55 protein-coding genes (2 of these 55 only partly in view) are annotated in these 57541 nt (G+C 61.3%); 16 read left to right on the top strand and 39 right to left on the bottom strand.

Going from position 1 to position 57541, the window contains the following annotated elements:
* Together mfd and EB809_RS02775 are read left to right on the top strand one after the other, a co-directional pair.
* Positions 1–3301 carry the 3' portion of a transcription-repair coupling factor gene (mfd, locus tag EB809_RS02780; RefSeq protein ID WP_123633281.1) on the top strand. It extends 209 nt beyond the left edge of the window, so only the last 3301 of its 3510 coding nucleotides appear in the window; the start codon falls outside the window, past its left edge; its stop codon occupies positions 3299–3301.
* Positions 3298–4113: a CsiV family protein gene (locus EB809_RS02775; protein ID WP_123633280.1), complete on the top strand. Its 816-nt coding sequence runs from the start codon at positions 3298–3300 to the stop codon at positions 4111–4113. The genes mfd and EB809_RS02775 overlap by 4 nt, the downstream gene beginning before the upstream one ends.
* On the opposite strand, the gene EB809_RS02770 is transcribed toward EB809_RS02775, so the two are convergent.
* The 6 genes from EB809_RS02770 to EB809_RS02745 form a co-directional block, all read right to left on the bottom strand.
* The gene (locus EB809_RS02770) at positions 4107–4874 is read right to left on the bottom strand and encodes an S-methyl-5'-thioinosine phosphorylase (RefSeq protein ID WP_123633279.1); all 768 of its coding nucleotides are present in this window, start codon (positions 4872–4874) and stop codon (positions 4107–4109) included. The two genes, EB809_RS02775 and EB809_RS02770, sit on opposite strands and share 7 nt — an antisense overlap.
* Complete coding sequence (locus tag EB809_RS02765) at positions 4871–6109, bottom strand: mechanosensitive ion channel family protein (RefSeq protein ID WP_223807785.1); 1239 nt, start codon at positions 6107–6109, stop codon at positions 4871–4873. Before EB809_RS02765 ends, EB809_RS02770 begins: the two co-directional genes overlap by 4 nt.
* 87 nt (positions 6110–6196) lie before the next feature.
* A complete protein-coding gene (locus EB809_RS02760; protein ID WP_223807784.1) occupies positions 6197–6685 on the bottom strand; it encodes a L,D-transpeptidase in 489 nt (162 codons plus the stop codon).
* A gap of 175 nt (positions 6686–6860) precedes the next feature.
* Complete coding sequence (locus tag EB809_RS02755) at positions 6861–7520, bottom strand: TetR/AcrR family transcriptional regulator (protein ID WP_123633278.1); 660 nt, start codon at positions 7518–7520, stop codon at positions 6861–6863.
* 214 nt (positions 7521–7734) lie between these two features.
* Entirely contained in the window at positions 7735–8946 is a 1212-nt protein-coding gene (locus EB809_RS02750) for an ammonium transporter (RefSeq protein ID WP_123633277.1), read from the bottom strand.
* Positions 8947–9316: 370 nt separating this feature from the next.
* Positions 9317–10234 carry a hypothetical protein gene (locus EB809_RS02745; RefSeq protein ID WP_223807783.1) on the bottom strand — a complete coding sequence of 306 codons (918 nt, stop codon included), beginning with the start codon at positions 10232–10234 and terminating at the stop codon, positions 9317–9319.
* 174 nt (positions 10235–10408) lie between these two features.
* Here EB809_RS02745 and EB809_RS02740 point away from each other — a divergent pair, with 174 nt between their 5' ends.
* Complete coding sequence (locus EB809_RS02740) at positions 10409–11026, top strand: riboflavin synthase subunit alpha (protein ID WP_123633275.1); 618 nt, start codon at positions 10409–10411, stop codon at positions 11024–11026.
* On the opposite strand, the gene EB809_RS02735 is transcribed toward EB809_RS02740, so the two are convergent.
* Positions 11016–12158 (bottom strand): class I SAM-dependent methyltransferase, encoded by a 1143-nt coding sequence (locus tag EB809_RS02735; RefSeq protein ID WP_223807782.1) that lies wholly within the window; start codon positions 12156–12158, stop codon positions 11016–11018. The genes EB809_RS02740 and EB809_RS02735 overlap by 11 nt on opposite strands.
* Positions 12159–12299: 141 nt before the next feature.
* On the opposite strand from EB809_RS02735, the gene EB809_RS02730 reads away from it, so the two are divergent.
* Positions 12300–12737 (top strand): hypothetical protein, encoded by a 438-nt coding sequence (locus EB809_RS02730; RefSeq protein ID WP_123633274.1) that lies wholly within the window; start codon positions 12300–12302, stop codon positions 12735–12737.
* A gap of 153 nt (positions 12738–12890) precedes the next feature.
* Positions 12891–13406 carry an acyl-CoA thioesterase gene (locus EB809_RS02725; protein ID WP_123633273.1) on the top strand — a complete coding sequence of 172 codons (516 nt, stop codon included), beginning with the start codon at positions 12891–12893 and terminating at the stop codon, positions 13404–13406.
* Between the two features lie 14 nt (positions 13407–13420).
* Here the strand turns inward: EB809_RS02725 and EB809_RS02720 are convergent, their stop codons facing one another.
* A complete protein-coding gene (locus EB809_RS02720) occupies positions 13421–14272 on the bottom strand; it encodes a UDP-2,3-diacylglucosamine diphosphatase (RefSeq protein WP_123633272.1) in 852 nt (283 codons plus the stop codon).
* 221 nt (positions 14273–14493) lie between these two features.
* On the opposite strand from EB809_RS02720, the gene EB809_RS02715 reads away from it, so the two are divergent.
* On the top strand, positions 14494–14760 hold the full coding sequence (locus EB809_RS02715) for an acetyltransferase (protein WP_123633271.1): 267 nt from the start codon (positions 14494–14496) through the stop codon (positions 14758–14760).
* Positions 14761–14765: 5 nt separating this feature from the next.
* On the opposite strand, the gene EB809_RS02710 is transcribed toward EB809_RS02715, so the two are convergent.
* From EB809_RS02710 to EB809_RS02700, 3 genes are all read right to left on the bottom strand, one after another.
* On the bottom strand, positions 14766–15788 hold the full coding sequence (locus EB809_RS02710; protein ID WP_123633270.1) for a class I SAM-dependent methyltransferase: 1023 nt from the start codon (positions 15786–15788) through the stop codon (positions 14766–14768).
* A 58-nt stretch (positions 15789–15846) separates the two neighbouring features.
* On the bottom strand, positions 15847–16725 hold the full coding sequence (locus EB809_RS02705) for a TonB family protein (RefSeq protein WP_123633269.1): 879 nt from the start codon (positions 16723–16725) through the stop codon (positions 15847–15849).
* A 94-nt stretch (positions 16726–16819) separates the two neighbouring features.
* Positions 16820–16999, bottom strand: coding sequence for a hypothetical protein (locus tag EB809_RS02700; RefSeq protein WP_148079172.1), 180 nt, complete (start codon positions 16997–16999; stop codon positions 16820–16822).
* Positions 17000–17279: 280 nt separating this feature from the next.
* On the opposite strand from EB809_RS02700, the gene EB809_RS02695 reads away from it, so the two are divergent.
* Positions 17280–18311: an NAD-dependent epimerase/dehydratase family protein gene (locus tag EB809_RS02695; RefSeq protein WP_123633267.1), complete on the top strand. Its 1032-nt coding sequence runs from the start codon at positions 17280–17282 to the stop codon at positions 18309–18311.
* On the opposite strand, the gene EB809_RS02690 is transcribed toward EB809_RS02695, so the two are convergent.
* Together EB809_RS02690 and EB809_RS02685 are read right to left on the bottom strand one after the other, a co-directional pair.
* Entirely contained in the window at positions 18294–19397 is a 1104-nt protein-coding gene (locus EB809_RS02690; RefSeq protein ID WP_190294809.1) for a DUF3524 domain-containing protein, read from the bottom strand. The two genes, EB809_RS02695 and EB809_RS02690, sit on opposite strands and share 18 nt — an antisense overlap.
* A gap of 45 nt (positions 19398–19442) precedes the next feature.
* Positions 19443–19934 (bottom strand): HD domain-containing protein, encoded by a 492-nt coding sequence (locus EB809_RS02685; RefSeq protein WP_223807795.1) that lies wholly within the window; start codon positions 19932–19934, stop codon positions 19443–19445.
* Between the two features lie 137 nt (positions 19935–20071).
* Between EB809_RS02685 and EB809_RS02680 the strand changes: the two genes are divergently transcribed.
* Positions 20072–21547 carry a protein adenylyltransferase SelO gene (locus EB809_RS02680; protein WP_123633379.1) on the top strand — a complete coding sequence of 492 codons (1476 nt, stop codon included), beginning with the start codon at positions 20072–20074 and terminating at the stop codon, positions 21545–21547.
* A 40-nt stretch (positions 21548–21587) separates the two neighbouring features.
* Positions 21588–21965 carry an STAS/SEC14 domain-containing protein gene (locus tag EB809_RS02675; protein ID WP_123633265.1) on the top strand — a complete coding sequence of 126 codons (378 nt, stop codon included), beginning with the start codon at positions 21588–21590 and terminating at the stop codon, positions 21963–21965.
* Positions 21966–22387: 422 nt separating this feature from the next.
* Here EB809_RS02675 and EB809_RS02670 read toward each other — a convergent pair whose 3' ends face one another.
* Positions 22388–23902, bottom strand: a complete 1515-nt coding sequence (locus EB809_RS02670; RefSeq protein ID WP_123633264.1) for a fumarate hydratase — start codon at positions 23900–23902, stop codon at positions 22388–22390.
* 323 nt (positions 23903–24225) lie between these two features.
* On the opposite strand from EB809_RS02670, the gene EB809_RS02665 reads away from it, so the two are divergent.
* The 3 genes from EB809_RS02665 to EB809_RS02655 all read left to right on the top strand — a co-directional run bounded on the left by EB809_RS02665 (position 24226) and on the right by EB809_RS02655 (position 29659).
* Complete coding sequence (locus tag EB809_RS02665; protein ID WP_123633263.1) at positions 24226–24999, top strand: enoyl-CoA hydratase; 774 nt, start codon at positions 24226–24228, stop codon at positions 24997–24999.
* A 349-nt stretch (positions 25000–25348) separates the two neighbouring features.
* Positions 25349–28186, top strand: coding sequence for a hypothetical protein (locus tag EB809_RS02660; RefSeq protein ID WP_123633262.1), 2838 nt, complete (start codon positions 25349–25351; stop codon positions 28184–28186).
* A gap of 177 nt (positions 28187–28363) precedes the next feature.
* On the top strand, positions 28364–29659 hold the full coding sequence (locus tag EB809_RS02655; protein WP_123633261.1) for a GGDEF domain-containing protein: 1296 nt from the start codon (positions 28364–28366) through the stop codon (positions 29657–29659).
* 68 nt (positions 29660–29727) lie between these two features.
* On the opposite strand, the gene EB809_RS02650 is transcribed toward EB809_RS02655, so the two are convergent.
* Together EB809_RS02650 and EB809_RS02645 are read right to left on the bottom strand one after the other, a co-directional pair.
* Entirely contained in the window at positions 29728–30942 is a 1215-nt protein-coding gene (locus EB809_RS02650) for an argininosuccinate synthase (RefSeq protein WP_123633260.1), read from the bottom strand.
* A gap of 189 nt (positions 30943–31131) precedes the next feature.
* On the bottom strand, positions 31132–32034 hold the full coding sequence (locus EB809_RS02645; protein WP_223807781.1) for an OmpA family protein: 903 nt from the start codon (positions 32032–32034) through the stop codon (positions 31132–31134).
* Positions 32035–32201: 167 nt separating this feature from the next.
* Between EB809_RS02645 and pyrC the strand changes: the two genes are divergently transcribed.
* Together pyrC and rnt are read left to right on the top strand one after the other, a co-directional pair.
* Complete coding sequence (gene pyrC / locus EB809_RS02640) at positions 32202–33236, top strand: dihydroorotase (RefSeq protein WP_123633258.1); 1035 nt, start codon at positions 32202–32204, stop codon at positions 33234–33236.
* A gap of 80 nt (positions 33237–33316) precedes the next feature.
* The gene (gene rnt / locus EB809_RS02635; protein ID WP_123633257.1) at positions 33317–33952 is read left to right on the top strand and encodes a ribonuclease T; all 636 of its coding nucleotides are present in this window, start codon (positions 33317–33319) and stop codon (positions 33950–33952) included.
* Between the two features lie 80 nt (positions 33953–34032).
* Here rnt and ccmI read toward each other — a convergent pair whose 3' ends face one another.
* Genes ccmI through ccmA form a run of 9 tightly spaced genes read right to left on the bottom strand, consistent with a single transcriptional unit; the run spans position 34033 to position 41165 of the window.
* Complete coding sequence (ccmI, locus tag EB809_RS02630; protein ID WP_123633256.1) at positions 34033–35295, bottom strand: c-type cytochrome biogenesis protein CcmI; 1263 nt, start codon at positions 35293–35295, stop codon at positions 34033–34035.
* A gap of 17 nt (positions 35296–35312) precedes the next feature.
* Positions 35313–35804 (bottom strand): cytochrome c-type biogenesis protein, encoded by a 492-nt coding sequence (locus EB809_RS02625; protein WP_123633255.1) that lies wholly within the window; start codon positions 35802–35804, stop codon positions 35313–35315.
* Complete coding sequence (locus tag EB809_RS02620; protein WP_123633254.1) at positions 35804–36346, bottom strand: DsbE family thiol:disulfide interchange protein; 543 nt, start codon at positions 36344–36346, stop codon at positions 35804–35806. Before EB809_RS02620 ends, EB809_RS02625 begins: the two co-directional genes overlap by 1 nt.
* A complete protein-coding gene (locus tag EB809_RS02615; protein ID WP_123633253.1) occupies positions 36343–38343 on the bottom strand; it encodes a heme lyase CcmF/NrfE family subunit in 2001 nt (666 codons plus the stop codon). The genes EB809_RS02620 and EB809_RS02615 overlap by 4 nt, the downstream gene beginning before the upstream one ends.
* Positions 38344–38355: 12 nt before the next feature.
* Positions 38356–38826 carry a cytochrome c maturation protein CcmE gene (gene ccmE / locus EB809_RS02610; protein WP_123633252.1) on the bottom strand — a complete coding sequence of 157 codons (471 nt, stop codon included), beginning with the start codon at positions 38824–38826 and terminating at the stop codon, positions 38356–38358.
* On the bottom strand, positions 38826–39041 hold the full coding sequence (gene ccmD, locus EB809_RS02605; protein WP_123633251.1) for a heme exporter protein CcmD: 216 nt from the start codon (positions 39039–39041) through the stop codon (positions 38826–38828). Before ccmD ends, ccmE begins: the two co-directional genes overlap by 1 nt.
* 7 nt (positions 39042–39048) lie before the next feature.
* Positions 39049–39780: a heme ABC transporter permease gene (locus tag EB809_RS02600; RefSeq protein WP_123633250.1), complete on the bottom strand. Its 732-nt coding sequence runs from the start codon at positions 39778–39780 to the stop codon at positions 39049–39051.
* Between the two features lie 15 nt (positions 39781–39795).
* A complete protein-coding gene (ccmB, locus tag EB809_RS02595; RefSeq protein ID WP_223807794.1) occupies positions 39796–40515 on the bottom strand; it encodes a heme exporter protein CcmB in 720 nt (239 codons plus the stop codon).
* A 5-nt stretch (positions 40516–40520) separates the two neighbouring features.
* A complete protein-coding gene (gene ccmA, locus EB809_RS02590; RefSeq protein WP_123633248.1) occupies positions 40521–41165 on the bottom strand; it encodes a cytochrome c biogenesis heme-transporting ATPase CcmA in 645 nt (214 codons plus the stop codon).
* A gap of 274 nt (positions 41166–41439) precedes the next feature.
* On the opposite strand from ccmA, the gene EB809_RS02585 reads away from it, so the two are divergent.
* Together EB809_RS02585 and EB809_RS02580 are read left to right on the top strand one after the other, a co-directional pair.
* The gene (locus EB809_RS02585) at positions 41440–42777 is read left to right on the top strand and encodes a flagellar hook-length control protein FliK (protein ID WP_123633247.1); all 1338 of its coding nucleotides are present in this window, start codon (positions 41440–41442) and stop codon (positions 42775–42777) included.
* Positions 42774–43112, top strand: a complete 339-nt coding sequence (locus tag EB809_RS02580) for an EscU/YscU/HrcU family type III secretion system export apparatus switch protein (protein WP_123633246.1) — start codon at positions 42774–42776, stop codon at positions 43110–43112. Before EB809_RS02585 ends, EB809_RS02580 begins: the two co-directional genes overlap by 4 nt.
* On the opposite strand, the gene EB809_RS02575 is transcribed toward EB809_RS02580, so the two are convergent.
* The 14 genes from EB809_RS02575 to flhA all read right to left on the bottom strand — a co-directional run.
* A complete protein-coding gene (locus tag EB809_RS02575; RefSeq protein ID WP_123633245.1) occupies positions 43100–43489 on the bottom strand; it encodes a DUF2802 domain-containing protein in 390 nt (129 codons plus the stop codon). The genes EB809_RS02580 and EB809_RS02575 overlap by 13 nt on opposite strands.
* 59 nt (positions 43490–43548) lie before the next feature.
* Positions 43549–44037, bottom strand: coding sequence for a chemotaxis protein CheW (locus tag EB809_RS02570; RefSeq protein ID WP_123633244.1), 489 nt, complete (start codon positions 44035–44037; stop codon positions 43549–43551).
* A gap of 150 nt (positions 44038–44187) precedes the next feature.
* Entirely contained in the window at positions 44188–45078 is an 891-nt protein-coding gene (locus EB809_RS02565; RefSeq protein WP_123633243.1) for a chemotaxis protein CheW, read from the bottom strand.
* Between the two features lie 31 nt (positions 45079–45109).
* On the bottom strand, positions 45110–45892 hold the full coding sequence (locus tag EB809_RS02560; protein WP_123633242.1) for a ParA family protein: 783 nt from the start codon (positions 45890–45892) through the stop codon (positions 45110–45112).
* A gap of 255 nt (positions 45893–46147) precedes the next feature.
* Positions 46148–46930 carry a flagellar motor protein MotD gene (gene motD / locus EB809_RS02555; protein WP_123633241.1) on the bottom strand — a complete coding sequence of 261 codons (783 nt, stop codon included), beginning with the start codon at positions 46928–46930 and terminating at the stop codon, positions 46148–46150.
* A gap of 11 nt (positions 46931–46941) precedes the next feature.
* A complete protein-coding gene (locus EB809_RS02550) occupies positions 46942–47682 on the bottom strand; it encodes a flagellar motor protein (protein ID WP_123633240.1) in 741 nt (246 codons plus the stop codon).
* A complete protein-coding gene (locus EB809_RS02545) occupies positions 47682–48806 on the bottom strand; it encodes a chemotaxis response regulator protein-glutamate methylesterase (protein ID WP_123633239.1) in 1125 nt (374 codons plus the stop codon). The genes EB809_RS02550 and EB809_RS02545 overlap by 1 nt, the downstream gene beginning before the upstream one ends.
* Before the next feature lie 16 nt (positions 48807–48822).
* Positions 48823–51015, bottom strand: coding sequence for a chemotaxis protein CheA (locus EB809_RS02540; RefSeq protein ID WP_123633238.1), 2193 nt, complete (start codon positions 51013–51015; stop codon positions 48823–48825).
* Positions 51016–51028: 13 nt separating this feature from the next.
* Entirely contained in the window at positions 51029–51814 is a 786-nt protein-coding gene (locus tag EB809_RS02535) for a protein phosphatase CheZ (protein WP_123633237.1), read from the bottom strand.
* Between the two features lie 17 nt (positions 51815–51831).
* Entirely contained in the window at positions 51832–52218 is a 387-nt protein-coding gene (gene cheY, locus EB809_RS02530; RefSeq protein WP_123633236.1) for a chemotaxis response regulator CheY, read from the bottom strand.
* A gap of 293 nt (positions 52219–52511) precedes the next feature.
* On the bottom strand, positions 52512–53255 hold the full coding sequence (locus tag EB809_RS02525) for an RNA polymerase sigma factor FliA (RefSeq protein WP_123633235.1): 744 nt from the start codon (positions 53253–53255) through the stop codon (positions 52512–52514).
* 67 nt (positions 53256–53322) lie between these two features.
* Positions 53323–54135: a MinD/ParA family protein gene (locus tag EB809_RS02520; protein WP_123633234.1), complete on the bottom strand. Its 813-nt coding sequence runs from the start codon at positions 54133–54135 to the stop codon at positions 53323–53325.
* 109 nt (positions 54136–54244) lie between these two features.
* Positions 54245–55516, bottom strand: a complete 1272-nt coding sequence (flhF, locus tag EB809_RS02515; protein ID WP_123633233.1) for a flagellar biosynthesis protein FlhF — start codon at positions 55514–55516, stop codon at positions 54245–54247.
* A gap of 58 nt (positions 55517–55574) precedes the next feature.
* Positions 55575–57541, bottom strand: partial view of a flagellar biosynthesis protein FlhA gene (flhA, locus tag EB809_RS02510; RefSeq protein ID WP_123633232.1) — the 3' portion only. It continues 211 nt past the right edge of the window; the window shows 1967 of its 2178 coding nt (coding positions 212–2178); its start codon lies off the right edge, out of view — the gene reads right to left on this strand; it ends in the stop codon at positions 55575–55577.

The following is a 57541-nucleotide window of genomic DNA, read 5'->3' as shown; positions in this document are numbered from 1 at the left end:
CCTGCCGGCGGATGAAAATGCCGAAGCCGTCACCGACGACGGCTTTGAATTGCTGTCCCTGCCGGATTGGGAAACCCTGCCCTACGACATGTTCTCGCCGCACCAGGACATCATTTCCCGGCGCATCCGCACACTTCACCGGCTGCCCCGGGCCCAACGCGGGCTGCTGGTCGTGCCGGCCCGGACGCTGCTGCATCGGCTGGCCCCGGCGTCTTACCTGCAGGGCAACACGCTGCTGCTGGAAATCGGCCAGACCCTGGATATCGACCGCTGGCGCCAGCAACTGGAAGCCGCCGGTTACCGACACACCGAGAACGTCTACGAGCACGGCGAATACGCAGTGCGCGGCGCCATCCTGGATATTTTCCCGATGGGCGCCAGCCAGCCCTATCGGATCGACCTGTTCGACGACGAAATCGAAACCCTGCGCACCTTCGACCCGGAAACCCAGCGCTCCGTCGAGCAGATCGAGCGGATCGAATTGTTGCCGGCCAACGAATTTCCCTGGCACAAGGAAGCGCGCTCCAGCTTCCGCAACCGCTGGTTTGAGCATTTCCCGCATGCGGACAAGGATGCGCCCATCTATAAGGATGTGAGCCAGGGCATCACACCGCCAGGCATCGAGTACTATCTGCCGCTGTTCTTCGAGGAGACGGCAACGCTGTTCGACTACCTGCCGGGCAACACCCGCGTGTTTACCTCCGCCGGACTCGAACCGGCACTGGACCACGCCCGGGAGGAAGCGGAGGCGCGCTATGAGGATCGGCGCTACGATCGTTTTCGCCCGATTCTCGAGCCCGCCCAGCTGTTCATGGCCAAGGACGAGTGCTTCGGCCACATCAAACAGTTTCCACGGGTCACCCTCCAGACCGAAACGGCCGATGCCGGTGCCCGGGAGCGCCATTGCGATACCCGCGCCATTGCCAACGTGGCCATGGACGGCAAAGCCCACGACCCGGCTCATCGCTTGAAAGACTTCCTGTCGGCATTTGGGGGACGAACCCTGCTGTGCGTGGAATCCGCCGGCCGCCGGGAGGCCCTGGCCGACAACCTGTCCGACTACGACTTGCATCCGGAAACACTGACGGACTGGCCGTCTTTCGTGACCGGCGAAGCGCCCCTGGCCATCACCATCGCGCCACTGGACGCCGGCTGCCTGCTGGCCCAACCCGGTCTCGCCCTGATCACCGAAACCGAATTGTTTGGCGAGCGCGTGCTGCAGCAGCGGCGCCGGGAGAAGCCGACGGAGATCAACGACTCGGGTTACCGCGACCTGTCAGAGCTGCGCATAGGTGCCCCGGTCGTCCACATCGACCATGGCGTCGGGCGCTACCAGGGGCTTCAGACCATCGCCGTGGACAAGGAGACGGCCGAGGAATTCCTGACCCTTGAGTACGCCAACAACGCCAAGCTCTATGTGCCGGTCTCCAGCCTGCACCTGATTTCCCGCTACGCCGGCGCCGAAAACGAGCTGGCCCCGCTGCACAAGCTGGGCACCGACCGCTGGAGCCAGGCTAAGCAGAAGGCCCTGGAAAAAATCCGCGACACCGCCGCAGAACTACTCGATGTCTACGCCCGGCGCGAGGCCCGCAAGGGCTTCGTCTTCGACAACCCGGCCGAGAGTTATCGCAGCTTTGCCGCCGGCTTCCCGTTCGAAGAGACGCCGGACCAGCAGGCCGCCATTGAAGCCGTCATCGAGGATATGACCAGCGAACGACCGATGGACCGGCTGGTGTGCGGCGACGTGGGCTTCGGCAAGACGGAAGTTGCCATGCGGGCGGCGTTCATGGCCACCTATTCCGGCAAGCAGGTGGCCGTCCTGGTGCCGACCACCCTGCTCGCCCAGCAGCATTACGAATCCTTCCGGGACCGCTTTGCGGATACGCCGGTCAACGTCGAACTGCTGAGCCGCTTCCGCACCGGCAAGCAGGCCAGCCAGACCATGACCAACATCGAATCCGGCAAGGCGGACATCGTGATCGGCACCCACAAACTCCTGCAGGGGGATGTTCATTTCAAGAACCTGGGGCTGGTAATCATCGATGAGGAGCACCGCTTCGGCGTCCAGCAGAAGGAACGGCTCAAGGCGCTGCGCGCCGAGGTGGATCTGCTGACACTGACCGCCACACCGATTCCCCGAACGCTGAACATGGCCATGGGCCACCTCCGCGACCTGTCCATCATCGCCACGCCACCAGCCCGGCGCCTGTCGGTGAAGACCTTTGTCCGCCAGCGCGAAGACGCCCTGATCAAGGAAGCGATCCTGCGGGAAATCCTGCGGGGTGGTCAGGTGTATTTCCTGCACAACGAAGTCAGCACCATCGAGAAGATGGCGTCGGATCTGCGCGAACTGATTCCCGAGGCCCGCGTGGGCGTGGCGCATGGCCAGATGCGCGAGCGCGAACTTGAGCAGATCATGTCCGACTTCTACCACAAGCGTTTCAACGTGTTGGTGTGCACCACCATCATCGAGACCGGCATCGACATCCCCAGCGCGAACACCATCATCATCGAGCGCGCCGACAAGTTCGGTCTGGCCCAACTGCACCAGCTGCGCGGTCGCGTCGGACGCTCCCACCATCAGGCCTACGCCTACCTGCTCACGCCCCCGCCCAAGAGCATGAGCAGCGATGCGGAAAAGCGTCTGGAGGCCATTTCCATGGCCCAGGACCTGGGCGCCGGCTTTATGCTGGCCACGCAGGACCTGGAGATCCGGGGTGCCGGCGAACTGCTGGGCGAGGAACAGAGCGGCCAGATCGAGACGATCGGCTTCACCCTTTACATGGAACTGCTGGACGAAGCCGTCAAAGCGATCCGCGAAGGCCGCACGCCCAATGCGGAATTACCATTAAGTCATGGCACCGAGATCAATCTGCGCATCCCCGCGCTGATTCCCGACGATTACCTGCCCGATGTCCACAACCGCCTGATGCTCTACAAACGCATCGCCAGCACGCGAACCCAGGACGAGCTGAAAGAGCTGCAGGTGGAGATGATCGACCGCTTCGGACTGCTGCCGGACCCGGCCAAGAACCTGATGCGCCAGTCCCAGTTGCGCATCCGGGCCGAGAAACTCGGCATTACCAAGATCGACGCCGGCAGCGAATGGGGCCGACTGGAATTCGGCCACCAGACACCGGTCGACCCCTTAATTCTTGTCCAGAAAGTCCAGAGCGCGCCGCAATCCTATAAACTGGAGGGCGCGAACACCTTCCGCTTCAGGCTGAAGGACACAACGACCGATGGTAAACTTGCCGGCGTCGCGGACATGCTCGGGGAGCTGGAGAAAGCGCCCGCGTGATCCATCGCCGCCTTTGGCCAGTGCCGCTGGCCCAGAAACGGGAGTACGGAGTTTTGCAGGATTTCCAGACACGCTGGCTGGCGCCGATGGCCCTGGCAATGGCACTTTTTTCAATCGCAGGCAGCGCCGCTGCCGCCGACAAGTACCGCGCCGAGCTGGTCCTGTTCGAACGGCTGGGCGCCACCGACAACATCGCCGAACAGATGCAGACCCGGCGGCCGGAAACGCCCCGGGACATCACCCGGAATCTCTGGTCTGTGGGGCCCGGCGGTCAGGTGTCGTCCGACCTCAACCTGGTTTCCCGCAACAACCTTTACCTGAGCAGCGCCGCCAACCGCCTGGAAAGCAGCGGCCGCTACCGCGTACTGATGGCGACCGGCTGGGTCCAGTCGTTCCCGCCCGACTATAACGGCGAGCCCATGCGCATTTCCCTGGGGGATGTGATCGACAGTGCCGGCGATCGCGAAGTGGAAGGCTATATCGATATTGATCGGGTGCGTTACCTGCACGTTACCGCGAAGCTGAACCAGTGGCGCAAGGCCAGCCAACCGGAGGCGACCTCTGAAACGATGGATAACCGCGAGAAAGCGCCAGCAGCGCAGGATATGGGCGACAACCCTTACATGCCGGGAGGTAACGACACATCCGGGCCGCAGGGGCTTTCCCGCGATGCCCATCCGGACCGTGAGCTGGTCACCTGGCTGCACCAGACCCGACGCATGCGCAGTGAGGAAATCCATTACCTGGACTCCCCCACCCTGGGCCTGCTGGTCTACTTCCAGCCCCTGGACGATCAGGGCGCGTCTCAGTAACCGCTTTGCAGGAACCGGGTCAACGTGGCCCGGACGCCTGACAAGCCCTCATCAATGGCCGCCTGAATGTCATCCATCGTAATGATGTGGTCCGACTTGCCGGCGGCCCAGTTCACCACCAGCGCCAGACAGGCGTATTCCAGTTCGAGTTCGGCAGCCAGTACGGCTTCCGGCATGCCGGTCATCCCGATCAGATCGCAACCGTCCCGCTCCAGCCGGCGCACTTCGGCCGCGGTTTCCAGCCGTGGCCCCTGGGTCGCGGCGTAGACCCCGAAATCGATGCAGTGGACGCCGCTGTCCAGGGCGGCGGCCTTGAGGGCCTCGCGCAGTCGCTCGGTGTAGGGATCGGTAAAGTCGATGTGGGTAACGTGATCCAGATCCCCTTCAAAGTAGGTGCTGGGGCGCCCCCAGGTGTAGTCGATCAACTGATCCGGGACCACGATTTGCGCCGGCCCCATGGCCGCATGAATCCCGCCAACCGCGTTCACACCGACGACCGACTTAACGCCGGCGTCTCGCAGGGCCCACAGATTGGCTCGATAATTCACCTGGTGCGGCGGAATGCAATGCGGATCACCATGGCGCGCAAGGAACACCACCGGCACGCCGCCCAGCCGCCCCATCACCAACGGCGCTGACGGCTCGCCCCAGGGCGTTTCGACACGGCGTTCACCGGTCATTTCCAGGCCATCCAGCTGCGTCAGGCCGGTACCGCCAATAATGCCAATCGCCGGCGCTTGCGGGGCGCTTGCTTCACTCATGAGTCAACGTCTCCGTATGTGGTTTTGTCCGCCTTGCCGTCCTTGTTGTAGTCGCTGAGGGAGTCCGCCTCTCGATAATCAGGGCGGTCCCCGCCTTCGCCATCCTCATCGGCCTGGCCCTGCTCGGCATCCCGCTCAAGCCGGACGGCGTCGGCCACATGCAACGTGCGGGTCGGGAAGGCCACTTCAGCGCCGTAACTGCCGATAATCTCGCTGATCTGCAGCAGCACATCCTGCTTGATGGCGTGGTACTTCACCCACTCCACCGTTTTGGTAAAGGTGTAGACCATGATGTCCAGCGAGGAATGGTTGAACTGGGCAAAATTGACGATCAGCGTCTGGTCGCTGTCGATCTCCTCGTGGTTCTCCAGCATCTCCCGGATGTCATGCACAATCGAGCTGATCTCGGCCACATCGACGTAGCGGATGCCAATGGTCTCGTTGATCCGGCGGTTGGTCATGCGGGACGGGTTTTCCACCGAGATATTGGTGAACGCGGCATTGGGGACATAAAGCGGGCGCTTGTCGAACGTGCGGATGGTCGTCAGACGCCAGCCGATGTGCTCGACCGTGCCTTCGATTTCCTGGTCGGGTGAGCGGATCCAGTCCCCCACCTTGAACGGGCGATCCAGATACACCATCAATCCCCCGAAGAAGTTGGCCAGCAGATCCTTGGCCGCAAACCCAATGGCGATACCCCCGATCCCGCCGAACGCCAGCACGCCCGAAATGCTGTATCCCAGCGTTTCCATGATCACCAGCGCGGCCGTAATGACCACCACGGCTCGGGCCAGCTTGCTGACCGCCAATACGGTAGTGTAGTCCATCGGCCGCCGCATTTTCGCGGGCGACGCCAGGATGCTCTCTGCCTGTTTGACGAAGCGCCACAGGGTCCAGACCAACAACCAGATGATGCCGATTTTCAGGATCGTATTATTGGCCTTGAAAATCTCGGCGTCGGAATAACGCTTGGCGATGTTCGCTGCCCAGTACACGCCCTGGAGCCAGACGAACCCGACCGCCGGCAGACGCAGCGCGTGCAGGAACGCGTCGTCCCAGAGGTTCTTGGTTTCGCTGAACTTGCGCTCCAGCCGGGCGATGATCCGGCTGACGATAAAGGCCACCAATGCCGTTGCACACACCATGGCGAACACGGCGATGGTGACCCGCCACTCAAGTGACAACAGGTTATAGTTCTCGACCCAACTCTGAATGCTCTGCGGCGTGTCTTCCAAATCGGTCTCCTGCTTCCTTTTATGTGGTCACCCATCCAGCGTATGAGCGGCGCCATGATGACCCTCACGCGCCCGTGTCACCGGCTTTTATTCCGTAATGGTGACCGGCGTGCCCGGCCGGACCATCGCGAACAGAGCGATCACGTCGTCATTGCGCATGCGAATGCAGCCATGGGAGGCGGCAACGCCCATCGGCTCGGTGTCGGGCGTCCCGTGAATGTAAATGTAGCGGCGCATGGAGTCGACCTGTCCGCCGCGATTGCGGCCCGGTTCACGACCGCACAGCCAGAGGATCCGGGACAGGATCCAGTCCCGGTCCGGAAAGGCGTTCGCCAGTTCGGCTGTATAGATCTCGCCCGTCGGACGGCGACCGCGAAAAACCGTGCCGCGCGGCTGGTCGGTGCCAATGCAGGCACGCACATAATGCTCGCCCCGCGGCGTGCAGCCGGACCCGTTGGCTTCACCCGGACCGTTGGCCGCGGTCGACACCGAATAGGTCAATACTGCCCCGTCATTCATACGCGCGGTCAGCGTCTGGTGGGAAAGACTGATCTGCAGATGTTCGGCAACAGGCACACATCACCTCGGTCCAGTGAACCGGTTCCTTGGAATCCGGCTTGATGGCGCAGAGATTACCCCAGGGCAGCCACCCGTCACAACGGGCCAGGCCTCAAGAAGCGCGTGCAAAGGACTGCTTTTTACAAAACCGTCATGGAAAGATGGGGCCCGGACCGGGAGGATGGTGCCGCGATCAGGCGGTCTTCGGCACCGAGATGGGATCGTCTGCCTGCAGGCCGGCGGCCAGGAACGGCACCAGGCGTGCGGCGATTTCCTGCACCGTGGTGTCGATACCCAGCTTGTTCTCGAGAATTTCGCGCAGGGCATCGCTGCTGGACATGGTAAAGGCCGTGGCGCCCAGCATGAACTGGATACGCCAGTAACGGTCCACCGCGGAGAGTTGCGGGGTGCCGGCCTTGAGCAGACGCATCAGGCGCCCGAAAGGCTCGCTGTATTCCTGTTCCAGGAACTTGCGAAGGTGCCCCTGGGACTGGGTGTAGGCCAATCCCAGCAGGCGCATGAAGATGGAGATGCCCTTCTCGTTGCGATGGGGCATGCGCACGGCGCTTTCCGTTAACACCCAAAGGGTTTGCTGCAGCGTGGGCGGCTCGCCTTTGCAACGGCGCTCCAGATCATCGAATGCTTTATCCAGGGTTTCGGAAAAAGGCGTCAGGAAACGGGCAAAAACCGCCTGGATCAGGGCGTTCTTTGAGCCAAAATGGTAATTGACCGCCGCCAGATTAACGTTAGCCTTACTGGTAATCATACGCAGCGATGTTTCAGAGAAGCCGCGTTCTGCGAACAGCTCTTCTGCAGCATTGAGGATGCGATCAACTGTATCGGACTGCGCCATAACCTACCGCCAAGGTGAACCTACCAAACGTATGTTTAAAACATACGTTTGATGGTTATCCTTGTCAAGCAAGCCAACCGGGTCGGCCAATGGCGCCGCCTCTTCCTTCGCTCATCAATCTCGCTTGCCCCGGAGAATCCTCAGCCCTTAACGCAAAAAACGCAGGCCCTTTCGGTGCCTGCGTTTTGCGATGGTAAGCGCCATTCTCGGCCGGCTACTTATCCATTGAAGTCGCTGCAATGCGGTGAACGGACAAATCCGCGCCCTCGAACTCTTCTTCCTGGGACAACCGGATCGAACTCACCACGTTGACCAGCCCGTACACCACCAGACCGCCAACGAAAGCCACCACGATGCCCGTCACCGTACCGATCAGCTGCGCCATGAAGCTGACGCCGCCCAGTCCGCCCAGTACCGACTGGCCGAAGATCCCGGCGGCCAGGCCACCCCAGACACCACAGATCCCGTGCAGCGGCCACACACCGAGGACATCGTCCAGGCGCGGCATCTTGTTCTGGGCCCACTCAAACAGGAAGACGAACAGCGCACCGGCAACGCCGCCGGTCACCAGGGCACCGATCGGATGCATCAGGTCGGAACCGGCACAGACCGCCACCAGCCCCGCCAACGGCCCGTTATGAATAAAGCCGGGGTCCTTACGACCCACCAGCATCGCCACCACGATCCCGCCGACCATCGCCATCAGGCTGTTCACGGCCACAAGGCCGCTGATGCCGTCCAGCGTCTGGGCGGACATCACGTTAAACCCGAACCAGCCCACGCACAGGATCCAGGCGCCCAGTGCCAGGAACGGGATATTGGACGGTGCAAAGGCCACCACCCGACCGTTACGGTAACGACCGTTGCGCGCGCCCAGCAACAGGATCGCAGCCAGCGCGATCCAGCCGCCAACGCCGTGGACCACGACCGAGCCGGCAAAGTCGTGGAACGGCGCGCCGAAGGTAGCGTCCAGCCAGGCCTGGAAACCGTAGTTCCCATTCCACACGAGCCCCTCGAAGAACGGATACACCAGAGCCACGATAAGACCGGAAGCCACCAGCATCGGATAGAATCGCGCCCGCTCTGCGATACCGCCGGACACAATGGCGGGAATCGCTGCCGCGAAGGTCAGCAGGAAGAAAAATTTGACCAGGTCATACCCGTTGGCCTGGGTCAGTACCGAAGCACTGGCGAAGAAATTGGTGTGGTAGGCCACACTGTAGCCAATAAAGAAATAGGCCAGCGTCGATACGCCAAAGTCCGTCATGATCTTGACCAGGGCGTTCACCTGGTTCTTGTGCCGCACGGTCCCGACTTCCAGGAAGGCAAAGCCGGCGTGCATGGCCAGCACCATGATCGCACCCAGCAGCAGGAAAAAGGTATTCGCACTCTGCAGCAGCGTTTCCACTGCGCTCGTCGTCTCCACGGTTCAATGCTCCCGTCTTTATTCTGATGAACTGCCGGGGCTGCGCGCACAAGCCAACGGACGATCATCCGTCCACGCCTCATCGCGCCTGCAAACCCCGCTGCATTATTTGGGCGCACACCGATACAAGAAATGTTCCAGCGTGGAACACGGGCACTCATATCAAAGAGTTGGACGCTATAAACGATCGATTGGAAAGAAGAGGGAGATCTAAACGGCACGCTTTCAGCACCATTATGGCGCATTCCAGGTGCTTTATTTGCGAGAGAGCACTACATTTGCGCACAAAGCAGAAGCAGAGCCGCACCAAAAAACGCCAAACAGCGACCCATCGAGCCGACCCGACAACGAAAGCCACCCTGATTGGTGGCTATTCCTGAGAGGGAGCGTCCGACTCATCGGAGCGATCGGGCTCAGCCGATTCCGACGAGGGCTCAGACGGTTGCTCCCAGCCGTTATCGATCGCCTGTTGATGGCCCTCAAAATAACGACTCTGAAGCCGGTCGTAAGCCTTCTCGGCTTCCAGCATGAAAATCAGGTAGAGCCTGATGTGCTCACGCCGTCGCAACTGGCGCGCCAGCATTCGCTTCTCGGACAGGTTAACCAGGGTGCTGAAACGGGTGGAGCGCAGTGCCGGGTTGCAATCGGTCATCATCGCGCATTGCCACGCGAGCCCTTCCTCGCCCTCAAGATGCGCAATATGGCTGCGGGCCTCCCGCAACCGTTGCTGACGCAATAACAGGAGGTCCATATAGCTGGGCCTGGACGAGAATATCCGGCGAACAAACGGCACGCCGGCCAGGGCAATCAACACGAACGCCCCGAACCCACTACCGGCCACCCAGGCGGGCACCATGCCGGGTACGCCGGCAAGAAACACCACCGCAGCCAGGGAGGCGGCAAACAGCCAGAGATCCCGACGGCGGCGAGCCGCCGCCAGGGTAAAATTGTCGGGCCAGTCCGGTATGGCCAGTGTGTTGAAATCCAGCAGCAAGACCCGCTCGCACTGGCGCAATAAACGTCGTCGATCCCGCTGGCGCAGGAGGACCGTCTCTTTGCTTTCCTCGGGCGGGCTTTCGTTGGCGTCTTCGCTCTCGCCCGCAACCTCGGAGGGCTCGGCTACCTCGCCTGACGTTGATGGTTCCGGTCGCTGGGAGACTTCGGTGCTGCGGGTGGCCGGAGGCTTTGCCTCGCTCGTGGTGGCGGGCGGTTGGGTCGGCTTGGGATCGGCAGGACGCCCCGGCTGCAAAACAGGCGAGGGCCGCTCGTTCGCGTCGGATACTGCCATGCCTCGCCTCCCCTCGTTCATTTTATCTGCAACCGTCTACAGGCTATCGGCCTCTGTCCGAAAACCTTGAGCCCGCGGCCGCTTGGCATGATCCGGCAGGACCGTTATGCTACCGCCAGCCAGCGGGACGCCTGTCAGGCCGCCCCGAGTTCCCTTTCCCGCACTGGAGACACCATGTTCACCGGAATCGTTCAGGGCCAGGCCCGAGTCATCAACGTCGAGCAACGCCCCGGCCTGTCCACGTTTGTCCTGGCCTTCCCGGACGATCGCGTCGACGGTGTGGAGATTGGCGCCTCGGTCGCCCTCAACGGCACCTGCCTGACCGTCACCCGACAGGACGGGAACGCACTCTATTTCGACGCCATGCAGGAAACCCTCAGCCTGACCACGCTGGGCGACCTGCAGGCCGGCGATCACGTCAACTTCGAACGCGCCGCCCGCATTGGCGATGAAATCGGCGGCCACCTGCTGTCCGGACACGTTCACACCACGGCCGAAGTGACGGCCATCGAAACGCCGGAAAACAATCGGACGATTCACTTCCGGGTGCCCCGGGACTGGATGAAGTACGTCTTTGCCAAGGGCTACATCGCCGTCAACGGGGCCAGCCTCACCATTGGCAGCGTGACGGAAGACACCTTCAACGTCCACCTGATCCCGGAAACCCTTCGCGTCACCACCTTTGGCACGCTGGAAACCGGCGACCGGGTAAACATCGAAATCGACAGCCAGACCCAAACCATCGTGGACACCCTGGCCCGCATGGGCTACGAACGGCCCGTCAGCGGCTGACGCGGCAGGCAAAAACCACGAATTTCGGATCGGCTGCCTGTTGCTGCACCGAGCCGAACCAGCGTTTCAGCTTGACGTGGTACCCCAGGTGGCGATTCCCCACCACCAGCAACCGCCCGGCGGGTGCCAGTGCGGCCGCGGACTGACGGAACATCCGCAAGGCGATGTGATCACCGACGGTTCCGCCCTCATGGAACGGCGGGTTGCACAGGATGAGGTCGAAACGCCCATCACGCGGAACGCCGTCGCCGTGCTCAAATCGCGCTCGCCCGGCCACGCCTCTCGTCTCCGCATTGCGCTTGGCGCTGGCCAGCGCCTGACTGGAGACATCGGCAAACGTCACCGTGCAATCGTCACGGGTCAGCAACGCCGTCAGCCCGAGTACGCCATTACCACACCCAAGGTCCAGCACTTGGGCTCCCGACGGAAGAGAAGCCAATACCTCGCGCACAGAGGGCAGGAAAACCCGGGTTCCCTGATCGAGCTGGTCGCGGGAAAACACCGCAGGCAGCGCTTCGACCGCGCCTGAGACATCGTCCAGCGTGTACCCCCGCCATTGCCGACACCAATCCGCCAGCCCCGCCGTCCCGCGTGGCGCAACAATTACCCGGGCCTTGCGTCTGGCCGGCCGGGGTTCGTTGTTGCCCATCAGTCTTGTGAAGACATCGACGCAGCGATCGGGCAGGTGCTTGATCATCCCGCCGGCGATCACCACACCGTCGGGCGCCAGATGGTCGTTGGCCCAGCGCAGCAGGTATTCAAGGTAATCCAGATGACGCGGTATCTTGAGCACGACGGCGTCGAAAAGTCCCGCCGGCGGCGACAACCAGCTGTGAATAGACGGTGCCGGCAGGCCATTGAGGGCGGCATTACGACTCACCCCCACCTGGCAAAGCGCGCTGTCGGCCAGGCTCATCGGGGCGATATCCGCCAACCCCAGGGTCAACGCGCCGAAACTGTCGTCCATAATCGCCACACGGGGACGCCTTGCGTCGGCTCCCGGCCACCGCTCCCGAACCGCCTCGATCAGCTGCTCATCCGCCGCGTCCCAGGCACGCAGGTCGCGCCCGCCCTTCCCCGGGCGCTCCAGGCGCAAGACGTCGTGATCCAGTTGCAGCTCGTTATCCGCCACGTCCTTTTCCCCGCTGTTTTAACGCCCGGGGCGATCCCTAGGCTGAACACTCTAATAATTGTCGCTATCGTAAACCCATCATCAAGTCAGCCCGCTTGTAGCCGGCGCCGACCGGCCACGCAGTCTACGCGAGAGGAAATCATGGTGCAGTATTCTTTGAAAGACAGTCTGGAAAACGTCAAACAGTTTCGCGAACGGATGGAAGCCCAGGTCCGCCCGCAGCTGGATGCCGCGTCGGTCGAACTGAAAAAGGTTCTCAAGGACATGGGCGCCGAGCCGACCGAGAACGCCAGTTTGGCAGACATCGTCAACCAGATTCGCGAACGCAACCCGTCCCTGCGCCAGTTGGCACTGCGCCTGGACATCGCCACGTATGACGTCCGCAGAAAGCTGATCTGGAACGCCAATATGATGTCGGCTTACCTCACCGACCGTGCCGGCAAGGCGTATGAGTTGGACGTCAAACCCAAACTCCAGCATTACCGGACCAGCGCCGAAAGCCGCGCCAAGGCATTGATCGACCAATTGCACGACCTGCGTCCAAAGCACGCCAACGCTGAGAACAGCGACCGTCAGTGACGCCGCAAACCGAGCATCGACGACAGCTCCAATTCACAACGGAGCTTTCTTGCCCCTCACCCCAGGGGCTTTTTTATGTCCGGATGGCCGTCAACAGCGCTATCTGAGAAACTGGCGACCCAAAGACCATCCGATTTCACGAAGGATTCGCCCATGCAAACACCCCGGACCGCGACGGTTTCGGCGTCCGCGATTGAAGGTCACGTCTACAAGGTCTTCCCGAACGACCTGAACGCCCACCAGACCGCGTTTGGCGGCATGATCATGGCCAAGTGCGACCGGCTCGCCCTGGTGGTGGCCGAACGCCATTCAGGCTGCGTCTGTGTCACGGCCGCGGTGGATTCCTTCGCGTTCCGGGCGCCTGCCAAGGGTAACGACACCCTGATCTTTCGGGTCTCGATCAATCGCAGCTGGCATTCGTCCATGGAAATCGGGGTGCGGGTGGTTGCGGAGAACAGCTACACGCGGGAGGAGCGGCACATCGTATCCGCCTATTTCACCTTCGTCGCGCTGGATGAAAAGGGCGAGCCGCTGACGGTGCCGGAAGTCGAGCCGGAAACCCAGAAGCAGCTGCGGCGCTACCGTGAAGCGGATATGCGACGCGAGGCGCGCCTGAAAATGCGCGCCGATCTCAAGCGTTCACGGGCCAACGACCCCAGCGCTCCCTGACGGACAGCAACGCTTCAGTGGCGCGTGGACACCCGCGCCGCAAGCCCTCCGAAATCCGGCTGAACTGGCGCGGGGCCTGTCCAGCCCGGCTCCCGTGCCGGCGAACGCTCGGGCTCGGATTCCACGATGTGCGGCCGCTCCGACCAGTGCAGGATATCCAGGTGGCCGTCGAAGCTTTCCACCAGCGCGGTACAGTGCTCCACCCAATCGCCGTCATTGACGTAAAGGCCACCCGAGCCCTGCCGGAAACCGGCTGAGTGAATGTGCCCGCAGATGTAGCCATCGTACTGACCACGCTCGGCGGCGGTCAGGGCAGCCATCTCGAAACGCTGGATAAAAGCCCGGGCCTGACCAATGCGCGTCTTGATCCAGGCGGCCAACGACCAGTAGGGCTTGCTTCGCATCCGCCGCCAGGCGTTGTACCACCGGTTGAGGCGCAACAGGATGCCGTGCGCCCGATCGCCCACCAGAAGCAGCAGCGGGCTGCAGCGCACCACCTGATCGAACTCATCGCCATGGCACACCACGAACCGGCGTCCGTCCGCCGTGGTATGCATCGCCTTGTGGCGCAGGTCGATACCGGCCAGGGTCTGACCGCAGAAATTGCGCAGGAACTCATCGTGATTACCGGGCACGTAGATAACTTTCGTACCGGTCGCCGCCAATTCGACAAGCTTGCGCACCACCGCCTGGTGCGACGCGGGGAAATGGACCCGTCGCTGCATGGCAATCAGATCAATAATGTCACCCACCAGATAAAGCGTTTCGCACCGCACGTTGTCGAGAAAATCCAATAGATAATCCGCCTGGCAGTCCGGTGACCCCAGGTGAACGTCCGAGATAAACACACTCCGGTATTGGTGCATCCGCCTTTCCCTCACCGTTGGCTGGTTTCATGGCCAGCCTCGCCCGTTGCAGTGACAGCTCTGTGACGGTTTGGGGACATTTCAGTGAACGCCGCGGCCCAACGACAATCTGCTTTTTTAGGGCCAACGTAAGGACTATGCTGACCGTACAGTGAGCGAAGGAAGCGCTGAGCCAGTCCGGGGTGTCATCCGCTCAGCCGCTTCCCCAGGGAGGTTTGCCCATGCTACTCAAACACATGCCCACCGGGCATCTGATCGAGACCAACGACCTGACGACCTTGACCAACCCCTGCAAGGACACCGTGGAAGGCTGGTTCCTCTGGGGTGAAGAGACGCAGGATCCGGAAAGCTTCGACAAGCAGTCGTTATCGTTTCCATCCGGCGAGCAGCTGCCCCATTGCTGGTGGGATATCCATTACCAGGAAGAAGGGCTGATACCGCACCGCCCGACCGCAATCGAGGGGACGCCCGGCTACTACGGCGCCTGAGGCGGCTATCGCCGAAACGCCCGGTAGACGCTGAACTTGCGGTCTTCGCTGAGGGTTTCGCAGGGCCCGATGTAACGTTTGATCAGCTCCGGGTAAGGCAGGAAGCTGTTGGCCACAATGCGCAGCTCGCCACCGGATTGCAGGTGTCTGGCCGCGTCCCGCAGGAACGCTTCGGTCATCGTCGTATCGGTTTTCACGCCGGTGTGGAACGGCGGATTGCTGACCAGAAGCCGGTAATGACCGGTGACTGCCGCCAACCCATCCGATGGCCGAATCTCGCCTTTGACGTGGTTGCGGGCGTAGGTCTCCCGGGCACAGGCCACCGCCTGGAACTGCACGTCCACGGCATCGACGGTCAGGTCGGGTACCTTGCGAGCCAGCCACGCCCCCACCACACCGGCACCGCAGGCAAAGTCCAGCACCGGACCGGCCGGTGTCTCGCCCTCGAAGGAGGCCAACAACTGCTCCGTTCCGGCATCGAGCCGGCCGTCCGAGAAAATCCCCGGCAGGCCGGCCACGTCCAGCTCGATACCGCCGGCCCGGATAACGTGCCAGTTCCGCCAGGCAGACAGGTTGAACCCGGTCATACCAGCGGGCACCGTCGCCATCCAGACCTGGCAGTGACGAGCGCTGTCCACTTTGTAGGCATCCGGATAGGTAAACTGCAGCACCCGCGCCCCACCGGCAATGCCCTCTTTCTTTTCACCAATCAATAACAGCGTGCCGCCGGCACGGGTCAGATGCCCTGCCAGCGCCAGCCTCAATTCCAACTCCTGCCGGGATTTGGGCATGAACACCACAACGCTGTCCACGCTGTCCGCAGCCAGCGCCGGGCCGTCATAGCCGAAAACCGACGGCCAGTCCGTCAGCGCCTGCCACTGTTCATGGATACCGGCATGATCGGTCACCAACAGCCCGGGTTCCCCCGGAAGCTGGCCCAGTATGGAGGCATCCACCAGGCCAATCAGGGCCAGGCGGCCGTTCAGGTGTTCCCGGTTGCGGAGCAGGACGTCGTGAGTATTAAGCATGGAGAATCGGTTCAGGCTGTTGGCGATGCGTTACTTTACCCGCTGAATCCGGCGATCGCTATTCGCCGGTGTAGCGAAACGTCAGGTGGCGATAGTACCGGGCCGCCACAATGGGCGAATCCGGCACCTCAAAGCGAGGCACAGCCCGGATGGCCTGCAAGGCGCTGGCATCCAACCGGGTGTTGCCAGAGGACTGGACAATGCGGGCCGACAACAAATAGCCCGATGGGTCCAGTTCAAAGGAAATCACGCCTTCCTCGAAGGCCCGGGCATCCAGTGGCTTGCGGAATCGCTCATCCACCTGGACCTGCATCCGCGCCAGAAAATGGTTGACCATCTGGATACGGCGACGCTCGATTTCACTGACCTGGGATCCGGCCCGGGCGCCCGCCAACTCCTGGTCCGACAGGGACTTCATCCCCTGGGGCGCCTGGGGCTTCTTCGCCTGTTTCTCCGGAACCGACGCGGTCGCCTGCTTCGAGGTGACCTGCGGTCTGGCGGCCGCCTTCTCCGTCTTGTCCGGCTGACCCTCGGCGATGCGGGTCTTGTTATCCTCGGCGTTGACATGAGTCTGTGTTGGGGTGCTCTCACCCGCTACGGGCGTATCCTCGACAGGCGCCTCGAAATCGGTGCCGCGCAGGTCTGTCTTTTCAGCGTTATTCCGGGGCAAATGCTGACGCTGCTCGGGTTGCGCCTGTTGTTCGGCAACCGGCTGTTTTGGTTTTGGCTCGGGTTTGGGCGCCGGTTCCGGCTCAGGCTTTACGATTTCAATCGAGAGCGCAGCGGGAGCGCCGGTGGCATCCGGTTGCCAGAAGGTCCTGGGAAATAAAACGAACAGGAGAAGGTGGACACAAGCGCTCAGCGCCAGTATCAGGGCAAATCGGGGTTGTAACTGACGGGTATCGTCTGGACTCAGTAAACCGTCGGATGCTGCCATGTTCACCGGACAGGGAAAGGGGACCGTTTTCGATCATCTTTCCACAGCCCTGCATCAATGGAAACCTTCCACCGGTTACACTCAACGCTTCAAGTTACTTGTAGCGGGCCACAATGCCGACCTGCAACGCATCCTGCGGGGACATATCCCATTCGTCACGTTTGGCCTGGTCGGCCGGTTTGGCCGGAGACGCCTCCGGCAGGGCGCCCTGGTGACCGGCGCTGTCCTTGTGACTCTTCCGTCGATCAATCATCTGCTGCATTTTCTTGAGCATGGTGCGTACCTCTTTCACCCACCGCAAATCATTGCATGTCTGACAGGTCGGGATGCGTCCATGACATCCCCCCGATGAGCGTTCCATTATCGCGATGGAACCGAGGCGTTATCGTGAACTGTTTCACGTGATTTTACAATTTTTTAACATTTACAATTGCTTACATAAGCTCACATTTTGTTAAACGAGACTTGGCCAACAGACGCCTATCCACTTTTAGCGAAGAATCGGATAGGTTTTTCACTCACCTCTCAAGAGCCTCGAGTAAAAGGGAGCCACCATGCGGGTTCTGGTTACCGGCGCCAACGGTCATATCGGCAGCCACGTCGTTCGACAACTGATTCAACAGGGCCACAGCGTCCGGGCATTTGTCCGGCCATCCGCTGACCTGCGCGGTCTGGAGGGGCTTGAGGTCGACCTCTTCCGCGGCGATATCATGGACGCTAGGGCGATCACCGAAGCAGCGGAGTCGATGGATGCCATCATCCACATGGCCGCGGTCTATAAAACCATTGCCAAATCGCCGGACGAGATTGTGGAACCCGCCATCCAGGGTGCCCGCAATGTCTTTGCCGCCGCCAGGGCCAACCAGATCCAGCGTATTGTCTACACCAGCTCCGTCGCGTCCGTCGGCTTCTCCTACGACCCGCAGGCACTGCGCACCGGCGACGACTGGAACAACGATCCTGAAAACCCGTACTACATCGCCAAGACCCGTAGCGAGCAGACCGCCCAGGCTTTGGCGGAGGAGTCCGGCATTCACCTGGTCGTCATCTGCCCGGCCATCGTGCTCGGCCCCGGCGATTACCGCATCACCCCGTCCAATCAACTGGTCATGGACTGGCTGAACGGCATTGGCCAGACCTATCCCGGCGGCCTGAACCTGGTGGATGTCCGCGATGTGGCCGCCGCCCACGTGGCCGCCCTCACCCGGGGTGAGAACCGGCGTCGCTATGTGGTTGGTGGCGAGAATATTGAGGTGAAGCAGGCCGCCCAGCTGTTAAAGACACTCACCGGCATCAAGCCGATGCACCTGCCCTTCGGTCGCGGCATGCTGCTGTGGAGCGCCAAGTGGACCGAGCGGGTGTTCCGGTTGATCGGCATGACGCCGCCGTTCACCTATGACCTGGTGTACGAAGTCGCCGAGCGCTATGCGTACATCGACACCCGGGAAACCAACGAGACGTTCGGCCTGACGCCGAAGAGCGCGGAACAGACCCTGCGGGCCTGCGTAACCTGGCTGCTTGAGCAGGATCGTCTGAAGCCCAAAGTGGCCGAGAAGGTCAAAGCGGCGCTAGCCCACCAGCAGTGAAGTCAGCAGACGACGGTACCGGGGCTGGAGCTCTGAGAGACGCCATCCGTCGACAAGGGCGCCCCGGCCACTTCGCAGGAGATCCCGAAGGGTGACGGCGGCGCCGGCAGCTTCCTCAGCGCTATCGTCAGGCTGGCTGGGATACAAGCCAGTGCTCGCCGTGTACTCGGGATAGGCCAACCGATCCGGCGCCAGCGCCAGGCAACCGGCCGCCATTGCCTCCTGCATGGCCAGACCCTGGAAATCGTGCAGGGCTGTCGACAGCACCACGTCGGCCTGGCGCAGCAGGCTATCGTAATCGGCCCGATCGGGCAGGAATCCCCAGTTCACCACGCGGCCTCCATGCCGCGCCCGAATGATCTCGAAAGCCTCAGGCTGTTGCCGGAACTGTTCCCCGACCACACTCAGTCGGAAGTCCTGGCCGCTGGCCACCAAGTGGTCGAGCAGCGCCAGCAATCGATCCGGCCCTTTGTCATACTCCCAACGGTGATTCCACAACAGGTGCGGGCAATCCCGGTTGATCGGATGCTTGCGCGCCTCAAACAGCGCGTCATTGATCGGCACCGGCAGGACACTGGATTTCCAATCGATGCGCTCGGCCACACCTTCAGGAATGGCATCGGGTAAACGATTCAGCAGCGCCCGGATGCCCTGCAGGAAGCTCGCCCGGTTCCACTCGCTGTTGAAGACGACCTGGTCCGCCGCCAGAGCGCTGTAAAGGTTCACCATCTGGTGATCGACGCTGGCATGCTGATCGCCCGAGTCCGGGTAGGCGAACTGGTTTTCGTGCATGTAGAGCAAGGCCGGCACCGTCGCCAGATGCCGGTGAAAGGCACGCAGTCCCGCCAGGTCCACCATCGAGGTGGCCACGATCAGGTCCCAGCTCTCCTGGAGCGGCGGCTCATCCAGCCAGCTCAGGGCATTACCCCGGATCCGCCAGCGGAAATAGCGTGGCGCCAGGGCCAGGACCTCCCAGTCGAAGTCGGGTTGCGAATTCACCAGCTGTTCCCGCCAGCGGCGATGGCTGCCGGCATCGTAGCCGGACAGGAGAAGGATGCGGGGGCGGATCGTTTCAGACGTTTCCATAGCGGCCCATTCTATATGAACCGTCGGCAAAAACCGCGCTTCAGTCTACCAGCGAAGCATCGGCAGTGGTGACCGGGGATGGCGCCGGGCATGGGCGACGGCGAGTCCCAGCAGCATCCGACGGAACCGGAGCAGCGGGAATTGCCTTAGCAGCTCACGGAGCTCTACGCCCGGTAGACCGGCCAATCGATAGAGCCCCGTCACATCGGCCCAGTCGGCCTTGCGAAAGGCATTCGCCAGGCGATCACTCGAAGGCCGGACCTTATGGTGATCATGGATGATCCGGCGCACCTGCCGCTGTTCCTCCTCCAGTGAGAGGCCGGTCAGGTCCGGATGCCGGGACAGCCACGCCGACGCCCGGTCCGCCGACGGCGTCAGGTAATCGAAGCTGCCATCCAGCCAGATCCCCACATCGTGACAAGCTGCCGCAACCTCCAGTAAACGCTGCTCTGTGTCGGTCAGATCGGGGCAGAGGCAGCGGGTCAGGTTGAAGACGCGATAGACGTGGTTCCGGTACGCTTCAGCGGCCGGCCCCAGCGTGTTCTGCCAGTTCTGGAAAAGCCGTTCGACAATGGGTAAATGGGTAAATGGGTATCCATCAATGGTCTGCTCCCCTGTGCAAATCTTATTGAAAGATGCACACTGGATTTAGAGTGAACAACTTAAATGGCGTGATGCAGCGATCACCCGAAGGAGGCCTTCTGACAGCCCTTAGCGTTGAAAACCGCTATATCCGACTTGCCGACCACTTCTACACCCGCATCCAGCCGACACCGCTTAAAGAGCCCAAACTGGTGCTCTTCAACGACGATCTGGCGGATGAGATGGGGCTGGAACCGGGCGACCGCGAAGACTGGGCCCGCATCGGCGGCGGTCAGGAATTGCTGGACGGCATGGACCCCATCGCCATGAAATACACCGGCCACCAGTTCGGCGCCTATAACCCGGACCTGGGCGATGGCCGCGGCCTGTTGATGTGGGAAACCACCGGCCCAGACGGCCGGCACTGGGACTGGCACCTCAAGGGCGCCGGCCTGACGCCCTATTCCCGCTTCGGGGACGGGCGCGCCGTATTGCGTTCGACCTTGCGTGAATACCTCTGCAGCGAGGCGATGCATTATCTGGGTATTCCCACCACCCGCGCCCTGTTCATGACCAGTGCCAAGGATCCCGTCATGCGGGAATCCATCGAAACCGCTGCGACCCTGATGCGGGTCGCCCAGAGCCACATCCGCTTTGGCCACTTCGAGTACACCGCCTATCACCAGGGCCCGGAAGCGACCCGCGAACTGCTGGATCACACCATCGCCCTGCACTTCCCGGAATTGCAGGACGAGCCCCTGCCCGACCGCTATCGCCTGTGGCTGGAAGAGGTAGTCCGGCGTACCGCGCGATTAGTCGCCCAATGGCAGGCCGTGGGTTTCTGCCACGGCGTCATGAACTCCGACAACATGTCGATCATCGGCGATACCTTCGACTACGGCCCCTATGCCTTCCTCGACGATTTCGACGCCGGCTACATCTGCAACCACACCGACCAGGGCGGGCGCTACGCCTATAACCGTCAGCCGCAGATCGGCTTTATCAACTGCCAGTTCCTCGCCCAGTCGCTGGTCCACGTGATGGACGAAGACGACCTGCGGAGAGCCCTGCGCTGCTATGAAACCACATACAACGGCACGTTCGAATCGCTGATGAAGCAAAAGCTTGGACTGGAGCAGGATGCCGAGGGCGATATGTCCCTGATCATGGACCTGTTCAGCATGCTCCACGAGCATCACATCGACTACACCCTGTTCTTCCGGGGCCTGTCGACACGGGCGACCCGCGGCAATGCGCCGGTGCGGGACCTGTTCGTGGATCGGACCGTCGCCGACGACTGGCTGACGCGCTACGACGCCCGGCTCGCGCAGGAAACGCGCTCACCGGAACAGCGGGACCAGGCCATGTGCACCGTCAATCCCAAGTACATCCTGCGCAACTACCTGGCGCAGGAAGCGATTCAGGACGCGCAAACCGGCCAATACGACACCGCCCGCAAGCTGATGGCGGTGCTGAAACGCCCTTACGACGAGCAGCCGGAGAACGAGCACTATGCGGCCCTGCCACCAGATTGGGGCAAGCATCTGGAAATCAGCTGTTCATCCTGACGAAACGACCGAGGGGGGGGGGGGGGGGGGGAGCACAAAGATGGCAACGGAATATGTGGAATACCCGGAACAGAAAACGGTGGAGATACGCGTTGAAGGCCGTGTCTCCGCTGAGGATTTTGAGCAGATTGCCGGCCACATGGAGGCGTTCATCCAGCAGCACGGTAAGGTCAAACTGATCGAGGTGGTGCGGGATTTCGACGGTTTTGACCTGTCGATCCTCAAGGACGCCATCCGGTTCGACCGCAAGCACCTCAAGGACTTCACCCATTGCGCCGTGGTCTCGGACTCCGGCTGGATCGGCCCCTTTGCCCGGTTCATGTCGCGGTTTCTGGACATGGAGCTGCGGGTGTTCCGGATGGATGAAGTGGAAAAGGCGCGCGAGTGGCTGGCCGGACCAGACAACTCGAGCATCTAGCAGGCTCTTCAGAGGTTGTTGTAAGGATTTAAGGGGTAGGTTGGGCTGACGCAGGAAGCCCAACCCAACAATGGGCTGGAACCGAACGCCCCGTTATTGCGGACATGCTTGGTACATGGGCCCTCAAAAACCAGTCAGGCAACCATGGGGATGATATTGGCCGTGTACCCGGCTTGTTGGGCTTCCTGCGTCAGCCCAACCTACTTCTGAGAACATCGAAAAGGTCCGCGCGAAACCAATGGATGCCATCGCTGGAGCAGAGGACAGGATGTCCTCGTCGCATAAGCGGCCATGGACAGCCCTCTTAGGCGAAGGAAGCGATGGCATGCATTGGTTTCAGACTACCAAGTCATGCCGTTAGAAGCTCAAACAAAAACGGAGCCTCGAAAGGCCCCGCTTCTGCAGTCAGTGGATCGCTGAGATCAAACCGCCTTGGCCGCAATGATCTTCTCATGCCACTCGACCGGACCGCTCTGGTGCACGGAGCTGCCCTTGGAATCGACCGCTACGGTCACCGGCATGTCTTCCACCTCAAACTCGTAGATGGCTTCCATACCCAGCTCTTCAAAGGCCACGACTTCCGCCTTCTTGATCGCCTTGGAGACAAGGTAAGCAGAACCGCCCACGGCCATCAGGTAAACCGCACCGAATTCCTTGATCGCATCGATCGCCACCTGGCCCCGCTCGGCTTTACCGATCATGCCGGTCAGGCCGGTTTTCTCCAGCATGGTGTGGGTGAACTTGTCCATCCGGGTGGCCGTGGTCGGACCAGCCGGCCCAACCACCTCTTCGCGGACCGGATCGACCGGGCCCACGTAATAGATGAAGCGGCCTTTCAGATCGACCGGCAATTCTTCGCCCTTCTCGATCATGTCGACCATTTTCTTGTGGGCGGCGTCACGGCCGGTCAGCATCTTGCCGGAGAGCAGCACGGTCTCGCCCGGTTTCCAGTCGCGCACCTCTTCCGGCGTGACCGTGTCCAGGTTAACGCGACGCACGTTCTCACCCACTTCCCAGGTAATTTCCGGCCAGTCGTCCAGGCTCGGCGGGGTCTGCAGGGAGGCGCCGGAGCCGTCCAGCACGAAGTGCGCGTGACGGGTCGCGGCACAGTTCGGAATGATCGCCACCGGCTTGTTGGCCGCGTGGGTCGGGTAATCCTTCACCTTCACGTCCAGAACGGTGGTCAGACCGCCCAGACCCTGGGCGCCGATACCCAGCTCATTGACCTTGTCGAACAGCTCCAGACGCAGCTCTTCCGAACGATTGGACGCGCCGCGGGCCTGCAGGTCGTGGATGTCGATCGGATCCAGCAGCGATTCCTTCGCCAGCTCCATTGCCTTCTCGGCCGTACCGCCAATGCCGATGCCCAGCATGCCCGGCGGGCACCAGCCCGCGCCCATCTGCGGGATCATCTTCAGCACCCACTCAACCACCGAATCCGACGGGTTCAGCATGGCGAACTTGGACTTGGCTTCGGAACCGCCACCTTTCGCGGCTACGTGAACGTCCACCTTGTCGCCCGGCACCAGCTTGTGATGGATTACCGCCGGCGTATTGTCCTTGGTGTTCTGGCGCTTGCCGTCCGGATCCGCCAGCACGGAGGCCCGCAGGACGTTGTCCGGATGGGTGTATGCCCGGCGCACGCCTTCGTTGACCATGTCGTCCAGGGACATCTCGGCGTCCCACTGCACGTCCATGCCCACTTCAACGAACACCGTCACGATACCGGTGTCCTGGCAGATCGGGCGCTTGCCCTGGGCACACATCCGCGAGTTGATCAGGATCTGGGCCATGGCGTCCTTGGCCGCCTGGGACTCTTCCTTCTGATAGGCCTCATAAACAGCCTGGATGAAATCCTTCGGGTGATAATAAGAAATGAACTGCAGCGCGTCGGCAACGCTTTCGATCAGGTCGTCCTGGCGAATTACTGTGGTCATATCGGCTCTCATCAGTTGGAAGGTGCGCATAACGCATTGATCCGGGAGGACAATCGCCCAGCCATCGCTGGCTGTGCCGCGACACCTGCTCAGTGGTTCTTCGGTCGGCACGGACACAGGCGGCACTGCCGGCCCGTCACGACGCTTGAAAAGTGCGCCATAGTTTACCCGATTCAACCGCAGGAATCAGCGCCCGGCCTGTTCCTCCTCATGCCCGAAGACAGCGGTTCATACTCAAGGAATCGGGCAATCCGGTTGCATTGAGAGACCAAACCCGGCTTTAATCGCCCCACACCACAGATAACGACAAGCAGGAGAACCCCGTGACCGACCTTATCCAGACCGAACGTCACGACCGTGTACTGGTCATTCGCATCAACCGCCCTGAGCGTAAGAATGCCCTGACTCACGCCATGTATACCGGCCTGGCCGACGCCTTGGGAGATGCCGAAGCAGACGGCTCCGTCCGCTGTTCGCTGATCACCGGCAGTGACGAGTGTTTCACAGCCGGCAACGACCTGAGCGATTTTGCCGAGGGACTGCCGGGGGAATTCGAGTCCACCCCCGTCGGTCGCTTCCTGTTTGCCCTGGCCAACGCCACCAAGCCAGTCGTTGCGGCGGTCAACGGCCCGGCGGTCGGCATCGGCACCACCATGCTGCTCCATTGCGATATGGTCTTCGCCGGCAACAACACTCGCTTCCAAATGCCTTTTGCCAATCTGGGCCTCTGCCCCGAGGGCGCATCGAGCCTGCTGTTGCCGCAATGGCTTGGCCGCGCCCGGGCCAGCGAGCTGCTGATGCTGGGCAGCCCCTTCGATGCTGAACAGGCCGATCGCCTTGGCCTGCTCAACCGCATTTGCGCCCCCGACAGCACTGAGTCGGACGCCCTGGCCGCCTGCCAACAGCTGGCCGCACAACCGCCGGCGGCCATTCGGGCCACCAAAGCCCTGCTGAACCGTCCCAACCGGAATGCCATCCGCGAAACGCTGCTGGCCGAAGGGCAATTGTTTGGCGAACGCCTGAAGTCAGCCGAGGCCACCGAAGCGTTTACCGCCTTCCAGGAAAAGCGCAAACCGGACTTCAGCCGCTTCGACTGAACCCCGATGCCGGCACGGGCATCGTCATACATCGTGAAAGAACCCTCAGATCGGGGTCCCGATACTCGACAGTATCCGGACCCCGATCTATTTTTCATAAAGGCCCGCGCTGGGGATGTGGATCGATGAGAATCACACTTTAGAGCGATCAACAGGTTTCAGTTTCTTCCGATATAGTCAGACTGATAGAAACCACTGGTGTGCTCGCACCAGAGCGCTGGCAGGAGGGCGGTCGATCGCCACTCCGCAGGTTTTCAGACAAGAATTGGCGACTGACCGAGGGCAACCGGGCCAACCGGAGCGGTCAGTGCCGACAATAACGACACAACAACAGGAATAGGTTCCATCCATGTTTAGAAAAACGCTAATAAGCCTTGCCGTAGCGTCGACCGTTGGCCTTTCCGGCTGTCTTGATGACGGCTCCAATACAAAAAACGCCAACCCGGATTACAAGATCAGTAACCCGGACTTCTCCGGCAAGACATGGCCAATTTTCAATCCGATTACCAGTGAGCTGCCGATCCCTAATGACCTGATCTTCGATTCCGATCAGACGGATGGCACCTTCGGCGTAAGCGATTCCTCACCGCCCGTGACCACAGCGCTGAACGAGCTGAGCGGCGCGTCTACCGTTGCGCCGGCCGTTATACAGCTGAATGGCAAAGTGGATGCCTCCACCGTGAAGGCCGGTTCAACCGTTTTCCTGATTGAGCTCAAGTATGCCAGCGGCGACCCGGTTCAGGCGCTCAGCAACAGTGAACCGCCCACGATTGACCCGGACAACCAGCCATCGTTCCGCGCCGACGTCGAAACCCTCGACGGTACCTCTGCGATTCGCATTCTGCCGCTCAAACCACTCGACCCGCGTAAGCGGTATGTTGTCGCCGTGACCACAGGCATCAAGGATGTGAGCGGACAAAACATCGTCGGCTCCCCGTCCTACCAGAGTTTGACCGACGAAGAGCAGCCTCTGGGCAACTCGGCTCTGGCACCGGTGCGCACACTCATCAACAGCCTGTGGGAACCGCTCGTCACAGCAGCGACCTCAGGCGCCGTCACCGACAGCAACCTTGCCCTGACCTACTCGTTTACAACATCGAATGACGAGAAAGTCCTGCAATACATCGCCGAACCGGCTTCTTGGTTTGCGGATCAGCTCCAGACCTTCCTCAGCGTCTCCGCCGCCAAGAAGGTGACGGGCGCTGCGAAGTTCTACTCCAAAGAAACTCTGGATCCTGAGACGTGGGATCTCAATGACGATGGCTCGGTGACCGCTGCTGACTTTGACCTGAATGCAGACGGCAAAATCACACCGGCGGACTTCCTGATTGGTGGTGATGACACCTTCGGTTACGACGATACCTCTGCCGCTGTATCTGCAGCCGTCGGTTCTTACCCGACAGCTGCTCTAAAGGTTGCCCTTTCGCCCATCTTCGATGCCCCCCCTCCTGCAGGCTGTGATGGTTTGATGGGCAAATCAGCTATCGCCTGTACCGGCGTAGCACTGGCCTCTAATTTTTCTGACTTGATGCCAATTCAAGATGACCGAGGAGCCAGCGACTTTACGTTTGATACGTCTTCTGTTCTGCCCGTACCTCTGGTATCCGCCGTCACTAGCCCAATTCTTTCTAATGCCGGTTTGGCACAGAATGACGTGCTAGTGGCACAAGGGACGCTCTCATTGCCTTATTTTCTCTCTACGTCCAAACAAGGCATAGTTAGTGACAGTTGGGTCGCCGACAGTGGATTGGCATATGGCCTGAATGAAGCATTCTCATCACTGGGTCTCAAAATTCCGCAAGCGGATCCATCGAAGTCTACCGCGGTGAACTACATATTCCCGTTCCCGAAAAAACAGACTGATGTGGAAGTGCCTGTGCTAGTACTTCTACCGAACCCATCAGGGGATAACACCATCCCTAAAAATGGAAAAACCATCATATATCAGCATGGTATTACGACTGATCGCAGTGCAGCATTAACCTTCGGCACCCTATTGGCCGCTCAAGGATTTACAGTCGTTGCAATAGATCAACCCCTGCATGGCGTTGCCGCATTTTCGGCTGATGAGCAAGAGGAGCTTACTAGAACACTACTCTCATCAACGGGTGCTTCAGACAGCCAAGTTGATGCTTTGACACCTCTTGTCCTGGCCGGAAATGTAAGTAACCTTGCAGCAGCGCTAGGTGGCGATACGGCGACAGCAATGTCGCTAATCAATACCACTCAGAATGCCGGTAGCACGATTCCTGGCATAGCTCGAATGACTGGACATGAGCGCCACTTTGGTTACTACGCAGCACAACCAAGCACACCCGCCAAAATAGATTACGAAAACGGCGTTGGTGACTCAGGAAGCCTGTTCATTAACCTCACCAGTTTCCTAACCACCCGAGACAACCTCCGCGAAAGCGCCGTGGATCAGATGAATTTGCGCGCTAGCTTGTCGGAAGATGTAACAATCAAAACTGGAGTAACAATTCCTTCAGGCGACATTTACTTCGTCGGCCATTCCTTGGGTACAATTACCGGCACGCCATTTGTGGCTGCAGTAAATGCCAATCAAATCTCCGAAACTATTGACCCAAATGTTAAAGCCAACGACATCACCGCGGCCAGTATGCTGACCCCCGGTGGTGGCATCGTGCGTCTGCTGGAGAACTCGCCTACCTTTGCACCTCGCATCCTGCTGGGTCTGCAGCAGTCGGCCGGCCTTGCGCAGGGTGACGCAGACCTGGAAACCTACTTCAACATCTTCCAGGCAACGGTGGACACCGCTGACCCGGTTAACTTTGTGGACAACCTGGCGGATCAGGGCTCAACCGTCCTGTTCTCTGAAGTGGAGAACGACACGGTTATTCCGAATGCTGCAGACGACGATGTCTGGGGTATCCCAGCCCTTGACGCGACCTTGACGCCGGCTCAGACGGGTCTTCCGATCAACGTCACCGTCAAGAGTTTCAGTGCGCCGTTGGCAGGCACCAATCCGCTGAGCCTGGGCTTCGATGATGGCCTGGCAGACCCGTTGTTCCACATCTACAAGCAAGCCGACTATCCGGCTGCAGATGGCGAAGACAGCCTCAGCCACGGCACACCGGTTTCGGCCCAGCCGGCGGCTGCTTTCGGCACCATGGCCGTCGAAACCTGCGTCACCTTCGGTGAAGCTGCGGGCGATTGTTCGCCCTAAGTATCGCGAACAAGCCTGACGACAAGCCCCCGCTTTGCGGGGGCTTTTTTGTGGTTCCAGCCTCTTGATTCCGGCCCACCGTCTTTACCTCTTGTTGACACGACACTGACCGCCGTTATCGGCTAAGCTGGCAATGACTCTTTTCGATAACCCGATGTGACATGCCAGGCGCAGCCCATGACTGTTGAAAGCCCAACCGCCGTCTTCGACGACCCGAAACAGGCGCGAGACCAACGCCTGCGCAAGCGCCGGTTGGGCATGTCTTTCCTTTCCTACCAGGCTACTTTAGCCGTGGTCTCCCTGTGCTGGCTGACTGAATTGGTGCCCGCGCATGTGGTCATCGAATTCTTCCTGCTGTCACTGTTCATCAATGGCGTCTTTTTCCTGTTCATCCATTTCAACATCAACCTGCGTTTCAAAGACCCCAGCATGACCAGCGCGCAGATGGTGGCTTCTCTCCTGCCTCCGATCTGGGTCATGTACTTTCTGGAAGTGGCGCAGGCACGCACGATTTTCCTGCTGATTGCGATCGTTCCGGCGCTCTACGGCATTCTCGCGCTGCGCACACGACAGTTCCTGGGCGTGGCTGTCGCTTACCTGGTTCTCTACGGCGGGCTGGTGTTGGCCATCTGGCTGACGCGGCCGGCGCTCATTATGCAGAAACTCTCTATCGAAATTATCCAGGTATTGGCTTTCGCGCTGGTGATGGGTCAAATCGCCATCATTGGCGGCTACATCAGCGGCCTTCGTAAGGAGGTCCGTGAGCGAAACCGGGAACTGCGGGCGGCCATGCAGCAAATCAGGGAGCTGGCCCATATTGATGAATTGACGGGCGTCGCCAATCGACGTCGTCTGATGGATGTGCTGACAAGCGAGATCAATCGCTGCAGGCGCTCTCGATCTCCACTAAGCATCGCCTTACTGGATATTGACCATTTCAAACAGATCAACGACCGTTTTGGGCATCCGGCTGGCGATGCCATTCTGCGACGTGTTGCCTGTTCTGTTGATGAACGGATGCGGGACATCGATTGCTTTGGGCGCTATGGCGGCGAGGAGTTTATGATGATCCTCCCGCAAACCGATCTGAAGGGCGCGCGAGTCAAGGCAGAAAGGGTATGCCAGTCACTTAGGGAGCTTTGCTGTGACAACATTCAACAGGGTGTGCAGATTAGCGCATCTATAGGCGTTGCCCAACACCGTGACGGCGAAAGGACCGAAGACACCATCCAGAGAGCCGACAGGGCACTCTACCAAGCTAAGGCGACCGGACGGGACCGGGTGACGGACGAGCGCCAACTCCCCCCCTCAGCCATCCTGAAAACGACAAGCACCTCCAATAGCGATAGCCGGCCACAAAAACCGACTGCCCGAAGACAGCCGGCTGTTCTTACGCCTGCTTGCCAATGTCACTCAAAGATCGCGGCCTCACTTTGCGGCAACGAGATCTCCTCGAAATCCGATTCCATTTAATAACTTTGACTCAAAGGAATGGATTATCGATAGTCGGAGGCCGACGGACGCCGGCCTCCGGGAATCGATCAGCTCAGCTTGCGACCTTTGCTGGCTGCAATCCGCAGACGCAAGGCGTTCAGCTTGATGAAGCCTTCGGCGTCCTTCTGGTCGTAGGCGCCCTGGTCTTCCTCGAAAGTAGCGATCTTCTCGTCGAACAGGGAGTCTTCAGACTTCCGGCCAACCACGTCCACGTTGCCCTTGTAGAGTTTCAGGCGAACGGTGCCGTTGACGTAGGTCTGGGTCTGGTCGATCAGCGCTTGCAGCGCCTCACGCTCCGGTGACCACCAATAGCCGTTGTAAATCACTTCGGCGTAGCGCGGCATGATGCTGTCTTTCAGGTGGGCCACTTCACGGTCAAGGGTGATGGACTCGATGGCACGGTGGCCGCGCAGCATGATGGTGCCGCCCGGGGTTTCGTAGCAGCCGCGGGACTTCATGCCCACGTAGCGGTTCTCGACGATATCGATACGACCGATGCCGTTATCGCCGCCGATCTTGTTCAGTTGGGCCAGGACTTCATGCGGCTTCAGCCGCTCGCCGTCGATGGCCACGATGTCACCCTTCTCGTAGGTCAGCTCGATATAGGTCGGCTGGTCCGGCGCCTGCTCCGGTGCCACGCTCCAGCGCCACATTTCCTCTTCCGCCTCGGCCCAGGGATCCTCCAGCACCATGCCTTCATAGGAGATGTGCAGCAGGTTGGCGTCCATGGAGTAAGGGGATTTTCCCTTCTTCTTCTCCACCGGAATATTGCGCTCTTCGCAGTATGCCAGCAGCTTCTCGCGCGAGTTCAGGTCCCATTCACGCCAGGGAGCGATGACGTGGACTCCCGGCTTGAGCGCATAGGCGCCCAGCTCGAAACGGACCTGGTCGTTGCCCTTGCCGGTAGCGCCGTGAGAGATCGCATCCGCGCCGGTTTCGTTGGCGATGTCGATCAGTCGCTTGGAAATCAGCGGACGGGCGATGGAGGTACCCAGCAGGTACTCGCCTTCGTAGATGGTGTTGGCTCGGAACATGGGGAACACGAAGTCACGCACGAATTCTTCGCGTAGGTCTTCGATGTAGATTTCCTTGACGCCCAGGGCTTCGGCCTTGGCGCGGGCCGGCTCCACTTCCTCGCCCTGACCCAGGTCAGCCGTAAACGTGACGACCTCACACTGATAGGTGTCCTGCAGCCAGCGCACGATGACCGAGGTATCGAGGCCACCGGAATAGGCCAGTACGACCTTCTTGATGTTTGACATGTCCATGCTCCGAGTCGATCAGAAAGGAGACGCCGCGCCGGCGCCTCCGAATGGCTAAACGGCGCCCCATCTTCAACCCTAACGGAGGCGTGGAGAAGGAACGACCGGATTCAGAGAAGTGCGATATTGTACGGCAGGCGGGCGCCGCATCCAATCGGGAAGAGTGAAAAGCCGCGGTTCGCGGCTCTGTTAACCGTTGCGGGGATCGCTGTCCGCTTCCGCACGCTGAAGACTGCGGCGCTCGCCTTCCCGCTCCAGCCGCACCGTCGTGCGACGGTTTTCGGCCGGATTGCTGGAGGCCGGATAGCGCTCACCATGGTATCGCGTGATGATCTTGTCTTCGGGGATTCCGTTTGCCTTGAGGTATTCGGCCACCGTATTGGCGCGATCCTCGGACAACTGCCGATTGTGAATCCGGCTGCCGCTGCGATCGGTGTGGCCATCCACGTAGATCTGGGCGATGGTGCTGTCGGCCTGGATGAAGCGGACAATCAGATCCAGGCGATCCAGATCCGCATTGCTGAGCTGGGCACTGTCGAGCTTGAAGTGGATGCGAGAGCGTTTGATCTGATCGTAGTTCACCGGCAGCAGACCGGCGACACAGGTCTGGTATTCCTGATAGGTGTTGGCAAAGTGGATATTGGACAATTGCACCCGAACCGGACCGGACGAATAGCGCGCCGGGCTGGTGACCGTCGGCGCCATGCCTTTCATGAGCCCGTCGACCATCGCCATCGCCTGGGGCGTCCCGACTTTGACCGGGCGCGGATCAGAAGAGACACGGATCTGTCCCAACGGCCGCGGTGCGACACCTGGCCGCCAACTCGGTGCCTCCACGTTGAGCGATGCCTGCCCCACCTTCATCAGCCGGAGGTTGGACTCAAGATAGAAGGTCAACGCCTCCCCCGCCCGATGCTGGAAAACCGCGCGCCCGTATCCCGGGACGTCGTGGGTCATCGTGCAGTTGAACACTGAAGTGGTCAGGTACCACTGGCTATTCTCGATGCCGGCACCATAGCTCGCGGCCTGGCTCACCGGCAAGGGAACAGCAAACAGCGGGAGCATCAGCAACGGGCGCAGGACGTTTTTCATCGGACGGACCATCTGGAATACGGTAAACGGTTGATAGTGTTGCTATCGGCCGTTCCGCGGAAATCTTTAGGAAATCGGTTGGCCGTTACCGCGCGCCCAATCCCCATTCCGGGTCTGGTATACTCCGCCGGAAACCGTCACACCCGCATCAGGAAATCGCTGCCTCCATGACCACCACACTGACCCTGACCCGCCCCGACGACTGGCACCTCCACGTTCGCGATGGCGCCACTCTGGCCGATGTCGTACCGGCAACCGCGCGCTGCTTTCATCGGGCGATCATCATGCCCAACCTGGTACCACCGGTGGTCAATGCGGATGAGGCCATGGCCTATCGCCAGCGGATCCTGGACGCCCTGCCGGGCGACACCGGGTTCGATCCCCTGATGACCCTGTATCTCACCGAGCAGACGACGCCGGAAGATATCCGCACCGCCCACGCCGCCGGCGTTCTGGCGGCCAAGCTCTATCCCGCCGGCGCGACCACGAATTCGGCTTCCGGCGTGACCGATATCCGCAACATCGACGATGCGCTGGCCGCCATGAGCGAGTGCGGCATGCTCCTGCTGGTTCACGGTGAGGTCACGGACGGTGATATCGATATTTTCGATCGGGAAAAGATTTTCCTGGAGCGCGTGCTGGCACCGACCCGGGAACGATTCCCGGATTTGCGCGTCGTACTGGAGCACATCACGACGGCGGATTCCGCCCACTACGTGATGGAAAGCGAGCGCAACCTCGCCGCCACCATCACACCGCAGCATCTGCTCTATAACCGCAACCACATGCTGGTGGGCGGCATCCGCCCGCACCTGTACTGCCTGCCGATCCTCAAGCGCCAGCAACATCAACAGGCCTTGCAGGACGCAGTGGTCAGCGGGGATGCCCGGTTTTTCCTGGGGACCGATTCGGCCCCCCATGACACCAGCCGCAAAGAGAGCGCCTGCGGTTGCGCCGGCTGCTTCTCGGCGCCCGCCGCCATTGAGCTCTATGCGGAAGCCTTCGAGGATCTGGGTGTACTCGACAAGCTGGAGGCCTTCGCCAGCTTCAATGGCCCGGATTACTACGGCCTGCCGCGCAACACCGACACCATTACCCTGGTGAAGGAACCGTGGACCCAGGCCGATTCCCTGCCCCTGGGCGAGGGCCGCATTACGCCGTTGCGCGCGGGAGAAACGATCCGCTGGCGCCTGCAGGCGTAAATAACCGTGAGCCAAGCGACATCATTCAACAGCAACAGTAAGGGTATTCAGTGATCGAGGAAGAAAAACCGACCTCTCCCATGGCCGCACGTTTCCGGGGCTTCCTGCCCGTCGTCGTGGATGTGGAAACCGGCGGCTTCAACGCCCGGACGGATGCCCTGCTGGAAATTGCTGCCGTACTGATCGAGATGGACGATGAGGGCTGGCTCAAAAGGGGCGAAACCCTGGCCTATCACGTTCACCCCTTCGACAATGCCAATCTGGAACAATCGGCCCTGGACTTCACCGGGATCGATCCGTGGGATCCGGAGCGGGATGCGGTCCACGAGCGGGATGCCCTGAGTGATATCTTCACGCCGATCCGCAAGGCCATCCGCCACAACGAGTGCAAGCGGGCGGTGCTGGTGGGCCATAACGCGACCTTCGACCACAATTTCCTGTTTGCAGCCTCCGACCGGTGCGGCATCAAGCGTAACCCGTTCCACCCGTTCTCCACGTTCGATACGGCCACACTCGCCGGCCTGGCCTATGGGCACACGGTGCTGGCCCGCGCCTGCAAGATTGCCGGTATTCCGTTCAGCAACCGTGAAGCGCATTCCGCCGCTTACGACGCGGAGAAAACGGCCGATCTGTTCTGCGGTATCGTCAATCGCTGGAAGGAACTGGGCGGCTTCCCGCCACCGTTGGTGGACATCGGGGATGACGAGACGGAATAACGTCTCCGTGCGTATGGCCCGCCGCAACGTTCCGACGGGCCACTTCCCTCCTCGGTCAGAAGAACCCAGGGACAGTCAGATCAAGGGACCTGCCGATCAATCGTGACGGCGACCGGTTGCCCGTCATACTCTGCCAACCTGACCGGCTCGCTGGCCGAACCCTGCCAATCACCACTCTGTGGAATCGCATTGCCGGACGACGACAAGCGCGCCGACACGATCACCTGATCGGCACTGGAGAGCGTGTTGCCCGGTGCCATGGCCATGCTGTCGTCCAGGGTCACGGTAACCGGCAATTGGCCGGCCTGTAGTCGGGCAACCGCCAGCGGCATCGGCGATCCACCGGCCGCCTTGGCGAAGACGAACAGAGTCGTATCGGGTTGGATCTTGTCCCGCAGGTTATCCGCCAGTGTGACCTTCACCGTCACAGCCGCCCCACCAGACGCCATCAGTTGATCGGGCACCGGCTCGCCAAGGCGCCGGTAGGCTTCCGCCACGCCCTGTTTGATGGACGGCAACTGGGGATGATCCGGCGCCACCTGGATGATGCGTTCCCAGTAACGAATCGCTTCCCGGTAGTCCTGCTGCTCGAAGGCATGGATGCCCAGCAGGCCCAGCGCATTGACTTCATCCGGGTTGCGCGAGCGCGCCTTGTCGATGGTGGAGGTAACCACCGGGGTCATGGCCCCTTTGCTGGCGAAGAAGCGGGCCTGTGCGGCCAGGCCCCAGGCGGTCGCCGCTTCACGGGGCACCTCCTCCACCTGTCCGGCCAATTGCTCGAACGCCCAGGCCGCCTCATCGTAGTTCTCGAGGCTCATGTAAGTGCGACCCAGCATGGCCCAGCCGTCCAGATTGTCCGGGCTATCCATGAGGCGATCCCGTAACTGTTCCGCCAGCGCGGCCATTTTCTGGTTGCGGCCCTGATCCGCCTGCTGCAGGGCCAGCATGGTTCGGTATTGCTCCATCTGATCCACACCACCCCAGTCGCGATACAGCCACAGGGAGACCGCCGGCACCGCAACGACGCTGATAAGAACGACGACCAGGGCGGCTCGGCGGCTTCGCCCCGGCCCTCGGCCGGGAGACTCGGGTGATCGATCCACATCGTCCAGTAACGTCCCCGCCAGCTCTTCCTTCATCTGGGCGTACGTGGGTGTATCGATCACGCCCGCCTCATGGTCCGCATCCAGCTCTGCCAGCCGGGACCGGTACGCCAGCAGATTCTGGTGCCGGATATCATCGACGTCCGCCTTCTGCGACCGACCGAAAAACAACGGGTAGAGGACAAAGACCAGCGCCAGTCCAATCAGTGCGGCAAGCGTCAGCCAGAAAGCGGTTGTCATAGACTCGTGACCATGAATCAGGAATGTTGGGAGGGTGTATCGCGGGGAGACTCGTCGGCATCCAGGAGGCGGTCAAGGCGCGCGCGATCCGCCTTACTGAGTACCGGTTCGTTGGTGCCTGCCGAGCGCCTGGAGCGAATCACCAAAATGGTGACGGCGACAATCCCCACCACCACGACGATCAGGGGCGTGAACCAAAGCAGCAACGTCCGCTTCTCAAGTTCGGGCCGGTAGCGCACGAACTCGCCGAAGCGGGATGTCATGGCTGTCATGATGGCGTCGTTACTTACGCCTTGCTGGACCAGACGATGCACTTCCGCCCGCATATCCGCGGCAATCGGCGCGAGGGAATCGGCAATGCTCTGGTTCTGGCACTTGGGGCAGCGCAATTCCTGCGTCAGGGTCTCGAAGCGATTCCGGTCGGCATCGTTGTCAAAGGGATAGGTGTCGCCGACCGCGTGGGCCACGCCGCTGAGAAGGATCAGAAAAAGCAGGCCAATCTCGCGCATCAGCCTTCCCTCTTGTAACGGGCAACCAGCGGTGCCAACTCTTCTTTCCAGACTTTTTCGTCCACCACGCCGACGTGGCGGTAGCGCACGGTGCCGTCCGCATCGATGATGTAGGTTTCCGGTGCCCCGTACACGCCCAGATCGAAGCCGAACGTGCCTTGTGGATCAAACAGGACCTTGCTGTATGGATTGCCCAGTTTGTCCAGCCATTTCAGCGCTTCCTCGCGATTATCCTTGTAATTCAGACCAATAATGGGGACGCCCTGTTCCCGCGACAGCTTGACCAGTTGCGGGTGTTCGACACGACAGGACGGGCACCAGGTCGCCCAGACATTGAGCAGCCTGACCTGGCCCTTGAACACATCCGGCAGGTAGGTGGTTTGCGGATCCTGCAGCGAGGCCAGCTGGAATCCGGGCACGGGCTTGCCGATCAACGCCGACTCCAGGGTTTCCTTGTCCCGGCCGATGCCGGCAGACAACACCACGCCGACCCCAACGGCGACCACCAACGGCAGGAACAGCAACACTCGTTTGAGACTCAAGACGCGCTCCCTGTAACAGTACTTGCTGAAGCGGGTTGTTGTGTCGACGCTTCCGGCGATTCACGGGTGACCCGCATCCGGTAACGCCGGTCGGCGATGGCCAGCGCCCCACCCAACGCCAAGAAAATCGCGCCCAGCCAGACCCAACGGACCAGCGGTTTGTACTGGATCCGCACGGCCCAGGCGGTGTCGCCCACAGGCTCGCCCAGCGCCACAAACAGGTCCCGGAACAAACCGGCATCGATCCCCGCTTCGGTCATCACGTTGCGCTGGACGGTGTAGACCCGCTTTTCGGGATAGAGCGTGGTGACCGGTTCTCCCTCGTGGGTGATCACAAACCGACCCTGTTCGGCGGAATAGTTGGGGCCTTGGCGATGTTTGAGGCTGTCGAAATGGAACGTCAGACCGCTCATTTCCACCGTTTCACCCGGCGCCATGCGCACGTCCCGCTCGACGCCATAGTTGGTGACAACGGTGGCGCCGGCCATGACGATCGCCACGCCCAGATGCCCCAACACCATCCCGTAATAGCTGCGGGTCAAGCGACGCAGGGCCGCCCAGCGTCCCTGGCGGGAAGCGGACCGGGCCCAGATGTCTCGGAAAGTGGCGACGACGACCCACGCCGCCGCAAAACAACCGGCAAACGCCCAGGGCTCCAGATGCCCCAGCCACAGCGGCACGATCACCGCCAACACCAGGCTGATCGCCGCTGGCCACAGCAATTGCCGACCCAGCCAGCCACCATCCGTGCGTTTCCAGCGCGAAAAAATACCGGCGCCCAGCAGCAGCGCCACGGCTATGGCCACCGGGCTGAACGTCATGTCGAAGAACGGTTTACCGACGGACAGGCTACCCGCGCCCAGATAGTCCAGCACCAACGGATACAGCGTACCGACCAGCACCAGCAGCATCGCCGCCATCAACAGCACGTTGTTGAGCAGCAGGAAAATTTCCCGGGACAGCGAGCCGTAGCGGACCCGCGTGTGCACCACCGGCGCCCGGAAAGCATACAGCGCCAGCGAACCGATGATGGTTACCGCCAGGACGCCGATCAGGAATTTGCCCCGCGCCGGGTCGGCGGCGAAGGCATGCACCGACGTCAGCACCCCGGAACGCACGAGGAACGTGCCCAGCAAACTGAGCGAGAAGGTGACAATCGCCAGCAACACCGTCCAGCTTTTGAACACGCCGCGCTTCTCTGTGACTGCCAGCGAGTGCATCAGCGCCGTGCCCGCCAGCCAGGGCAGCACGGAGGCGTTCTCCACCGGGTCCCAGAACCACCAGCCGCCCCAGCCCAGCTCGTAATAGGCCCACCAGCTGCCCAGTGCGATCCCCAGTGACAGGAAGCACCAGGCCACTGTGGTCCAGGGCCGTGACCAGCGCGCCCACGCGCCGTCCATGCGGCCGTTGATCAGCGCCGCAATGGAGAAGGCAAAGGCCACCGAAAAACCCACATAGCCCATGTAAAGCATCGGCGGGTGGATCACCAGGCCGAAGTCCTGCAACAACGGATTCAGGTCGGCGCCGTCTGCCGGTACATTCGGCAGCAGACGCGTAAACGGATTGGAGGTGATCAGGATAAACAGCAGGAAGGCGACGCTGATCATGCCCATGATCGACAGCACCAGCGACACCAACTCGGTTGGCAGGCGCCGGCTGAAAATCGCAACAGCGACGGTCCAGGCTGTCAGGATCAGGATCCACAGCAGCAGCGAACCCTCGTGGCTGCCCCAAACGGCACTGAATTTGTAGTACCAAGGCAGCAGGCTGTTGCTGTTGTTGGCCACATAGGCGACCGAGAAATCGTCCGTGATGAACGCCCAGGCCAGGCAGCCAAAGGCAATGGCCACAAACACGAACTGACCGCTGGCCAGCGGACGGGCGAACGCCTGCAGGTCCGACCGTTGGGTAATGGAGCCGGCCAGGGGCACCAGCGCCAGCAAAATCGCCAGCATCAGGGCCAGGATCAGGGCAAAATGGCCAAACTCGGGAATCATCGCGCTCTCCGCCTATTCCGTGACAACCGTTTTCACCGCATCTGCGGCGGCATCGTCACCGGTCTTTTTCTTCAGGGATTTGGCCACCTCCGGCGGCATGTAGTTTTCATCATGCTTCGCCAGCACCTCATCCGCGACAAACACACCGTCATCCCGCAGACGGCCGGTGGCCACCACGCCCTGCCCTTCTGCGAACAGGTCCGGCAGGATGCCGTCGTACTCCATGAGGACAGTGGACTTGAAGTCGGTCACCTTGAACCGGACCTTCAGGCTGTTGGGCTCGCGCTCGACGCTGTTGTCCTCAACCATGCCGCCAGCCCGGATGACGATGTCGTGGGGCGCCTCCCCGGCCGCGATCGCCGTGGGATCGTAGAACAGGTTGATATTCTGCCGGAAGGCGTAGACCGTCAGCCCAACGGCAATGCCCAAGCCCGCCAGCAGGAAGATCACGATGGTCAGGCGTCGTTTGCGGACGGGATGCATCAGGACGTGCCCTCTTCGGTTCTCGGTGTGGCCGTTGCGGTTTGGCGACGCGCCATTTTCAGCTGCCAGCGTTGACGATCGATCACCCGGCGACGCTGGAGGATCGAACCGATGACCAGGGTCGCCATCACCAGGAAAAACACGCCGTAGCAGGTCCAGACATACGGCCCGTGCCCGTTCATCGTCCAGAAATCGTGCAGCGAATCAAACGCCATAACAGCCTCACTCTACCAGTTCCCGGACCCAGCGCGCGCGCCGTTCCCGATGCAGGATTTCGGTCTGCATCCGCAGACAGGCCAGCCAGCCGAACAGCAGGTACAGCCCGACGATCGATAAGACCAGCGGTACCCACATCTCCGGCGGCATGCTGGGTTTCTCGGTCAGCTTCAGGGTGGCAGGCTGATGCAGCGTGTTCCACCACTCCACGGAATACTTGATGATCGGGATATTTACCACGCCCACCAGGACCAGCACGGCCACTGCCCGCGCAGCGGACTTCTCGTCGGCGATGGCGTTACCCAGGGCGATCACACCGAAGTACAGGAACAGCAGGATCAACATCGACGTCAGACGCGCGTCCCAGATCCACCAGGTACCCCAGGTGGGCTTACCCCAGACCGAACCGGTGAACAACGCCAGGAACGTCACCACGGCGCCCACGGGCGCCACCGCCTTGACGAACACATCCGCCAGTTTCAGGCGCCAGACCAGCGTCACCAGCCCCGCAGCCGCCATCATCACGTAGCAGGCCTGGGCCAGGAAGGCCGTCGGCACATGGATGTAGATGATCCGATAGCTGTTGCCCTGCAGGTAGTCTGGCGGTGCGAAGGCCAGCCCCCAGACAATACCGGTCAGCAACAGCAGCAAACCCGGCACCAGGAACCAGGGCATCAGCCGGCCGGCGATGCCATAGAACCATTTGGGGGAGCCGAGTTTGTGAAAGAACTGCCACATCAGACCTGTCTCCGGTTAACTGTTTGAAACGCTGATACGCAGGGCGGCGGCCGTGGCGAAAGGCGCGCAGGTCAGCGCCAGGACCAGCAAGGCGCCCAACAGCGCAAGGTGACTGGTGATCGGCAGGCCCTGGCCGGCAGCCATTACGGTACCGGTGCCGAAAATCAGCACGGGAATATAGAGGGGGATCACCAGCAGAGAAAGCAGGATGCCCGCCGAGCGCAGCCCCAGCGTCAGCGCCGCACCGATTGCGCCAATAAAACTGAGCACCGGCGTTCCAAGCAGCAGCGTTAGACAGAGGCAGGCGATCGAGTTCCCGTCCAGTTGCAGCATGAGGCCCAGCAGCGGCGTCATCAGGATCAGCGGCACCCCGGTCACCAGCCAGTGGGCAAATACCTTGGTCAGCACGATCAGGTAGAGCGGCTGGGGCTGGAGCAACAGCTGTTCCAGCACCCCTTCCTCGAAATCATGGCGAAACAGATGATCCAGCGACAGCAGGGTCGACAACAAGGCCGCCACCCAGAGAATGCCGGCGCCCGCTTCGCTCAGGAAAGCCTTCTCGGGACTTACGCCAAGCGGGAACAGCGACACCACCATCACAAAGAAAACCAGCGGATTGAACAGATCCTGTCGCTGGCGCAGGCTGCTCAGCAAATCCCGCCGCAGTACCGCCCAGCACGCGGGCCAGACCGGCACACTCTCCTGTTTGGGCGTCAGTCGCGGCAATTTCTGCATGGCACTCATACCGACAACGCCTCCCCGGCATGGATCTGCAGGTCGAGGGACCGGGCACCCTGGATGGATAGCCGATGATGGGTGGTGAGTATGATGGCCCCGCCAGCCGCCATGCGCTTTTCCAGCAGGCGTTCCAGGGATTCCACGCCAGCGCGGTCGATGGCGGTAAAGGCTTCGTCCAGAATCCAGAGCGGTTCGTCGGACAGGTAAAGACGAGCCAGTGCCACTCGACGCTGCTGCCCTGCCGAGAGATGGTGGCAAGGAATGTGGGCGAATGGCAGAAGCGACACCGCCTCCAGGGCCTCTTCCTGCTGATTCCGGGTCATCCCCGGATTGCGAGCCAGCAGCGCACCCAGATTCTCCAGCGGTGTCAGCAGGGGTTTGATACCGGGACGATGCCCAATGTACAACAGGTTCCGGAGAAAATGTTCCCGCGCCCGCCGAATCGGTTCGCCGCACCAGAGAATCTCGCCTTCATAACCGGCATGCAGCCCGGCCAGAATGCGCAAGAGCGTGGTCTTGCCGGCACCATTGGGTCCCTCAACCCGCAACAGGCTCCCTGCCTCGACCGCCAGATCCACGCCGGTGAACAGGATGCGATCGTCCCGCTCACAGCTGAGGCTGGTGGCTTGCAGAAGAGGAAATGACATCAGGTACCCCGGTGGCCGCTCACGATGTGCTTGCAGGGCACCATCGGCTTAGAATCGGAAGGCCGCACTATAGCCGAAATCAGGTCGGGATGCCGTACTGTTGAATCGTGTTTCATTGTTATCATGACACCCAGAAGAGCCCCAGGGAGCCTCTGCTCCGCTCCTTCGATTACACAAAAAGGTCCGAAAGGGTTTAACCTGAACAGAATAGTGAGAACGTGCCAGGGGAACAATGCCTCGAAGGGCTGATTCCCCTACTACAAACGGGCCAACCATGAAAATTCCCGTACCGGGACAGACACCCCCTACACCGGATAAGAGCACCCAAACGGACAAGGCCTCCTCCACTCGCCCCGGGCCCACGTCCGGCAGCGACGGCGAATCGGCTGCACTCCCGACAGTGAGCCCGCGTCAGCTGCTGGACCAGTTGCAGCTTCGCCAGAGTCAGCAGGTGCTGGCCCGGGTGTCGCAGGTTCTGGACAAAACCGCGTCCGCCCCGGAACAGCTCCTTTTGGAGGTGCGCGGCAAATCCCTGGTGGTCAACAGCGATACCCGCCTCCAACCCGGCGACTGGGTCAAAATCATGCGCGCCGGGAATGAGCTGCGACTGATGGGCCAGGTGGCCCAGGACACCACGCCGCAGGCCCGGATTGCCCAGCAACTGGCTCAACACCTGCCCTGGCAGCATCGACTGGATCAGGGGCTTGGCCAGTTGGCGCGGGCATTACAGACCCTGTCCTCACCGCCGACGGACAATCGCCAGACGACCGTTCCACCCCAGGTTCGCCAGGCCCTGGAGCAACTGGTTTCCCAATTGCCGCAAGCCGGCAAACTCCAGAGGGCCAATACCGACAACCCGGTCGACACGCTGAAAGCCTGGGTCCGCGACAGTGGCCTGTTTGCGGAAAGCCGCCTGGCGCAGGCGCCCGCGTCGCCACCGGCCGACCTGAAGCTGGCCCTGAACCGCCTCGTCACGGCCCTGCTCAACAGCCAGAATGAAGAAGCCGAAGCGTTCAACCGCTATGTACCCTTGACCAGCAAGGACCTGGTGCAGTCGCCGTTGCAGTTTCCCCAGGCCGGTTCGCCACTGGCACCGCCCCCGGCCCAGGATCAGCTCAACACCGGTCAGATGCTGCGCCTGCTGGCCGGCATGCTGAACCGCATTACGGTCAACCAGCTCCATAGCCAAACGCTGACGACGCGCACCACGGCGGATGCGCCGGTAGCGACGCCCACCTGGCTGCTGGAATTGCCCTGGCTGGACGCCCAGAATCAGCCACGCACCGCGCAACTCCGCCTGGAACACGATGGCGAGGACGCCGACAGCAACCGTCCCAAGCGGCGTGTGGCGGAGTGGCGGTTGACGCTGGCGATGGATCTGGATGAAGCGGGCGCCGTTACGTTCGAATTGGGCATTCAGCAGCAACAGGTGTCAGCCCGGATCTGGGCCGAGAAAACCGACACGCTGCGTCGGGCCAACGAAGAGCTGCCCCAGCTGCGTCAGCGACTCGGGGATCTGGGACTGGATGTGGTGGAGCTGGAATGCCGTCGCGGCCAGCCGCAGGGGGCCAAAACGCAACTGGATCATCGACTGGTGGATGTCAGGGCATGAGCACGGAAAACAGCACAGATTATCGGCGGGAAACGGCGGTCGCCCTGAAGTACGACGGTGAGCGAGCGCCCACCGTCGCGGCCAGCGGTACCGACGAACTGGCCCGGGAGATCATTCGGATTGCCCGGGAACACGGCGTACCGCTGTATGAGAACGCCGAGTTGGCCGGAATCCTGGGACGACTGGACCTGGACGAGGAAATCCCCGAGACCCTGTACCGGGTCATTGCGGAGATTCTCTCCTTTGCCTTCCACCTGCAGGGCAAGACGCCGGCCGATGCGGGCCGGACCGGGACAGACTCACCCGAGGCAGACGGACCGGCTCAGGCGACCTGACGACGACGCAGCGCGGACACCAACTCGGCTTCTGGCCGGGAGATGCCGCAGGTATTCATCAGGTCGTCGATATCCGCACCCAGGTCAACCAGGCGCGACGCCTCGTCGTAGGAAATTCTCAGCGGATCGTTCTGACGCATCTCGTCCACCGCAGCCCGCAACTCGTGCAGGCTGCGCTCGCAGGCAATCACCCGCTGTCCCACGCCCATGCTGCCACTGCTGGTGGCGTGCAGCTCGCGGCCCACGGTTTCAAGACGCTCCCGGAAACGGGTCTCCAGTTGCTGGATGCGACGACGATTGAGGATTGCCTGAACGCTGAGCAGGATCAGGGACCCTGCCGTGAGGGCCCAGGGTGCGATGTCTAGCCAGTCAGCCATAGCCTTTTCTCCCGGCTGGCAGCATCACACCCCGTGAAGGGCCCTCCGGTCGGGAGGGGTTACAGTGCGGCGATTTCCGCCCACTCGTGATCTGCCAGCATCTTGTCGAACTCAACCAGAATGATGAGTTCGCCGTTCTTGTTGCACACCCCCTGGATGAACTTGGCGCTTTCCTCGTTCCCCACGTTGGGTGCGGTCTCGATTTCACTGGACTTCAGATAGACGACTTCAGCCACCGAATCGACCAGGATGCCCATCACCTGCTGGGAGGACTCCATCACCACGATCCGGGTGGCATCGGTCACCTCGGCATCCGCCAGACCAAACCGGCGGCGGGTGTCGATCACCGTGACGACGTTGCCGCGCAGGTTGATGATCCCCAGCACGTAGTCCGGCGCGCCTGGAACCGGGGCAATCTCGGTATAACGCAGCACTTCCTGGATCTGCATCACGTCGATGCCGTAGGTCTCTTCGTCGAGCCTGAAGGTCACGTACTGCAGGACCTTGTCTTCTGCGCCCTGACTCTGTTGTCCACTTGGGGAAGCCATAATGTCCTCTCTTCAATCAGATGGCGCCCCCGGCAAGGGGCACCGCACAAACGCTGTCAAAATTCCAACACGGTTGCCCCATACTATAGAACAGGGCACAAAGCGTGCCATCCCGGGCCAACCATCATTTTTCAATATTTGTAAAACGAATCAGTTCAGATCGAGTTTCTGTTCCCGCTCCGCACGGGACAGCAGCTGGGTCATCGCCCCCACATCCAGCAGCGCACACATGTGATCCACCACCGTGCCCGCCAGCCAGGGCCGGCGGCTGCGCTCCGAGCGCCAGCGTACATCGTCCGGGCGCAGGGTAAAGGACTGGGCCACTTCGTCACAGGCCAGGCCCCACTCGCTGTCATCCAGCCGGATCACGAACTGGTAGCCGTCCCGCGCGCCTTCGGGAACCCGTCCCGACATCACCCATTCCGCGGTGTCCACAACCCGCAGGTTGTGTTCGCCTGACGGCATCATGCCCATAAACCAGCGGGGGCGCCCGGGAATCGAATGCAGGTCGGTATCCATGCGATGGATGGCTCCCAACAGCACCAGCGGAACCGCGAGCTGCAGACCTGCAACCCGGAAGATCAGACACTCGAACGCCTGATCCGCCCACTCTGGACGCCCCAGCGGTGCCGGCTGGGTATCGGGCTGGGCCGCGTCGGCTGGCTCGGCGATCACCTCTGGCGCCGGCGGTGCGGCCGTTTCTGTCACCACAGCCCGAGCTTCAACCTGCTGGAGTGCTTCCGCCTGACGCTGCTTCTCCGCCTCCGCCCGACGGGCCTTCACACGCAGGGCCTGCGCCCGCACGCGCTCACGACGGGCCTCGCGTTCAGCCTGTTTGACACGGTCCTGTTCCGCAACATCCACCGAGGGCGGCGCTTCCACCGGCGCGACCGGCGCTTCGGCTTTGACCTCCGTCCCGGTTTCGGTTTCGGTCTCGGTTTCCGTCGCCGTGCTGGTCGCCACGAACAACAGATCGTCCAGGTAACTGGATAGAGCCGCCGTGGGATCGACGTAGTCTGTTTTTTGACTCTTTTCCTGCATCAACGACTCCGGCGTCAACAAACTGACGTACTCATTCCTGGCCTTTGCCCTGTTCGATCAGATCATCCAGCAGACGCCGGTAAGCCCTGACACCATGGGTGTCACCACTGAATGCGGACGGCACCTGCCCCGCTTCGCTAGCATCCCGGAACTTGGTGTCCACAGGAACGGCGAAACGCCACAGGTCCTCGGGATAGGCTTTGCGCAATGCGTTGAGACTGTGGACGGACGCCTGGGTGCGACGATCGAACAGCGTCGGGATAATCGTGTACGGCAATGGCGTGTTGCGCGACCGGATGATCATCTTGAGCGTGTTGATCATCCGCTCCAGGCCCTTCATCGCCAGGAACTCGGTCTGCACCGGTACCAGAAGGCGCTGTGACGCCGCCAGGGCGTTCACCATCAATACACCCAGTGACGGGGTGTTATCCAGCAGCACGTAGTCGAAGTCGTCCCAGAGCTGCGCCAGCGCCCGGGAGACGATCAGCCCCATGCCCTCGACACCCACCATCTTTCGCTCCAGCGTCGCCAGCGCCGAACTGGCCGGTATCAACGACAACCCCGGGCAGGACGTCTCCAACAGCAGTTGCGCCGGCAGCCCCTCGGGCACCTTGCCACTGTGCTGGAACAGATCGAAGGCACTGTGAGCCAGACTGTCCGGATCATGCCCGAACCAGCTGGTCAGCGAACCGTGGGGATCGAGGTCGACAACCAGCACACGCTTACCCGACTCGGCCAGTAATCCACCCAGTGTGACCACCGTTGTGGTCTTGCCGACACCGCCTTTCTGATTGGCGACCGCCCAGATTCGCACGAAATCATTCTCCCGTTGAGCCTCATCGCAGTACCCTGCGGTGCCTGATTAGATCGCACTCACCGCTGCCATGACATTTATTTTTGTATCGGCTCCGTGACGGAAAACTTGAGCCGCTTCCGCAAGCCGACGACGCGGCAACAGGCAAACCTTTGCCCGTCGCTGGTGACGACAAGGATAAATACAGAAACCATGCCAGTTTCAGGGGATTGGAAGCGAAAATGAAACGCGGATGAAACTGTGGCTGACTGCGATCTAGCGAACGGCACCGCGGATACTGGCGTCCCTGGAGATCAGCAGAACCACCCGCCGGTTGCGGCTGCGCCCTTCCCGGGTGTCGTTGCGGGCCACTGGCTGGTACTGGCCGTAACCAATCGCTGCCATGCGCCGCGGATCGATGTGATTGCTCGCCAGCAAGCGGACAACGGCTGCCGCCCGGGCGGCCGACAGCTCCCAGTTCGAGGGGTAGGCCGCGGTGTGGATGGGCTGGTTGTCGGTGAAGCCTTCGACGCGAACGGCATTGTCGTAGCCGGACAGGATACCGGCAATTTTCTCCACGACCGGGAAGGCATCGTAATGGGGTTCGGCATCGCCGGAGCCAAACAGCAGGCTGTTCTGGAGGCTCAGTTCGATCCAGTTCTCGTTGGTCTCAACGGAAATCAGCCCCTTGTTGATGAGGGTCTGGAAATGGTCTTCAAGCTGGTTGGCGATGGATTCCAGGGCCTTGCTGCGCCCTTCCTCGTCGTTGGCTTCATTGGCCGGGGCAGTGGCCACCGGAGGTGCGATCACCTGATCTTCTGCGGGCGGTTCCGGGCGGGAAATACGATCCCCGACGGTAATCGGCTCCACCGAGTGCTGCGGCGCATTGAACACCCCGGTCAGGGTTTCCGAAAGCACTTTGTACTTGCCTTCGTTCACCGACGAGACAGAATACATGACCACGAAAAAGCCGAACAGCAACGTGATGAAGTCCGCGTAGGATATCAGCCAGCGTTCCCGGTTGTGCTGGTCGTCTTCTCTGGCGCGCCGGCGTCGCATAGTCGTGCCTGCTACTGGATGAAGCCCTTGAGGCGAAGTTCGATGGAGCGCGGGTTCTCCCCTTCCGCAATCGCGATGAGGCCGTCAATCATCATGTCTTCGTAGCGCGTGCGCTGGCGGGCAATGGCGCGCAGCTTGCTGGCGACCGGAAAGAACAGGAGGTTGGCCAGCGCCACCCCATAGATGGTGGCCACAAACGCAGTGGCAATGCCCGCCCCCAGAGTGCTGGGGTCTTCCAGATTGGTCATGACCTGGATCAGCCCCATGACAGCGCCGATGATGCCGATGGTCGGCGCATAACCACCCATCGCCTCAAACACCTTGGCCGCTTCGATATCACTCTGCTCGCGGGCATCCAGCTCCACTTCCATGATGCTGCGGATGGATTCGGTCTCGGCGCCATCGACCAGCAACTGCAGCCCCTTACGGGCAAACCGCTCCGGCTCGCGCTCGGCCAGTCCCTCAAGGCCCAGCAATCCCTGTTTGCGGGCGCGTACGCTCCAGTTGATGACCTTGTCGATACCGTCTTCAAGGCCGATATAAGGCGGCACAAACACCCAGCGGACCTGTTTGAGCGCCCGCTTGATGACCGGCCAGGAGGTTTGCAGGATCGTCGCGGCGACCGTGCCGCCCACCACGATCAGGCCAGCGGGCGCATTGAACAGGGACCCAAGCGCACCGCCCTCCAGGACGTTGCCACCGAGGATGGCGGCAAAGGCGAGGATGATGCCCAGTAAGCTGAGCACGTCCATCAGCAGACGCCCTCGACCATCCGCTCGCCAATGTCATCCAGGGCCAGTACTTCGTCGCTCAGGCCGGCCTTGGCGACCGCCATGGGCATGCCGTAGATCACGGAGGATTTCTCATCCTGGGACCAGATCACGCTACCGGACTGCTTCATCATCCGGCAACCTTCCTTACCATCGGCGCCCATGCCGGTCAGGATGATACCCAGGGTCTTGCCGGGAAAGCTGCGAGCCAGCGAGCCGAACGTCACGTCGACGCAGGGTTTGTAGGTCAGGCGCTCGTCGCTTTCCAGGATGCGCACCCGGCCATGCGGGCCCTTGTTCTCGATCATCATCTGCTTGCCGCCGGGCGCAAGCAGGGCCAGGCCCGGGCGCAGCATGTCGCCGTCTTCAGCCTGGCGGACCTCAATCTGGCACAATTTGTTGAGGCGATCCGCAAACGCCGGCGTGAAACTGGCGGGCATGTGCTGGATCAGCACGATCGGTGCCGGAAAACGGGATGGCAAACGGGTAAGAACCCGCTGCAGGGCAATGGGGCCGCCCGTGGACGTGCCAATGCCCACCACGCTGTAACTGCGCGGCTGGGTCTTGCGCGATGACCGGGCGGCTTCCGCTTCCGGCTCGGCCCGGCGCTGTGCCGGTGTGGGCCTGGCAGGACCACGTGTCTGCGGGCGAGCCGGTTGCGCGGGTGGCGGCGTGGACGGCACGGCCGGAGCCGGTCGAGTGCCGGGGCGACTGCGCGCCACATCCAGGATACGTTCGCGCAGGATCTTCTGGAGCTGGCTATTGTCCCGGGCAATTTCCTCGAAATTCTTGGGCAGGAAATCCACGGCCCCGGCTTCCAGGGCATCCAGCGTCACCCGGGCGCCTTCGTAGGTCAGCGACGAAAACATCAACACCGGCACGGGCCGGCGCTTCATGATTTCCTTCACGGCGGTGATGCCATCCATGATGGGCATCTCATAATCCATCGTGATCACGTCCGGGCGCAGCTTGTCCGCCATCTCGATCGCTTCACGACCGTTAGTGGCGGCACCGACCACGCGGATATTACCCGACGCGTTCAGGATTTCGGTGAGTCGCTTGCGGAAGAAACCGGAATCATCAACGACCAGAACGGAAACGGTCATTCAGGCATCTCCCCTGTTATCCGTAGTGCTGCAGCAGACTGGGCACATCGATAATCAGCGCGATCCGCCCGTCGCCGGTAATGGTCGCACCGGCCATACCCGGCGTGCCGTGGAGCATCCGGCCCAATGGCTTGATCACCACTTCTTCCTGGCCGATCAGCTGATCCACCACGAAGCCAACCCGCTTGGTGCCCATGGCGACAATGACCACGTGACCGTTCTCGGGGTCCGGGTTGCCCACGGCGCCGTGGATCAGCCAGTTCTTGATGTTGTAGATCGGGAACACCTTGTCGCGTACAACGATGCACTCGCGACCGTCGACGATGTTCTTCTTGGTCAGGTCCAGATGGAAAATTTCCACCACGTTGACCAGCGGCAGTGCGAAAGACTGGTCGCCCAGCATGATCATCAGCGTCGGCATGATCGCCAGCGTCAGCGGAACCTTGATCAGGATGCGAGAGCCTTTACCCAGCTCCGACTCCACATGAATGGTACCGTTCAACTGACTGATCTTGGTCTTGACCACGTCCATGCCAACGCCCCGCCCGGACACGTCGGAAATCTGGTCCTTGGTGGAAAAGCCAGGGGCAAAGATGAGGTTGTAGCATTCGTTGTTGGTCAGACGATCCGCGGCGTCCTGTTCGAACAATCCTTTTTCGACCGCCTTCTGACGCAGCTTGTCCGGATCCATCCCGCCACCGTCGTCTTCGATGGACAGCAGGATATGGTCGCCTTCCTGCTCGGCCGACAGCGTCACCACCCCCGTCCGGGGCTTACCGGCTTTTTCGCGCACATCCGGCGCTTCGATGCCGTGGTCCACGGAATTGCGCACCAGGTGAACCAGCGGATCAGACAGGGCTTCGACCAGGTTCTTGTCCAGGTCGGTGTCCTCGCCGTGCATGACCAGGTTGATTTCTTTCTTGAGGCTGCGCGCCAGATCGCGTACCACACGCGGGAAACGGCCGAAGACTTTCTTGATCGGCTGCATGCGCGTCTGCATGACGGCGGACTGGAGATCGGTGGTCACCACGTCGAGGTTGGCCACCGCCTTGTGCATCTGTTCGTCTTCGCTGTCGTTACCCAGGCGCTGCAGGCGGTTACGCACCAACACCAGTTCGCCCACCATGTTCATGATGTCGTCGAGGCGTTTGGTGTCCACGCGCACGGTGGTTTCGGCAGCCGGCTGGGTGTCCCGCTGTGGAACGGCCGGGGTGGCGGGCGATTTATTCTCGTCCTTATTGGCGGGAGCCGCCGGTTTCTCAGCCTTCTTGGGCGCCGGTGCCGGTTCCGGTTTCTTCGCCGCCGGCTGGCTGACGCCCGGGACACCGGGGCCTTTGCCGGAGCCGTGCAGTTCGTCCAGCAGGTTCTCGAATTCGTCGTCAGTAATCAGCTCATCGCCACCGGCCGTCTTGGCGGCCGCATCCGATGAACCCCCACCCTTCGACTCCGATTCGACGGAGCCCTTGAATTGCCCCTTGCCGTGGAGGTCATCGAGCAGACTCTCGAACTCATCGTCGGTGATTTCATCGCCGCCGCTGTCGCCGGCATGTCCGGTAGCGGCGGGTTTGTCATCCTCTGCCGGCTTGCCGCTGTGCTGGCCCCTGCCGTGCAGCTCATCCAGCAGGTTCTCGAACTCGTCGTCGGTGATCTGATCGCCGCCGCTGCTGTCGCCGGATGAAGATTTCTCATCCTCAAGGGCATCCAGCAACTGCTCGAATTCTTCGTCGGTGATATCACCCTGGTCCGCATGGCCGCCGGCTTCAGCCGCCGGTTCAGGCTTGGGAGCTGCCTCCGGCTCGGGTGCGGCGGGGGCCTCACCTTCGGGCAACGCCAGGGCATCCAGCGCCTCGATCAATGCCGGATCGGCCGGTGTCGGTTCCTCCCGGTTGCGTACCTGGTCAAACATGGCATTGACGTTGTCCAGGGCTTCGAGGACCACGTCCATGAGATCGGAGTCGACCCGGCGCTTGTGGTTACGCAGGGTGTCAAAGACGTTTTCCGCCGAATGACAACAATTGACCAGCGCTTCAAGCTGCAGGAAGCCGGCACCACCCTTGACGGTGTGGAACCCACGGAAGATCGCGTTCAGCAGATCCCCGTTATCCGGATTCTGCTCCAGATCCACCAGCTGTTCGGACAGCTTTTCGAGTATTTCACCAGCCTCTACCAGGAAGTCCTGGAGAATTTCTTCGTCAGCATCAAGCGCCATGCAGTGTCCTCACTCAAAAACCAAGGCTGGACAGGAGGTCATCGACATCATCCTGGCCGGATACGACATCCTCACGCTCTTTGGCGTTCATTTGAGGGCCTTCGCCTTTTTCGATTGTTGTCGTTGTTTCGCCGATATCATGGACAGTGCCGGTGATTTCATCGACATGGCTGGCCATGACCACCAGGCTGAGCAGGTGTTCTTCCACTTCCTTGACCAGCGCCGTGACCTTCTGGATGACCTGACCGGTCAGGTCCTGGAAGTCCTGCGCCAGCAGGATCTCGGACAGGTTGCCGTAAAGGGCTTCCGCATCGCTGGCCGTTTGTTCGAAGAAGTTGTCGATCCGGTTGTACAGCTCGCGGAATTCGCCGGCGCCGATTTGCCGGCGGCGCAGCTTGTGCCAGTCGGCTCGCAGCGCGACGGCCTGCTCCCGCAGGCTGTTGGCCTTGGGCATCGCCTCTTCCACGATGTCCATGGTGCGGTTGGCGGCCTGACTGGTCATGTCCACCACGTACGCCAACCGGTCGGAAGCGTCCGTGATCTTGGACAGGGCTTCCTGCTGCTCCGGGTTCTGCGGATCGATATTGAAGTTGCGAATGGCCTCGTGGAGGCTGCGGGTCAACCGGCCAACCTCACGGTAAAGGCTCTGGTCCCGGACATCATTCAGTTCATTAATCAGGCGCATCGCCGCGGCGTAATCGCCGGCGTCCACCTGTTGCTTCAGTTCTTCCGCCTGGTGCTGCAGCTTCTCAACGACATCGGGATCGAGGGAGCCGGCCTTGTCTTTTTTTGTGCCCATGATTGGCGCTCTGATACTCAGGACTGGATGCGTTCGAAAATCTTCTCGATCTTTTCCTTCAGGACAGCCGCCGTAAACGGCTTCACGACGTAACCGTTAACGCCGGCCTGAGCCGCCGCCACGATCTGGTCACGCTTGGCTTCCGCCGTCACCATCAGGATCGGCAGGTTCTTGAGGTTCTCGTCCGCGCGAACGGCCTGCAGCAGTTCAAATCCGGACATGCCCGGCATGTTCCAGTCGGTGACCAGAAAATCGTATTTGCCACTCTTGAGCATGGGCAGCGCGGTGTTGCCGTCATCCGCCTCGTCAGTATTGGTGAAACCGAGGTCGCGAAGCAGATTCTTGATGATCCGTCGCATCGTGGAGAAGTCATCCACGATCAGAATTTTCATGTTTTTGTCCAAAGGGACCTCCAATCATTACAGCCCGGAATACCAATCCAGCGTCCAGTTCAGTGTCCGGCAATCCATACGATACCGGCGCCACTGAAAGCACCGCCTATTCTGTCGCGTCAACGCCCGCTGTAAAGCGTCCGTTACCAAAAACTACAGTTCCGGGATCGTAGCCTGGGCATCAACGCTGACCACAAGCTCCCGGAATTCGATGTCAACTTTTTGCTTGTCGCGCCTGATGTGGCGCGTCCGCCCATTCTGCCCTGCTCCACCGGTGTTTTGCGAACCGGCTTTGAACGGCGTGGCTAACGGGCTTCCTGCCAATCCGTCAGACGTGATTTCAGGCGCAATGCCGCCTGACTGTGAATCTGGCTGACCCGACTTTCACTGACACCGATGACGGCGCCGATTTCTTTCAGGTTCAGCTCTTCCTGGTAATACAGACTCAACACCAGCTTTTCCCGCTCCGGCAGCGCCGCGATCGCCTCGGCCAGACTGCGCTGGAATCCGGCTGCCGACAGCTCTTCGAACGGACGATCGGGCACGGCCTCTTCATTGTCTATCGGCAGCTCTCCCGATTCATTTAGCTCATCCAGACTAAAAAGACGGCCGCTGTTGGAATCGGCCAGGCAGGCATGGTACTCCGGCAGGGTCATGTCCAGCTCGTCGGCGACTTCGTGATCCTGAGCCTCGCGCCCGGTCCGGTCTTCGACGGCCTTGATCGCCTGGGCGATGCGACGGGAATTGCGGTGGACGGAACGCGGCACCCAGTCGCCCTTGCGAATCTCATCCACAATGGCACCGCGAATGCGGATACCCGCATAGGTTTCAAAGGAAGCGCCTTTGCCGGCGTCGTACTTCTGAGCGGCCTCGAGAAGGCCGATCATGCCGGCTTGCATCAGGTCTTCAAGCTGGACAGAGGCGGGCAATCGCGCCAACACATGCAACGCGATCTTTTTCACCAGCGGCGCATGATCCTCGACCAGTTGATGGGCCGATTTGCGCGAGCTCGTCTGTTGGTAGATTCCCAGGCCTTTTGCCAACGTCATCAATCCGGATTACCCGTGTGTTTCAATCGACCGTCATACCACGCCACCTGTCGGTCAGGGTACTCCATCAGGCGTCCACCAGGCGCTCAACGAAAAATTCGAGATGCCCCCGTGGAGAAGACGGGAGCGGCCAGTTGTCCACCTGCTGGGCCAGCGCCTTGATCGCCAGCGAGGCCTTGGCGCGTGGGTAAGCGTCAAGCACCGCACGCTGCCGTTGTACCGCTTTTTTGACGGCTTCGTCGTAAGGGACGATGCCCACATATTGTAGCGCAACATCCAGAAATCGCTCGGTAACCCGGGTCAGTTTCCCAAACAGATGCTTGCCTTCCTGCTCGTTGCGAACCTGGTTGGCAAGGATGCGAAACCGGTTCACCCCGTAGTCCCGGTTCATGAGCTTGATCAGCGCGTAGGCATCGGTAATGGAAGTGGGCTCGTCGCAGACCACCAGCAGCAATTCCTGAGACGCCCGCAGGAAGCTGACCACCGATTCGGAAATGCCGGCAGCGGTGTCAACGATCAACACGTCGATCTGATCGCCCAGTTCGCTGAAGGCGTTGATCAGGCCAGCGTGCTCCATGGGCGTCAGCTGGGTCATCCGCTGGGTGCCGGACGAGGCGGGAACGATCTTGATGCCGCCCGGGCCGTCGACCAGGACATCGCGCAGGTCGCACTCGCCGTTCAGCACATCATTGAGATTGTGGTTCGCAGTGATACCCAGCAGGACGTCGATGTTGGCCAGCCCCAGATCGGCATCCAGAACCACCACCCGACGCCCCATCTGTGCCAGTGCAATAGCCAGGTTGACCGAAACGTTGCTCTTGCCAACGCCGCCCTTGCCACCTGAGACGGCGATCACCTGGACCGGGTTAACTCTACTCATGCCGGATACAGTCTCTCACGACAACTCTTGATAAGGATGGCCGGTTGATAACCGGCTCGATAGTGGAGCCCATGAACGCCCTGCGGCTGTTCCGGCGGACTCCCGGGCCTCAGGCGCCGGCTGCAACCACAGCGGTTTCCCGAACCTGTTTCAGACGCTCCACACCCAGTCTGACCAGTGGAGCCGCCTGTGCCGGATGAATGTCCTCGGGGATGCGCTGCCCATCGGTGTAATACGCCACCCGAAGACCCGTTTCCATGGCAAAGCCTAGCACCTCGCCGAGTGTCAGGGCTTCATCCAGTTTGGTCATGATACACCCGGCCGGATTCGCCATCTTATAGCAATGCCACGTGGATTTCATAATGCGAGGCTGGCTGGTGGCTGCCAGCACCAGGTAAGGCTTGACCGGATGCCGGCTTGCAGCCAGCTCCTCAAGCTGTTCCTGGTGGCCGCGATCGGAATGGGTCAGGCCCGCCGTGTCGATCAGAACCAGGCGTTTATCGGACAGGTCATCGAGGATCTGGTCCAGGGAATGGCTCTCATCCACCACCCGCACCGGCACGTTCAGGATGCGACCGAATACAAACAGATGCTCATGTGCCGCGATCCGATAACGGTCGGTGGTGACCAGCGCCAGGGAATCGGCGCCGTGCTCCAGGACATAACGCGCCGCCATCTTGCCGATGGTGGTGGTCTTGCCAGAGCCAGTGGGGCCCACCAACGCGACCAGACCACCCTGCTCGACCAGTTCCTGCTGCTGGGTGCGCAGGCCGGCCGCCAGCGTGCGCAACGCCCGCTTCCAGCCCTCTTCCAGTCGAACACCAGCCGCGTTACGAGACAGCGTGGAGGCCAGCGTGTGGGACAGTCCGTACTCTTCCAGTCGCTCCATCAGGCGCTGCTGACTCGCGTCCACCGGGTCGTTTGCCGGTCCATTTGCAGCGGCCGGAGAACGACGCTCGTTGACCATATCCCGCAGCGAATGGATTTCCGCCCGCATGGCTTCGAGGGCCGCATGGGTGGCGTCCTGAGCGGGTTCGGCAGCCGCCGGTTCCGGCGTGGTGAAATCAAGAATGTCCTGCTCACGGGGTTGGCGCTTTTCACGAATTTCCCGGATACGGTCCCGCGAGCGGCCGAGTTCTTCCTCCAGGCGGCGATGTTGTTCCGCCTGCATTTCGGCCAGCCGGGCGCCATTGGTGGCTTCGACCGCGGCGGTGCCCAGACGCTGGCGCGCCAGATTTTCGTCATAGTCGAGAGCCGTCACAATTTCGACGCCCCCGTCCACGCGCCGGTTCGACAGGATGACGGCATCCTCTCCCATCTCCAGGCGAACCATCTTCAGGGCTTCCGCCATGGTTGGAGCAAAAAACCGTTTAACCTTCATGATGACCTACCTCCGGTGGCGCCGCGGCCCGCGACGCCTTGCTGTTGCTGGGCGAGCCTCACTGCTGGCCCACCGACGCGACAATCGTAATCTGCTTGTTGTCCGGCACTTCCTGGTAAGACAGGACGTGCAGGCGTTCGACCCCGTAACTCACAAAGCGCGCCATGACATGCCGCAGTGGCGCCGAAACCAGCAGGATGGCGGGCTTGCCCATCATTTCCTGACGTTGGGCCGCGTCCTGCAGGGAGCGCTGGAGCCGTTCCACCATGTTGGGCTCCAGCACCAGACCGATATCGTCCTGACCGCCGGATTGTTGACTCTGTTGCATGGACTTCAGCAACATCTGTTCCAACTCTGGATCCAGGGTGATGACCGGGATCTCGGATTCGTTGCCACAGATGCTCTGGACAATCATCCGACGCAGGGACTGGCGGGCGGCTGTTGTCAGGATCCGGGCGTCCTGGGTCTTCGGCTGTACATTGACGACCGCTTCCGCAATCGACCGCATATCCCGGATCGGCACCTCTTCTTTCAGAAGGCTCTGCAGGACTTTCAGCAGCAGACTGATGGAAATCGTGTTGGGTACCAGCTCTTCCGCCAGCTTGGGCGACATCTTCTCCAACTGCTCCAGCCACTTCTGGACTTCCTCGTGACCGATCAGCTCGTGGGCGTGCTTCTGCAGGATCTGGTTAAGATGGGTCGCCACCACGGTGCTGGCATCCACCACGGTGTAGCCCAGGGTCTGGGCCTGATCTTTCTTGTCCGGTTCGATCCAGCTGGCATCCAGGCCGAACGCCGGATCCTTGCCCTCGATACCTTCAATTTTGCCGAACACCTGCCCCGGGTCGATCGCCAGTTCCCGGTCCGGGTGGATCTCGGCTTCGGCAATGGTCACGCCCATCAGGGTGATGCGATAAACGTTGGGCATCAGGTCCAGGTTGTCGCGGATATGGACCGACGGCATCAGGAAGCCCAGATCCTGAGACAGCTTCTTGCGCACGCCCTTGATCCGGGTCAGCAGCTGGCCGCCCTGGGATTTGTCCACCATGGGGATCAGGCGGTAACCCACTTCCAGGCCGACGATATCGACCGTGGACACATCGTCCCAGCCCAGTTCCCGGGATTCGGTTTGCGGACCGGGCAAGGCCTGCTTCTGCGCGCCATCGCCGCCGCCCTGCGGACCGCCGGAAGGCGCCGAGCGCGGCATACCGCCCCCACGCGCCGGAAAGACGGTCTCGTCCTCTTCCACCTGCTGCTGGCGTTTCCAGATGTAGTAGGCGCCCGCGCCGGCAATGAGACCGAGCCCTATAAAGGCCACGTGCGGCATCCCCGGGATAATGCCCAGGATGATCAGGATGGCGCTGGCAATAAACAGAATCCGCGGTGCGGTGAACATCTGGGACAGGATCTGCTGGCCCATGTCCTGACTGGAGGTGACCCGCGTCACCATAATGGCGGCGGAGGTGGAGAGCAGCAGCGACGGAATCTGGGCAACCAGACCGTCACCGATGGTCAGCAGCGCGTAACTGCGCATGGCATCGCCGAACGACAGCGAGTGCTGCATCATGCCGATGGCCACGCCGCCGGCGATGTTGATGAACAGGATCAACAGGCCGGCGATCGCGTCGCCCTTCACGAATTTGCTGGCACCGTCCATGGAGCCATAGAAATCCGCCTCCTGGGCGATTTCGGCGCGACGGGCCTTGGCTTCGTCCTGATCGATCAGGCCGGCGTTCAGGTCGGCATCGATCGCCATCTGCTTGCCGGGCATGGCGTCCAGGGTGAAGCGGGCGCTGACTTCCGACACCCGACCGGCACCCTTGGTGACGACCATGAAGTTGATGATGACGAGTATGGCGAAGACCACCAGGCCGACGGCGTAGTTGCCGCCGATCAACACGGCACCAAACGACTCGATCACCTTACCGGCGGCGTCGCCCCCTTCGTGACCGTTGAGCAGGACAATCCGGGTCGACGCCACGTTCAGCGCCAGACGCAGCAAGGTGGCCACCAGCAGCACCGTCG

It is taken from the genome of Marinobacter sp. R17 (assembly GCF_003789045.1).
Classification (GTDB): domain Bacteria; phylum Pseudomonadota; class Gammaproteobacteria; order Pseudomonadales; family Oleiphilaceae; genus Marinobacter_A; species Marinobacter_A mangrovi.
Note: the sequence above shows the minus strand (reverse complement) of the source record. Positions and strands in the feature narration are given on the sequence as shown.

Excerpts from the sequence above, each read along its gene's own strand:
- EB809_RS02770 (WP_123633279.1), bottom strand. The coding sequence starts at position 4,874 with ATGAGTGAAGCAAGCGCCCCGCAAGCGCCGGCGATTGGCATTATTGGC.
- EB809_RS02755 (WP_123633278.1), bottom strand. The coding sequence starts at position 7,520 with ATGGCGCAGTCCGATACAGTTGATCGCATCCTCAATGCTGCAGAAGAG.
- EB809_RS02745 (WP_223807783.1), bottom strand. The coding sequence starts at position 10,234 with ATGGCAGTATCCGACGCGAACGAGCGGCCCTCGCCTGTTTTGCAGCCG.
- EB809_RS02740 (WP_123633275.1), top strand. The coding sequence starts at position 10,409 with ATGTTCACCGGAATCGTTCAGGGCCAGGCCCGAGTCATCAACGTCGAG.
- EB809_RS02730 (WP_123633274.1), top strand. The coding sequence starts at position 12,300 with ATGGTGCAGTATTCTTTGAAAGACAGTCTGGAAAACGTCAAACAGTTT.
- EB809_RS02725 (WP_123633273.1), top strand. The coding sequence starts at position 12,891 with ATGCAAACACCCCGGACCGCGACGGTTTCGGCGTCCGCGATTGAAGGT.
- EB809_RS02720 (WP_123633272.1), bottom strand. The coding sequence starts at position 14,272 with ATGCACCAATACCGGAGTGTGTTTATCTCGGACGTTCACCTGGGGTCA.
- EB809_RS02715 (WP_123633271.1), top strand. The coding sequence starts at position 14,494 with ATGCTACTCAAACACATGCCCACCGGGCATCTGATCGAGACCAACGAC.
- EB809_RS02710 (WP_123633270.1), bottom strand. The coding sequence starts at position 15,788 with ATGCTTAATACTCACGACGTCCTGCTCCGCAACCGGGAACACCTGAAC.
- EB809_RS02705 (WP_123633269.1), bottom strand. The coding sequence starts at position 16,725 with ATGGCAGCATCCGACGGTTTACTGAGTCCAGACGATACCCGTCAGTTA.
- EB809_RS02700 (WP_148079172.1), bottom strand. The coding sequence starts at position 16,999 with ATGCTCAAGAAAATGCAGCAGATGATTGATCGACGGAAGAGTCACAAG.
- EB809_RS02695 (WP_123633267.1), top strand. The coding sequence starts at position 17,280 with ATGCGGGTTCTGGTTACCGGCGCCAACGGTCATATCGGCAGCCACGTC.
- EB809_RS02690 (WP_190294809.1), bottom strand. The coding sequence starts at position 19,397 with ATGGAAACGTCTGAAACGATCCGCCCCCGCATCCTTCTCCTGTCCGGC.
- EB809_RS02680 (WP_123633379.1), top strand. The coding sequence starts at position 20,072 with ATGCAGCGATCACCCGAAGGAGGCCTTCTGACAGCCCTTAGCGTTGAA.
- EB809_RS02675 (WP_123633265.1), top strand. The coding sequence starts at position 21,588 with ATGGCAACGGAATATGTGGAATACCCGGAACAGAAAACGGTGGAGATA.
- EB809_RS02670 (WP_123633264.1), bottom strand. The coding sequence starts at position 23,902 with ATGACCACAGTAATTCGCCAGGACGACCTGATCGAAAGCGTTGCCGAC.
- EB809_RS02660 (WP_123633262.1), top strand. The coding sequence starts at position 25,349 with ATGTTTAGAAAAACGCTAATAAGCCTTGCCGTAGCGTCGACCGTTGGC.
- EB809_RS02655 (WP_123633261.1), top strand. The coding sequence starts at position 28,364 with ATGACTGTTGAAAGCCCAACCGCCGTCTTCGACGACCCGAAACAGGCG.
- EB809_RS02650 (WP_123633260.1), bottom strand. The coding sequence starts at position 30,942 with ATGTCAAACATCAAGAAGGTCGTACTGGCCTATTCCGGTGGCCTCGAT.
- EB809_RS02645 (WP_223807781.1), bottom strand. The coding sequence starts at position 32,034 with ATGAAAAACGTCCTGCGCCCGTTGCTGATGCTCCCGCTGTTTGCTGTT.
- pyrC (WP_123633258.1), top strand. The coding sequence starts at position 32,202 with ATGACCACCACACTGACCCTGACCCGCCCCGACGACTGGCACCTCCAC.
- rnt (WP_123633257.1), top strand. The coding sequence starts at position 33,317 with ATGGCCGCACGTTTCCGGGGCTTCCTGCCCGTCGTCGTGGATGTGGAA.
- ccmI (WP_123633256.1), bottom strand. The coding sequence starts at position 35,295 with ATGACAACCGCTTTCTGGCTGACGCTTGCCGCACTGATTGGACTGGCG.
- EB809_RS02625 (WP_123633255.1), bottom strand. The coding sequence starts at position 35,804 with ATGCGCGAGATTGGCCTGCTTTTTCTGATCCTTCTCAGCGGCGTGGCC.
- EB809_RS02615 (WP_123633253.1), bottom strand. The coding sequence starts at position 38,343 with ATGATTCCCGAGTTTGGCCATTTTGCCCTGATCCTGGCCCTGATGCTG.
- ccmE (WP_123633252.1), bottom strand. The coding sequence starts at position 38,826 with ATGCATCCCGTCCGCAAACGACGCCTGACCATCGTGATCTTCCTGCTG.
- ccmD (WP_123633251.1), bottom strand. The coding sequence starts at position 39,041 with ATGGCGTTTGATTCGCTGCACGATTTCTGGACGATGAACGGGCACGGG.
- EB809_RS02600 (WP_123633250.1), bottom strand. The coding sequence starts at position 39,780 with ATGTGGCAGTTCTTTCACAAACTCGGCTCCCCCAAATGGTTCTATGGC.
- ccmB (WP_223807794.1), bottom strand. The coding sequence starts at position 40,515 with ATGCAGAAATTGCCGCGACTGACGCCCAAACAGGAGAGTGTGCCGGTC.
- ccmA (WP_123633248.1), bottom strand. The coding sequence starts at position 41,165 with ATGTCATTTCCTCTTCTGCAAGCCACCAGCCTCAGCTGTGAGCGGGAC.
- EB809_RS02585 (WP_123633247.1), top strand. The coding sequence starts at position 41,440 with ATGAAAATTCCCGTACCGGGACAGACACCCCCTACACCGGATAAGAGC.
- EB809_RS02580 (WP_123633246.1), top strand. The coding sequence starts at position 42,774 with ATGAGCACGGAAAACAGCACAGATTATCGGCGGGAAACGGCGGTCGCC.
- EB809_RS02575 (WP_123633245.1), bottom strand. The coding sequence starts at position 43,489 with ATGGCTGACTGGCTAGACATCGCACCCTGGGCCCTCACGGCAGGGTCC.
- EB809_RS02570 (WP_123633244.1), bottom strand. The coding sequence starts at position 44,037 with ATGGCTTCCCCAAGTGGACAACAGAGTCAGGGCGCAGAAGACAAGGTC.
- EB809_RS02565 (WP_123633243.1), bottom strand. The coding sequence starts at position 45,078 with ATGCAGGAAAAGAGTCAAAAAACAGACTACGTCGATCCCACGGCGGCT.
- motD (WP_123633241.1), bottom strand. The coding sequence starts at position 46,930 with ATGCGACGCCGGCGCGCCAGAGAAGACGACCAGCACAACCGGGAACGC.
- EB809_RS02550 (WP_123633240.1), bottom strand. The coding sequence starts at position 47,682 with ATGGACGTGCTCAGCTTACTGGGCATCATCCTCGCCTTTGCCGCCATC.
- EB809_RS02545 (WP_123633239.1), bottom strand. The coding sequence starts at position 48,806 with ATGACCGTTTCCGTTCTGGTCGTTGATGATTCCGGTTTCTTCCGCAAG.
- EB809_RS02540 (WP_123633238.1), bottom strand. The coding sequence starts at position 51,015 with ATGGCGCTTGATGCTGACGAAGAAATTCTCCAGGACTTCCTGGTAGAG.
- EB809_RS02535 (WP_123633237.1), bottom strand. The coding sequence starts at position 51,814 with ATGGGCACAAAAAAAGACAAGGCCGGCTCCCTCGATCCCGATGTCGTT.
- EB809_RS02525 (WP_123633235.1), bottom strand. The coding sequence starts at position 53,255 with ATGACGTTGGCAAAAGGCCTGGGAATCTACCAACAGACGAGCTCGCGC.
- EB809_RS02520 (WP_123633234.1), bottom strand. The coding sequence starts at position 54,135 with ATGAGTAGAGTTAACCCGGTCCAGGTGATCGCCGTCTCAGGTGGCAAG.
- flhF (WP_123633233.1), bottom strand. The coding sequence starts at position 55,516 with ATGAAGGTTAAACGGTTTTTTGCTCCAACCATGGCGGAAGCCCTGAAG.